The organism is Kitasatospora misakiensis, from assembly GCF_042656005.1.
GTDB lineage: Bacteria > Actinomycetota > Actinomycetes > Streptomycetales > Streptomycetaceae > Kitasatospora > Kitasatospora misakiensis.
Window position 1 is genome coordinate 1 of sequence record NZ_JBHSOF010000016.1, and the last position, 55,877, is coordinate 55,877.

48 protein-coding genes and 1 pseudogene are annotated in these 55,877 nt (G+C 73.2%); 23 read left to right on the forward strand and 26 right to left on the reverse strand.

All coding sequences use genetic code 11. The features are described 5' to 3' along the window. Positions 1–11: 11 nt before the first annotated feature. Positions 12–791 (reverse strand): hypothetical protein, encoded by a 780-nt coding sequence (locus tag ACFP3U_RS14670; RefSeq protein ID WP_380225926.1) that lies wholly within the window; start codon positions 789–791, stop codon positions 12–14. Between the two features lie 217 nt (positions 792–1,008). On the opposite strand from ACFP3U_RS14670, the gene ACFP3U_RS14675 reads away from it, so the two are divergent. After that, positions 1,009–1,803, forward strand: a complete 795-nt coding sequence (locus tag ACFP3U_RS14675) for a hypothetical protein (RefSeq protein ID WP_380225927.1) — start codon at positions 1,009–1,011, stop codon at positions 1,801–1,803. Positions 1,804–1,906: 103 nt separating this feature from the next. On the opposite strand, the gene ACFP3U_RS14680 is transcribed toward ACFP3U_RS14675, so the two are convergent. Next, positions 1,907–2,095, reverse strand: a complete 189-nt coding sequence (locus ACFP3U_RS14680) for a hypothetical protein (RefSeq protein WP_380226050.1) — start codon at positions 2,093–2,095, stop codon at positions 1,907–1,909. Between the two features lie 11 nt (positions 2,096–2,106). Between ACFP3U_RS14680 and ACFP3U_RS14685 the strand changes: the two are divergent. Then, positions 2,107–2,509, forward strand: a pseudogene (locus tag ACFP3U_RS14685) (class I SAM-dependent methyltransferase); the annotation flags it as partial. A 371-nt stretch (positions 2,510–2,880) separates the two neighbouring features. Continuing rightward, on the forward strand, positions 2,881–4,461 hold the full coding sequence (locus ACFP3U_RS14690; RefSeq protein ID WP_380225928.1) for an outer membrane protein assembly factor BamB family protein: 1,581 nt from the start codon (positions 2,881–2,883) through the stop codon (positions 4,459–4,461). Between the two features lie 146 nt (positions 4,462–4,607). Here the strand turns inward: ACFP3U_RS14690 and ACFP3U_RS14695 are convergent, their stop codons facing one another. Continuing rightward, the gene (locus tag ACFP3U_RS14695; protein ID WP_380225929.1) at positions 4,608–5,630 is read right to left on the reverse strand and encodes an aldo/keto reductase; all 1,023 of its coding nucleotides are present in this window, start codon (positions 5,628–5,630) and stop codon (positions 4,608–4,610) included. 179 nt (positions 5,631–5,809) lie between these two features. Here ACFP3U_RS14695 and ACFP3U_RS14700 point away from each other — a divergent pair, with 179 nt between their 5' ends. Continuing rightward, complete coding sequence (locus tag ACFP3U_RS14700; protein ID WP_380225930.1) at positions 5,810–6,652, forward strand: helix-turn-helix transcriptional regulator; 843 nt, start codon at positions 5,810–5,812, stop codon at positions 6,650–6,652. A gap of 100 nt (positions 6,653–6,752) precedes the next feature. Here ACFP3U_RS14700 and ACFP3U_RS14705 read toward each other — a convergent pair whose 3' ends face one another. Together ACFP3U_RS14705 and ACFP3U_RS14710 are read right to left on the reverse strand one after the other, a co-directional pair. Continuing rightward, the gene (locus tag ACFP3U_RS14705; protein ID WP_380225931.1) at positions 6,753–7,583 is read right to left on the reverse strand and encodes a PIG-L family deacetylase; all 831 of its coding nucleotides are present in this window, start codon (positions 7,581–7,583) and stop codon (positions 6,753–6,755) included. A gap of 361 nt (positions 7,584–7,944) precedes the next feature. Next, positions 7,945–8,664 carry a hypothetical protein gene (locus tag ACFP3U_RS14710; protein WP_380225932.1) on the reverse strand — a complete coding sequence of 240 codons (720 nt, stop codon included), beginning with the start codon at positions 8,662–8,664 and terminating at the stop codon, positions 7,945–7,947. Between the two features lie 270 nt (positions 8,665–8,934). Between ACFP3U_RS14710 and ACFP3U_RS14715 the strand changes: the two genes are divergently transcribed. Continuing rightward, positions 8,935–9,402: a MarR family transcriptional regulator gene (locus tag ACFP3U_RS14715; RefSeq protein WP_380225933.1), complete on the forward strand. Its 468-nt coding sequence runs from the start codon at positions 8,935–8,937 to the stop codon at positions 9,400–9,402. A gap of 127 nt (positions 9,403–9,529) precedes the next feature. Next, the gene (locus ACFP3U_RS14720) at positions 9,530–10,594 is read left to right on the forward strand and encodes a Gfo/Idh/MocA family protein (protein WP_380225934.1); all 1,065 of its coding nucleotides are present in this window, start codon (positions 9,530–9,532) and stop codon (positions 10,592–10,594) included. Between the two features lie 162 nt (positions 10,595–10,756). Here the strand turns inward: ACFP3U_RS14720 and ACFP3U_RS14725 are convergent, their stop codons facing one another. From ACFP3U_RS14725 to ACFP3U_RS14740, 4 genes are all read right to left on the reverse strand, one after another. Beyond that, positions 10,757–11,527, reverse strand: a complete 771-nt coding sequence (locus tag ACFP3U_RS14725) for a hypothetical protein (RefSeq protein WP_380225935.1) — start codon at positions 11,525–11,527, stop codon at positions 10,757–10,759. Further along, positions 11,511–12,746 carry a hypothetical protein gene (locus ACFP3U_RS14730; RefSeq protein WP_380225936.1) on the reverse strand — a complete coding sequence of 412 codons (1,236 nt, stop codon included), beginning with the start codon at positions 12,744–12,746 and terminating at the stop codon, positions 11,511–11,513. The genes ACFP3U_RS14725 and ACFP3U_RS14730 overlap by 17 nt, the downstream gene beginning before the upstream one ends. A 97-nt stretch (positions 12,747–12,843) precedes the next feature. Beyond that, complete coding sequence (locus tag ACFP3U_RS14735) at positions 12,844–13,275, reverse strand: VOC family protein (RefSeq protein WP_380225937.1); 432 nt, start codon at positions 13,273–13,275, stop codon at positions 12,844–12,846. 190 nt (positions 13,276–13,465) lie between these two features. Then, entirely contained in the window at positions 13,466–13,930 is a 465-nt protein-coding gene (locus tag ACFP3U_RS14740; protein ID WP_380225938.1) for a PLL family lectin, read from the reverse strand. Positions 13,931–14,329: 399 nt separating this feature from the next. Between ACFP3U_RS14740 and ACFP3U_RS14745 the strand changes: the two genes are divergently transcribed. From ACFP3U_RS14745 to ACFP3U_RS14755, 3 genes are all read left to right on the forward strand, one after another. Continuing rightward, positions 14,330–15,229, forward strand: coding sequence for a GNAT family N-acetyltransferase (locus tag ACFP3U_RS14745; protein ID WP_380225939.1), 900 nt, complete (start codon positions 14,330–14,332; stop codon positions 15,227–15,229). A gap of 226 nt (positions 15,230–15,455) precedes the next feature. After that, positions 15,456–16,736, forward strand: coding sequence for an esterase/lipase family protein (locus ACFP3U_RS14750; protein ID WP_380225940.1), 1,281 nt, complete (start codon positions 15,456–15,458; stop codon positions 16,734–16,736). An 11-nt stretch (positions 16,737–16,747) separates the two neighbouring features. Beyond that, on the forward strand, positions 16,748–17,776 hold the full coding sequence (locus ACFP3U_RS14755) for an alpha/beta fold hydrolase (protein ID WP_380225941.1): 1,029 nt from the start codon (positions 16,748–16,750) through the stop codon (positions 17,774–17,776). 83 nt (positions 17,777–17,859) lie between these two features. Here the strand turns inward: ACFP3U_RS14755 and dnaE are convergent, their stop codons facing one another. Beyond that, entirely contained in the window at positions 17,860–21,417 is a 3,558-nt protein-coding gene (dnaE, locus tag ACFP3U_RS14760) for a DNA polymerase III subunit alpha (RefSeq protein ID WP_380225942.1), read from the reverse strand. A 269-nt stretch (positions 21,418–21,686) separates the two neighbouring features. Between dnaE and ACFP3U_RS14765 the strand changes: the two genes are divergently transcribed. Then, the gene (locus ACFP3U_RS14765; RefSeq protein WP_380225943.1) at positions 21,687–23,414 is read left to right on the forward strand and encodes a serine/threonine-protein kinase; all 1,728 of its coding nucleotides are present in this window, start codon (positions 21,687–21,689) and stop codon (positions 23,412–23,414) included. A gap of 36 nt (positions 23,415–23,450) precedes the next feature. Here the strand turns inward: ACFP3U_RS14765 and ACFP3U_RS14770 are convergent, their stop codons facing one another. Both ACFP3U_RS14770 and ACFP3U_RS14775 read right to left on the reverse strand, forming a co-directional pair. Then, a complete protein-coding gene (locus ACFP3U_RS14770; RefSeq protein WP_380225944.1) occupies positions 23,451–26,516 on the reverse strand; it encodes a non-ribosomal peptide synthetase in 3,066 nt (1,021 codons plus the stop codon). A gap of 189 nt (positions 26,517–26,705) precedes the next feature. Further along, entirely contained in the window at positions 26,706–27,017 is a 312-nt protein-coding gene (locus tag ACFP3U_RS14775; protein WP_380225945.1) for a hypothetical protein, read from the reverse strand. Positions 27,018–27,398: 381 nt separating this feature from the next. On the opposite strand from ACFP3U_RS14775, the gene ACFP3U_RS14780 reads away from it, so the two are divergent. The 7 genes from ACFP3U_RS14780 to ACFP3U_RS14810 all read left to right on the forward strand — a co-directional run bounded on the left by ACFP3U_RS14780 (position 27,399) and on the right by ACFP3U_RS14810 (position 36,364). After that, a complete protein-coding gene (locus tag ACFP3U_RS14780) occupies positions 27,399–28,631 on the forward strand; it encodes a GNAT family N-acetyltransferase (protein ID WP_380225946.1) in 1,233 nt (410 codons plus the stop codon). A gap of 124 nt (positions 28,632–28,755) precedes the next feature. Continuing rightward, positions 28,756–29,991 (forward strand): DegT/DnrJ/EryC1/StrS family aminotransferase, encoded by a 1,236-nt coding sequence (locus tag ACFP3U_RS14785; RefSeq protein WP_380225947.1) that lies wholly within the window; start codon positions 28,756–28,758, stop codon positions 29,989–29,991. Continuing rightward, positions 29,988–31,445, forward strand: coding sequence for an NAD(P)/FAD-dependent oxidoreductase (locus tag ACFP3U_RS14790; protein ID WP_380225948.1), 1,458 nt, complete (start codon positions 29,988–29,990; stop codon positions 31,443–31,445). Before ACFP3U_RS14785 ends, ACFP3U_RS14790 begins: the two co-directional genes overlap by 4 nt. Further along, positions 31,442–32,872: an aspartate aminotransferase family protein gene (locus tag ACFP3U_RS14795; protein WP_380225949.1), complete on the forward strand. Its 1,431-nt coding sequence runs from the start codon at positions 31,442–31,444 to the stop codon at positions 32,870–32,872. The genes ACFP3U_RS14790 and ACFP3U_RS14795 overlap by 4 nt, the downstream gene beginning before the upstream one ends. Then, complete coding sequence (locus ACFP3U_RS14800; RefSeq protein ID WP_380225950.1) at positions 32,869–33,285, forward strand: hypothetical protein; 417 nt, start codon at positions 32,869–32,871, stop codon at positions 33,283–33,285. The genes ACFP3U_RS14795 and ACFP3U_RS14800 overlap by 4 nt, the downstream gene beginning before the upstream one ends. Next, the gene (locus ACFP3U_RS14805; RefSeq protein WP_380225951.1) at positions 33,282–34,838 is read left to right on the forward strand and encodes an FAD-dependent oxidoreductase; all 1,557 of its coding nucleotides are present in this window, start codon (positions 33,282–33,284) and stop codon (positions 34,836–34,838) included. The genes ACFP3U_RS14800 and ACFP3U_RS14805 overlap by 4 nt, the downstream gene beginning before the upstream one ends. Further along, a complete protein-coding gene (locus ACFP3U_RS14810; RefSeq protein WP_380225952.1) occupies positions 34,835–36,364 on the forward strand; it encodes a GMC oxidoreductase in 1,530 nt (509 codons plus the stop codon). The genes ACFP3U_RS14805 and ACFP3U_RS14810 overlap by 4 nt, the downstream gene beginning before the upstream one ends. Before the next feature lie 7 nt (positions 36,365–36,371). On the opposite strand, the gene ACFP3U_RS14815 is transcribed toward ACFP3U_RS14810, so the two are convergent. The 6 genes from ACFP3U_RS14815 to ACFP3U_RS14840 form a co-directional block, all read right to left on the reverse strand. After that, the gene (locus tag ACFP3U_RS14815; protein WP_380225953.1) at positions 36,372–37,364 is read right to left on the reverse strand and encodes an ROK family protein; all 993 of its coding nucleotides are present in this window, start codon (positions 37,362–37,364) and stop codon (positions 36,372–36,374) included. Next, positions 37,361–37,882, reverse strand: coding sequence for a pyridoxamine 5'-phosphate oxidase family protein (locus ACFP3U_RS14820; RefSeq protein ID WP_380225954.1), 522 nt, complete (start codon positions 37,880–37,882; stop codon positions 37,361–37,363). Before ACFP3U_RS14820 ends, ACFP3U_RS14815 begins: the two co-directional genes overlap by 4 nt. 178 nt (positions 37,883–38,060) lie before the next feature. Then, on the reverse strand, positions 38,061–39,236 hold the full coding sequence (locus ACFP3U_RS14825) for a type III PLP-dependent enzyme domain-containing protein (protein ID WP_380225955.1): 1,176 nt from the start codon (positions 39,234–39,236) through the stop codon (positions 38,061–38,063). A 330-nt stretch (positions 39,237–39,566) separates the two neighbouring features. Next, positions 39,567–40,064, reverse strand: coding sequence for a hypothetical protein (locus ACFP3U_RS14830; protein ID WP_380225956.1), 498 nt, complete (start codon positions 40,062–40,064; stop codon positions 39,567–39,569). Between the two features lie 161 nt (positions 40,065–40,225). Next, positions 40,226–41,122 carry a hypothetical protein gene (locus ACFP3U_RS14835; protein WP_380225957.1) on the reverse strand — a complete coding sequence of 299 codons (897 nt, stop codon included), beginning with the start codon at positions 41,120–41,122 and terminating at the stop codon, positions 40,226–40,228. Positions 41,123–41,265: 143 nt separating this feature from the next. Beyond that, entirely contained in the window at positions 41,266–43,200 is a 1,935-nt protein-coding gene (locus ACFP3U_RS14840; protein WP_380225958.1) for an ABC transporter ATP-binding protein, read from the reverse strand. Between the two features lie 729 nt (positions 43,201–43,929). On the opposite strand from ACFP3U_RS14840, the gene ACFP3U_RS14845 reads away from it, so the two are divergent. Next, entirely contained in the window at positions 43,930–44,490 is a 561-nt protein-coding gene (locus tag ACFP3U_RS14845) for a GtrA domain-containing protein (RefSeq protein WP_380225959.1), read from the forward strand. A gap of 34 nt (positions 44,491–44,524) precedes the next feature. Here ACFP3U_RS14845 and ACFP3U_RS14850 read toward each other — a convergent pair whose 3' ends face one another. Beyond that, entirely contained in the window at positions 44,525–45,409 is an 885-nt protein-coding gene (locus ACFP3U_RS14850) for a helix-turn-helix transcriptional regulator (RefSeq protein ID WP_380225960.1), read from the reverse strand. 137 nt (positions 45,410–45,546) lie between these two features. Here ACFP3U_RS14850 and ACFP3U_RS14855 point away from each other — a divergent pair, with 137 nt between their 5' ends. Continuing rightward, entirely contained in the window at positions 45,547–46,326 is a 780-nt protein-coding gene (locus tag ACFP3U_RS14855; RefSeq protein WP_380225961.1) for an NAD(P)H-dependent oxidoreductase, read from the forward strand. Positions 46,327–46,562: 236 nt separating this feature from the next. Further along, positions 46,563–47,333 carry a hypothetical protein gene (locus ACFP3U_RS14860; RefSeq protein WP_380225962.1) on the forward strand — a complete coding sequence of 257 codons (771 nt, stop codon included), beginning with the start codon at positions 46,563–46,565 and terminating at the stop codon, positions 47,331–47,333. A gap of 219 nt (positions 47,334–47,552) precedes the next feature. Here the strand turns inward: ACFP3U_RS14860 and ACFP3U_RS14865 are convergent, their stop codons facing one another. Continuing rightward, positions 47,553–48,188: an HD domain-containing protein gene (locus ACFP3U_RS14865; protein ID WP_380225963.1), complete on the reverse strand. Its 636-nt coding sequence runs from the start codon at positions 48,186–48,188 to the stop codon at positions 47,553–47,555. Positions 48,189–48,259: 71 nt separating this feature from the next. On the opposite strand from ACFP3U_RS14865, the gene ACFP3U_RS14870 reads away from it, so the two are divergent. Together ACFP3U_RS14870 and ACFP3U_RS14875 are read left to right on the forward strand one after the other, a co-directional pair. Then, complete coding sequence (locus tag ACFP3U_RS14870; protein WP_380225964.1) at positions 48,260–49,207, forward strand: GlxA family transcriptional regulator; 948 nt, start codon at positions 48,260–48,262, stop codon at positions 49,205–49,207. Positions 49,208–49,322: 115 nt separating this feature from the next. After that, positions 49,323–50,219 carry an alpha/beta fold hydrolase gene (locus ACFP3U_RS14875; RefSeq protein WP_380225965.1) on the forward strand — a complete coding sequence of 299 codons (897 nt, stop codon included), beginning with the start codon at positions 49,323–49,325 and terminating at the stop codon, positions 50,217–50,219. 32 nt (positions 50,220–50,251) lie between these two features. On the opposite strand, the gene ACFP3U_RS14880 is transcribed toward ACFP3U_RS14875, so the two are convergent. The 5 genes from ACFP3U_RS14880 to ACFP3U_RS14900 form a co-directional block, all read right to left on the reverse strand. Next, positions 50,252–50,953, reverse strand: a complete 702-nt coding sequence (locus ACFP3U_RS14880) for a phosphatase PAP2 family protein (protein ID WP_380225966.1) — start codon at positions 50,951–50,953, stop codon at positions 50,252–50,254. 102 nt (positions 50,954–51,055) lie between these two features. After that, positions 51,056–51,703 (reverse strand): DedA family protein, encoded by a 648-nt coding sequence (locus tag ACFP3U_RS14885; RefSeq protein WP_380225967.1) that lies wholly within the window; start codon positions 51,701–51,703, stop codon positions 51,056–51,058. Between the two features lie 280 nt (positions 51,704–51,983). After that, a complete protein-coding gene (locus ACFP3U_RS14890) occupies positions 51,984–52,487 on the reverse strand; it encodes a metallophosphoesterase family protein (RefSeq protein ID WP_380225968.1) in 504 nt (167 codons plus the stop codon). Between the two features lie 82 nt (positions 52,488–52,569). After that, complete coding sequence (locus ACFP3U_RS14895) at positions 52,570–53,889, reverse strand: nucleotidyl transferase AbiEii/AbiGii toxin family protein (RefSeq protein ID WP_380225969.1); 1,320 nt, start codon at positions 53,887–53,889, stop codon at positions 52,570–52,572. Continuing rightward, complete coding sequence (locus ACFP3U_RS14900) at positions 53,886–54,650, reverse strand: hypothetical protein (protein ID WP_380225970.1); 765 nt, start codon at positions 54,648–54,650, stop codon at positions 53,886–53,888. Before ACFP3U_RS14900 ends, ACFP3U_RS14895 begins: the two co-directional genes overlap by 4 nt. Before the next feature lie 146 nt (positions 54,651–54,796). Here ACFP3U_RS14900 and ACFP3U_RS14905 point away from each other — a divergent pair, with 146 nt between their 5' ends. Next, entirely contained in the window at positions 54,797–55,354 is a 558-nt protein-coding gene (locus tag ACFP3U_RS14905) for a GNAT family N-acetyltransferase (RefSeq protein ID WP_380225971.1), read from the forward strand. Positions 55,355–55,482: 128 nt separating this feature from the next. On the opposite strand, the gene ACFP3U_RS14910 is transcribed toward ACFP3U_RS14905, so the two are convergent. Next, complete coding sequence (locus tag ACFP3U_RS14910; protein WP_380225972.1) at positions 55,483–55,800, reverse strand: hypothetical protein; 318 nt, start codon at positions 55,798–55,800, stop codon at positions 55,483–55,485. Positions 55,801–55,877: the final 77 nt, after the last annotated feature.

Below are 55,877 nucleotides of genomic sequence, written 5' to 3' on the forward strand. Positions count from 1 at the left end.
CTCCTGGACCATCAAGATCCAGTGTCCGGTGTCCTCACATCAGGGGGAAGGCCCCTCTTCAGTGCGAGCTCAAGATTCGGCTTGCCGCCGTCAAGCATCAGGCTGATTGCGCGGGACAACTGAGCATCGGCCGACCGTTGATCCGTGATCCGTTCGACGTAGGCCCGTTCCTCTTGGCGGCTCAGGATGGCTTCAACTCGGCCTTGATGCGCCCTCTGTTCACGTTGAGCCACCATGTCTACAGCTAGGACGGTTCCGGCGACGGCCAGCACCGGCCAGCCTGCCACGACTGCTCCACCAGCAGCGACAGGCTTCAGAACAGCATGTGCTGTCTTGCCGCCGCTGCGAGAAAACCCTCTGAACCCGGAAGTTCCGGCGGCCTTGACGAGCTCTGCACCCTTTGGCAGCACCACCCGGAACAACGTTGGGCTCTTCGGCTTGATGGCCTCCACGATCCCGACCATTGCCTGCTGAGCCGTCGCGTTCACGGGCCCAGTCCGGAACTTCGCGACCTCCGCCTCGCTGACCGGGTAGTACTCGACAGCAACTGGCGCCGCTGCGGCTTCGAGCGCATCCCAGATCGCACCGGACGTCGAGCCGACGGATCGGAGAACGTCCTCGGGGACCAGAAGCCCTTCGGGCGGGAACTCGGTCCGAACTTCGACCTCTGCCGCGACGCTTGGTGCGGTGTGCCCGCCCGAGGCAGCGGTGGCGCCTCGCGAGAATCTCCAGAGCAGCCACGCGGTGACAAGCACTGCGACAGCGACGACGGCGACCAGCTCAACGGGCATTGATATCAAGCCAAGTCACGTCCTTCAAGAGGCTGCGGTGGTTGGTTCAAACGGCCCCGAGCATAGCGAGGATCGCCGCCATGCCGGGATCGCGCTCGCGTTGAACGGGGCACGGGAACCTCAACCTCCTACCCAGTACTACAGCGGCACCCTGGGTGACCAGGCCGAGCACCTGAAGGAGGCGGCTTGTCAGGGGTTCCTGGCAGGATGCTGTGTCATGGGTGGGAGATCCGACAGTGACGAGGCATACGTCCTCGACCTCTGCGACGAGTATCTCGGTGAGGTCGCGCAGCGGCAGCACCGCTTCGACTGGCTACGCGGCGACCCAGGCGCTGACGGGCGCCGCGTCAAGCTGCCCGTCGACGGCTACTGGCCCCAGCGCAAGCTCGTGGTGGAGTACCGAGAGCGCCAGCATGATGAAGCGGTCCCGTTCTTCGACAAACCGGACCGGTTGACCGTCAGCGGCGTTCATCGCGGCGAGCAGCGCGCCCTCTACGACGCCCGGCGCGACACCGAGATTCCCGCGCACAAGCTTCGCCTGGCGATCATCCGCCCAGATGACCTCGATGCCGATGCGCGGGGCCGCCTGCACCGCCGGGACCGGCAGGCGGACCTGGTGGCGATCGGCGCGCTCCTTACGCCCGTGTTTGAGGCGTGGCCCAGCGACGAGGACCGGGTCGTCGATGCGTTCCGCACCTGGCTCACCGATGCCGGCTGGACCGTCGTGCCGCCGACGGACCCGTACACCGACCTCGAAGCAGAACGGGACGGCGAACGCATCATCGCCGAAGCGAAAGGGCACACGAGCCAACCCGGAATCGACGCCGACATCGCCTACGGACAGCTATTGCGCCGGATGACCGCGCCCAGAGTGAGTGTGCGGTACGCGCTCGTCGTCCCAACGTCAGGCCTTTCGCACGCCCTCCGCGTGCCGGAGCACGTCCGCGCGAGGCTGGGCATCGCCGTGTACGAGGTGACGGCCGGCGGAACGGTCACCGCACACGGAGCGTGATCACAACAAGGACCGCGAAAGTCGGACCGACGGGTCGCCACCGTCCGGTCCGGCTCCCTACGTCGGCCGCCCGGTTCTTGGAGAAGCGGGCGAGCGGCACCGTTCAGCTATCGCCGGGCTGACGAGCGGCGAGGTAGTCGGACCACCTGTTCTGAGCGAACTGAGCCCAGCGGTAGGCGCTGCTGGCTGTGATGCCGAAGAGATCGCTGACGACGATGGGTGGCAATACGCTGGCCGCTTCGATCACGGCCGTGTTGCGGGCTGAGAGGCTGGGCATGTCGTGCTGGTTCATCAGGTTTTGGAGCACGGGAGAAGCCAGCTGCCGCCGATCTGTCGGGCCGTTTCCTGGTCGGTGACGCGGCCGTGCCGCCGACCGGCGAGGAGGGATTCGACGCCGTGCTGGCGCGCCACCTGGTGTGGACGTTGCCCGATCCGGAGGCCGCGTTGCGGGGGTGGGTCGAACGCCTTCGGCCGGGCGGCCGGCTGGTGCTGGTGGAGGGGCGGTGGCGGGAGTCCGGGCAGAGCGGTGCACCGTATGTCGCGGGGGCGGAGCTGTTGCCGTGGAGCGGCGGAGTCGGTGCGGAGGTTCTGAGGGCCGTTGCCGGACCGCGTCGCCGAACTGCGGATCGAGCCGCTCGACGGCGACGCGGACCTGTGGGGCGGTCCGGTGGACGACGAGCGGTATGCCCTGGTCGCCCGGGTCTGAGTCGGAGCCGGGTGGGCGCCCTGGGATCCAGGGGGCCGGTCGCGTGGTGACTCAAGGTTGCGATTCGATCGCGATTGACAACTGGCTTGCGGCCGGCGGTCGTTCCTGCTGTCAAGGTTGAGTGTCAATGACTGTGCCAGGGGGGCGCTTTGAGCGAGTCTGATCTTGCCTCGACTGTTGTCGGGCTCATGGCGGACGTGGCATCGGGGGTCGTGGGAACCGCCGGTCGGGCCGTGGCGGAGGCTGCGGGGGAGGCTGTTCGCCGGCGGCTCTCGTCGGAGCCGGACGGCCGGGCGGCCGTGGCGGCTTTCGATTCCGGGCCGCAGGAACCGGCCGCGCAGGCGGAGCTGTGCCGGGTCCTGGTGCAAGTGATGTCCGCCGAACCGCCGTTCGTGGTCCAGCTCACGGCACTTGTGCCGATCCCGGCGCCGGCGGCACCACCGGAGCCGACGGCTCCGCCCGCGCCGCCGATGCCGCCGGAGCCGCCGCGGATCGGCCGGGACGGCATCATCATCGACGGCAGGTCCCGCAACACGGGGAATCTGGCGTTGGGCGACCAATTCATCCAGAACGTACGCCGGGGCGATCCCCGGACGATCCTGCTCCTGATCGCCGCCCTGGTCCTCGTGGTGGCCACGGGCTACGGCGGTACCAAGATCCTCACGGACGACTCCCCGGACCGGCCGGCCGCCTCGCCGGCCGCCTCGCCGGGCGCGCCGGAGGGCGCGCCGCCGGGCGCGCCCAGCCAGGCCGGCAGCGCGGGCGGGAATCCGTCGGCCACCGCCGGTCCTTCGTCGTCCGGCCGACCGCGGCCCGAACCGGTCCAGGCCGACCCGCCGGTGAGGTTCACGCCGATCTCCTACGCGTCCCTCGCCGGGGATGACCGCCAGGTCGTCCTGGACGGCCTCAACGTGGTCCTCGTCGAGGGGAGTCAGACGCTGACGTCGCTCGATGTCCGCGACGGCAAGGTGTCGGCCCAGATGACCTCCACCGGACTGCTCCCCACCAAGTCACCGAACGGGCCGTCGACAAAGAGCCTCGGATACGGGCGCCCCGCGGTGGGCACGGCGGGCGGAAAGCGGTTCGCGGTGGCGGCCTTTCCGCTGACCGTCACCGGCCAGGGGACCACCTCCGACCACTACGGCGTCGAGGTCGACATCCTGGACCTGGGTACCGGCAAGGAGGCCGGCCGGGTCACCATCGACGACGGCACGGTCGCACCGGGCGTACCCGTCCTCGTGGGCGTCGCGCGCGGCCGGGCCGTTGTGGTCGTCCCCACCCTGTCCGGCCCTCCCACCAGCTACGCGATCGACCTGGCCACCCGCACGGTCGCCTGGAAGCTGCCGAACTTCGAGGCACAGCTGATCCAGGACGGCACTGTCCTCGGAGTCTCCTCCACGACCGGGAAGTGGGACAACAGCTTCCACGGCATGCCGCTGGAGGTACGGGCGGTGTCCGCAGCCGACAGTACGGTCTTGTGGAAGGCCCTGGCCGAAGAGACGGGTACCGAACTGTCCGAGTTCGCCGCCGACAAGATCCTCGCTCAAACGCGAGAGGGCCTCACGCTGCTGTCCACCGCCACCGGGACGGTCCTGCCGCTGCCGGCCCTGCCCGGGAAGCGCGCGGTGATCAGCAGGTGCTTGTTCGACGGCCGCGCCACGGCCGTGTGCCAGACCGGGAGCGAGGAGGGTGGATGGTTGATCGGCATCGACACGGCCGGAGTCACCGTTCTGTGGCAGATCGGGTACTCGGCCGACGTCGGGGCAAGGGTGGCGCCCTCGCTCACCGGCGCCTGGCACGGAGCGGTCTACGGCCGCACCCAGAAGGGCAAGGCCGTGGTGCTGGACGCCCGGACGGGGAACGACCGGGAGCTCGCCCCGGGCGCTGCCCCCGACCAGATCAACGAGTACGCCGCCTTGGTGGAGGACGACGTCTACCTCTCGGCGGGCTGAACCGGCCCGATCCGATCCGATCCGGCCTGATCCGAGTCGACCGTCCGGCCCGGCCCGGCCGGCCGCCCGCCCGCAGCGTGCCGCGGCCCGGGCGGTCGGCGGATCTGGCCTTCGACGTGGTCCCCGCTGTTGTTGGGTGGGACGGGTCAGGCGGCGGTGCGCTCGTCGGTGGGGCGGCGGCGGAGGCGGGGGTGCTGGAGGGCGGGCGGCAGGTAGGCCTGGTCGAGGGTGCCGATGTCGGTGCCGGGTGGGACGATCTCGTCGATCCGGTCGAGGATGTCGTCGGTGAGTGCGACGTCGGTGCCGGCGAGGAGGTCTTCGAGGTGACTCATGGTGCGCGGCCCGATGATCGCGCTGGTGACGCCGGGGTGGGCGATCGTGAACGCCATGGCGAGGTGGGTCAGCGGCAGGCCCGACTCCTCGGCGAGTGAGATGAACTGCTCGACGGCGTCGAGCCGGCGGTCGTCGTTGAGGTGCTGGAAGAAGCCGGCTCGGCGGAGTTCGTTCGGCCCGCCCTTGCGGACGCGGCCCGTGAGCAGTCCCTGCCCGAGCGGGCCCCAGACCAGCGTGCCCATCCCGTAGCGCTGCGCGGTCGGCAGCACCTCGCGTTCGATGCCGCGGTTGAGCAGCGAGTACGGCGGCTGCTCGGTGTGGAAGCGCTCCAGGCCGCGCCGCTCGGCGGCCCACTGGGCTTCGACGATGTCGGACGCCGGCATCGTGGACGTCCCGATCGCCCGGACCTTCCCGCCGCGGATCAGGTCGGAGAGCGCGGACAGTGTCTCCTCGATGTCCGTGGTGGGGTCCGGCCGGTGAATCTGGTAGAGGTCGATGTGGTCGGTCCGCAGGCGGCGCAGCGAGTTCTCGACCGCGGTCACGATCCAGCGCCGCGAGGCGCCCCGCTGATTGGGGTCGTCGCCCATCGGCATGCTCACCTTGGTCGCCAGGACGACACTGTCCCGGCGCCCCTTGAGCGCCCTGCCGACGATTTCCTCGGAGTCGCGGTAGGCGTCGGCGGTGTCGATGAGGTTGATGCCCGCGTCCAGCGCCCGGTGGATGATGCGGGCCGAGTCCTCGGGGTCGGGGTTGCCGACCGAGGTGGCGAACATCAGAGCGCCGAGCGCATAGGGGCTGACCTTGATGCCGGTGCGGCCGAGCGTGCGGTACTGCATGCGAACCTTGCCTTTCCACGCGAGAAATCCGGTGCTCGGCTCGTCGTACCTGCGGAGCGCCGCCGGTCCGTCGAGCCGGATTCCAGCGTGTGGCGGTGCGGGCGCCGGCGGGAGAGGCGCCCTTGTCCGGGGACGGGCGGTCCCTGGCTGCGCCCGGTTCTTTCGGGCATGGTTGACGGGTGGACAGAACCGAGCTGGCCGACTTCCTGCGCCGCTGCCGCGGCCGACTCACCCCTGCCGACGTGGGGCTGTCGCAGGGCGCGCGCCGGCGCACCCCTGGGCTGCGCCGCGAGGAGGTGGCGCAGCTGGCGGGCATGTCCGCCGACCACTACACGCGGCTGGAGCAGGCCAGGGGTTCGCGCCCGTCCCGCCAGATGCTCGCCGCCGTCGGCCGCGCGCTGCGGCTGTCCGGCGACGAACGCGACCACCTCTTCCATCTGGCCGGCGAGGAGCCCCCGCGCAACCGGCCGGCCACCGAGCATGTCCGCCCCGGCCTGCTCCTCGTCATCGACCGGCTGACCGACACTCCCGCCCAGGTGGTGAGCGACCGCGGCGACATCCTCGCGCAGAACGCGATGGCCAAGGCGCTCCACGGTGACGCGTCCGCCCTCCCCGAGGCGGAGCGCAACGTCGCCTGGCGCTACTTCGCGGACCCGTCCGCGCGGGAGCTCTTCCCGGCCGAGGACCGTGACCGCGCCGCCCGCGCGGCGGTGGCGGATCTTCGCGCCACCTTCGCCCGCCGTCCGGACGACGCACGGCTGGCGGGTCTGGTACGTCGGCTCCGCGCCCGGAGCGAGGAGTTCGCGGCGCTGTGGGAAACCCACGACGTCGCCGTGCGCCGTACCGACGTCAAGCGGTTCCTGCATCCGGTCGTCGGCCCGCTGGAGCTGGACTGCGAGGTGCTGCTCAGCCCGGAGCACGACCAGCGGCTGATCGTCTACACCGCCCGCCCGGGCAGCGAGTCCCACGAGCGGCTGGAACTGCTGCGCGTGGTCGGCCTCCAGGACCTGACCTTCGGCTGAACCACCACGCTTGCTCCGCGGGACCTCCGCTCGCGTGAGCCTGAGCCGGCGGATCCGATCCCGGCGGCGGCGTGGGACGCCGCCGCCGGGGGTCGGGTGCTCAGCGCAGGCCGGCGAAGAGGTCGTCCTCGGGGAGCTCGGCGCCGGTGGTGTCGTGGACCCGGACGAAGGTCTCCACACCCATCAGCTGGGTGAACTTCTCCTTGCCCATCTTCAGGAAGAAGATGTTCTCGCCCTGGCTGGCGTGCGCGGCCAGCGCGTCGAACTTCTGGCCGCCGAATCCGGTGGTGTCCACCCAGGTGGTGATCTCCTCGTCGGGGAGGCCGATCTCGGGCATCTCCGACTCCTCGGGGTCCGGCTCGTCCCACTCCGCGCCGAGTTCGCGCAGGACCTCGCCGAACCGCGCCATCATCGAGCGCGGGGCCGTCGTCCAGTACACCTTCGGTGCCGTGCCGGCCAGCTCCAGCGCCCTCGACGTGATGCGGTTGGCCTGGATGTGGTCGGGGTGGCCGTAGAAGCCGTTCTCGTCGTAGGTCACGACCACGTCGGGCCGGTACTGCCGCATCAGGTCGGCGAGGCGGGCGGCCGCCTCGTCCACCGGGGTCGTCCAGAACGAGCCGGGCGCGTCGTTGGCGGCCCAGCCCATCATCCCGGAGTCCCCGTAGTCGAGCATTTCGAGGTGGTCGACCTTGAGGACCTCGCAGCTGGCCTCCAGCTCCTGACGGCGCATCGCGGCGACGGCCGCCGGGTCGTGTCCGGCCTCGCCGGGCTTGACACCTCCCGGACCGTCTCCGCAGGCGCCGTCGGTACAGGTGACGAGCACCGTCCGGATGCCCTCGGCCGCGTAGCGGGCGAGCACACCCCCCGTACCGGTGGCCTCGTCGTCGGGGTGGGCGTGCACGGCCATCAGGGTCAAGGGCCGGTCGGTCATGGGGATCATCCTTCGGTCTGCCGAGTGTTCGGCCTCAGTGTGCGGCACGGGGCCGACAGGGCACGGTTCGCCGTGCCTCTGATCGACTGTTGGGAACATCGACTGGTGTCAACGACGGCGCCGCCGCCCGCTATTCCGGTTGTTCCGGAGTGCTGGGCCGCCCCGCCGAGGAACGGGTGCGGGAGCGTGGTTCCGAGCGCCGCAACGGCGGCAGGGCCTCGCGCCGAAACGGCGGCAGGGCCTCGCGCCGCAACGGCGGCAGGGCCTCCCGGGACCGGAGGAGTCACGCTCCCGGGTCGCCAAGAGGCCCTGCCGTCATGGTTCCCGGTGCCGTACGGGCCCGGGCCGCTGAGGGGTGGGGTCAGGCCTTGCGGATGGAGTAGGCGACGCCGCTGCCGTAGCAGTTGCTGCTCGAGTAGTAGCTGCTGACCACCCAGCCCGCCGGGAGGGGGGAGAAGGAGCACACGACGGCGGTGACCTGCGTGGTGATCTTGAAGAGGGTGTACGAGATACCGGTGCCCGCGCAGTTGTTGCTGCTGTACGAGCTGGTGACGACCCACCCGGTCGGGATCGGCGTCATGGAGCAGGCGGTGGCGCTGGTGTCGTTGGCCACGTTGTGGAGCGTGTAGCCGACGCCGGTACCCGCGCAGTTGTTGCTGCTGTACGAGCTGGTGATCACCCACCCCGTCGGGATCGGCGTCATGGAGCACGTGCCGACGTTGGTGTCGTTGGCCACGTTGTGGAAGCCGTAGGCCACGCCGCTGCCCGCGCAGTTGCTGGTGCTGTACGAGCTGGTGACCACCCACCCGGCCGGCTTGGGGGAGAAGGAGCAGATGGCGAGGTTGGTCTGCCCGGTCGTGTCGGTGATCGAGTACGAGACGCCGGTGCCGGGACAGCCCCAGCTGCTGTACGAGCTCGTGATGACCCACCCGGCCGGGATGGGGGAGTTGGAACATATGGTCGTGCTGCCGGCGAGCCGCTGCGGGGCCGCCTGCGCCTGCGCGCTCGTGGCGGTCATCACGCCGAGGAGCAGCAGCACGACGGTCAGCAGGTGCGAGGTGTGGGTCCGTAAGGTCTTCATGGCAGGCCTCAGATCTTCTCGGCGACGTACTGCGACTGGTTTTGTGCAGACGAGGTGAACGATTGATACACGGTTCGTTCACACCGGCTGAGATGCTGTCAGAGATCGTCCGGCGGCGCCAGGGTGCGGCCCGCCGCGCGCGACCCTGCCGGGCAGGTCGGATGCCCCGGGCCAATATTTCGATGTGGAAGTGTTTGACGTAGCGGATAACGGCTATCTATAGTTTCGACATCGAAATGTTCGACGCGCAGCAGAGGGAAGGAAGGCTCCATGACCACCCAGCAGAGGTCCGACGCGGAACTCGCCGGACAGCCCGCCGCGTACTGGACCGGCGTCGCCTACGAGGCGCTGATCGCGTTCACCCGGGCCCGACAGCTTGAGAAGGGCTACACCCAGCCCCAGTTCTGGCTGTTGCGCAACCTGTCGGTGAACGACATCTCGCCCGACGGCGAGGGGATGACCGTGGCCGAGCTGCGGGAGGCGATGAAGTCGTACATCCGGCCCGAGGACGACCTGGCGGCGGAATCCGCGGCGCTGGAGGAGCGCGGCTGGCTGAGGCGGGACGCCGAGGACCGGCTGTGGCTCACGGAGGAGGGGGAGCAGGCCCGGGTGGACCTCTCGCGCAATGCGCCCGCGATCCGTGCCGCCCTCCACGAGGGCATCGATGACGCGGACTGCGTCGTCGCGCTGAAGGTGCTCGGTCAGCTGATCCGCAACGCGGGCGGGACGGCCCCCTGACGGGCCGATGGGGCGACGGGGCGACGGAGGTTCCCGTAGGGTGATCAACGGCTCGGCCGGCGGGCGCTGTTCGGCGTCCGCGGCCGGCCGTGTGCTCAGTCTTCGAGGGCTCCTGGGAGGAAGTCTCATGACGCAGGACCGGCCGGTCGTCTCGGACGAGGCGGCGCGCATCACGCTCCCCGCACCGCGGACGCCCTCCCCTCGCGAGGCGCCGTCGTTGAACTGGGGGGTGATAGCCCCCGGGTGGATCGCGGGCGCCTTCGTGGAGGCGCTGCAGAAGTACACCGAGCAGCGGGTCGTGGCCGTCGGCTCGCGGGACACCGGGCGCGCCCGCGCGTTCGCCGACCGCTTCGGCATACCGAGGGCCTACGGGAGTTACGCGGAGCTCGTCGAGGACGCCGAGGTCGACATCGTCTATGTCGCGTCGCCGCACTCGGGCCACTTCGAGCACGCGATGTTGGCGGTCGAGGCGGGCCGGCACGTACTCGTGGAGAAGGCGTTCACCCGCAACGCCCGCGAGGCCGAGGAGCTGATCGAAGCGGCCCGCAAGCGCGGGGTGTTCCTCATGGAGGCGATGTGGACGCGCTTCCTGCCCCACGTCGACGTGGTCCGCCAGGTGGTCGAATCCGGCCTGCTCGGCGAACTCCAGACCGTCGTCGCCGACCACGGACAGCGGATGGAGCCCGACCCGGCGAGCCGCCTCTACGCCCCCGAGCTGGCCGGCGGGGCGCTCCTGGACCTCGGCATCTACCCGGTCTCCTTCGCGTCCATGGTGCTCGGAGAGTTCACCTCGGTCACCGCGGTGGGCACGAAGACCTTCACCGGGGTCGACGGCCAGGCGTCGATCGTCGTCACTGGCGAATCCGGAGCGCACGGCGTGCTGAACACGTCGCTCTTCGCCGTGACGCCGACCACGGCGTCCATCTCGGGAACGCAGGGCCGGCTGGAGATCGACGGCATGTTCTTCACCCCCAACCGGGTGCGTCTCATCGGCCGGGACAACGAAACCATCGACACCTTCACCCCGACCCCGCGCGACGGGGGCCTGTGCTACCAGGCGGCCGAAGCGGCCCGGTGCATCAGCGAGGGACGGCTGGAGTCCGACCTGATGCCGCTCTCCGAGACGCTGTACCTCATGCGCGTCCTGGACGGAGTCCGCCGGGACCTGGGAGTCGTCTTCCCCGGGGAGTGACCCGCCTGCGCCCGCCCGCCCGCCCGCGCCCGCCCGACGGCCCGCCCGCCCGGGGCGCGGTCGCTTGGGCTCCCGTCCGCCGGGGCGCGGGTGACCTCGCCCGCGCCCCGGCGGAACGGACAGCGGCCGAGATCGGCGTTCGGTGTTCAGCGGCCCACGGGGTCAGACCGGCGGCAGCAGATCGCTCTCGCTGACGGTGTACGTCAGCGGGGGGTAGCTGAAGTCCGTTTCATGGTTCTCGCGGCGTCGCAGTCGGTAGAACTCGCGCCGCTGCTCCTCGTCGGCCGAGGTGAGGCGCGCGCCCTGCGGGAGGTGTGCGTGCCCGTCGTGAAACCGGAGGAGGGTCTTGGACGTTCGGAAGGTCACGCCCAGCCACTGGTTCTCCGCCGTCCGGGCGGGTGTGTCCAGGACGATCTTGTGCCTGAGCCGCTGGTTCGACGCGACGGAGAACGCGACAACGCCGTTGTGGAGGAGGGGGATCTCGAACTTCTCGCCGTCGGGCCCCTTCGGCTCGAAGATCAGCTTCCTCGGCGGGCCCGCCTCGGGATCCTGGTAGCAGGAGAAGACGGCGATGAACGACTCGTCGGCCAGATCGAGGGCCTGGTCGGAATGGCCGCCCATGGTGGTGTAGGCGTTCGTGTAGATCTCGATGAGGGCGTTGTTGAAGCCGACCGGAAGCCCCGCATGTTCCTGGATCCGTCGCGCCAGCCGTTCGTGCACCGCCCGGAAACGCTGCATCGGGGTGCCGTACTGAGTGGTGGTGCGGACGAGGGGCACGCCGCCCGCCCCGTCGATCCTGGTGAGCGTGGCACCTCGTCGGCCCTTCCCCACGTCCTCCAGGCGGGCCGAGGCGGACAGCTCCGCGAAGAGGTTCTCCTCGGTGGGCAAGGTGCACGAGAGGATCTCGTCCGAGAAGCTAGGCGCGGGGGGCAAGGTAGTCTCCCGTGTTCATGCTGAAGAGGAATTCGTCGCCGTAATCGATGAAGGACGAGGACCTGTTCTCCTCGGCGTACAGCCCGCGCAGCTCGTCCATGCCGGCCGCTGTGGGTGGCCCCAGCTCCACCAGCTCGCCGGCCGCCTTGAGGAACGTCCGGCCGTTGCGGTGAACGGCTTCGGTGCTCGAACAGCGCACCACGTAACCCAGACGGGTCGGGAGCAACTCGGCGTCCAGCGCCGAGGGCCGGATCTCATGCGTGTACAGGCGGTTGGTGGAGAGCGGCATGAAGAACACGGAGCCGGGGTGGAGGGTCACGGTGAACTGCGGCGGGAGCGCGGCCCCGTCGCGTTCTCCGGCCGACTCCTTGAGGCGGAAGTGGAGCCTGGTCAGCCCGCTGGCACCCTTCAGGCCGTAGTCGAAGGCGTCGTCGGCCAGGGGCTGCAGCTTGTCGAGCCCGTCGTAGAAGGTGCAGAAGGCCATGATCCCGTTGACGGGCATGTCCTTGGTCTTGTCGGCATGGGCCGAGATCCTGGCCTTGGACTGCTTGCGCCCGGTCGTGGCAGGGGTGTTGTGGTAGATCTGGGCGAGGACGTGGTTCAGCGGTGCCTGGTCCCGGAAGACGGTGGCGGCCTCGCGGTTGAGGGCCTCGACGATCCGGGTGTCGGTCGGGCGGAAGCCCTCGGTCGGCCCCGAGAGGTTCGTGGAGCACCGGAGCAGGCGGAAGTGCAGGTCGTCGCCGTCCCGCGTGACGGGCGTCAGGTAGATTCCGCTGCGGTGGGCCGTGCCGGGCTTGGTGGACTCCGTCAGGGACTGGAACGCGTGCTCCGAGCGGATCCGTCCGAAGTGGTCGGCGTCGAGGCCGAAGAAGCGGCGGTAGTACACGCCGACGCCGTGCACGCGGACGGGGACTCGGCCGCAGTCGACGAGGGTCCACGATCCGTCCACGTTCTCGTGGTGCCCGTGCGACAGCTCCCGGACGACGAACACCCGCTCGGCCGCTCGCAGTTGGCGTCCGCTGATCCCGGAAACGTCACCGCATAGGTAGACGGTCCTCCCGGTGAGGTCGGGCGCGGCGGAAGAAGCAAGGTCCTCCGGCGTGATGACGGACCCGAAGAACTCCCCGACCACGTCGTCGTCGTGCAGCGTCGCCGGCGCGACCAGGATGTTGCTCGCATCCTCGACGCGGGCTTCTCCCGGCTCCGTGCTGTACCTCAAGCTGTGCCTGCCGTTCGCGGATCTGGGTGGATTGCTCAAAACCGTGATGCTCTCACGGGGGCTCGACGGCGGACAACGCGCTCGCCCCCGCGTCGGTTCAGTGGGAGACGGCGGCGACGAGTTCGACCTCGTAGCCGTCGGCGTTCTCCAGGTACGCGGCGTAGGAGTCCGGCCCGCCCGCGTGGGGGTGGCGGTCGGGGAACATCAGGGTCCAGCCGTGCTGCGGGGCCTCCGCGACCAGGGCGTCCAGCGTGGCGCGGTCCTGGACGTGGAAGGCGAGGTGGTTGAGCCCGGGGCGGCAGCGCTCGTGGCGGTCGGCGGTGAGAGCGGGGGACTGTTCGATCACCACATAGGTGGGGCCGAGGCGCCAACTGCGACCGTCCGGCCAGCTCTGGTGGAGGGTGTGGCCGAGCGCTTCGAGCAGCCAGCCGAGGGAGGCGACGGCGCGCCCGAGGTCGGGCACCCAGAGCTCGACATGGTGCAGGGTGCCGGTGGCGGGCGGAGTACGGAGGTCGGCGATGTCGCTCATCCGACCATCCAACCCAAAGGACGACCCTCTGGCCACCGGGATTCGATCCCGGTGGCCGGTGGCCGGTGGCCGGTGGCCGCATGCCGGTTGTCGGAACAGTGGTGCGCGGCGGGCCGGATGTGACAGGGCCCCGCCACCCGGGGGAGTGGTGGCGGGGTCCTGCCGGCTCGGGGTGGGGTGCGGTCGGGGGTCAGCCCCGGGGGACGGCCTTGGTCCACCAGCCGCCCCAGTTGCCGCCGGTGTCGCGGTCGCGGAAGAGGTCCGCGCCGATGGTGAAGGACCGCGCGCCGATGCTGAACGCGTTCCCCTTCCGGTTCACGATCTTGACCTTGTTGGCGAAGTCGTGGTCGCCGCCCAGCGACATCCACGCGGCCTGCGCGCCCTTCGGCGGGAACCAGGTCGTCCACACGTTGGAGTCGGTGCCGATCACGAACAGCTGCTTGGTGCCGTCGGAGAGGGTGACGTAGGTCTTGCCGTCCCCGTAGTCGCCGCCGCAGAAGAACGTGCCGCCGTTCGCACTGCAGGACTTGGGCCGGGGCGCCGGCTGGGCCTGGCCCCGGTCGTCGCCCTGGCTCTGCGCGAGGGCCGGGGACGAGCCCAATCCGATGGCGCTCATGGCGGCGAGCGCCACGGCGGCGGTCTTGATCCTGTTCATCACTGCTCCTGGGAGGTGCCGGCGGAACGCGGGAAGCGTGGGCCGAGCAGCGGCCCGCCGTCAGCTTCGGCCGACGGCTGACCGAGCGTCAACGCATCCGGTGGCGGATGCCCTCGGCGCGGACCGTCGGTGCCTCTACGGGCATGAATGACCGCGACATTGAACCGTTCCGGCCCGCCGCCCCCGGGCCTGACCCCTCCTCACAAAGGGCCGCGAAAAATCCGTGGACGGACCGACGGAGGACCACGTACTGTGTGGATCCACGCCTTGAGACGAACGGAAGGAGGCGAGTGCCGTGCGGTTCATACCTATACCCAGCGCTCCCTCTTCCGCTGTCCCGGCGTGATGCGCGAATTCTGACCGGGAGCGCTCCAAGCAGCCTGTATCCCGGAGGAATCCATGACCGATCTGGTCATCCGCGCGCTCTCCGCGAGCGACGCCCAACTCTTCGACGCACTCCCCGACCCCCTCGGCGCCCGTGAGGGCCACCGGCGCACCCGGTTCCGCCCCGACTGGAAGCGCGTCGCCCTGCGCGACGGCGAGGTCGTCGCACGCGGCGCGTGGTGGGGCGGCCCCGACGACGCGGAGCCCGTCAACATCAACTGGTTCGACGTCGCCGAGGGCGAGGAGGAGGCCGGCGCCGAACTCCTGCGCTCCGCTCCCCGGCAGGTCGAACTCGAAATCAACCTGCCCGGCGGCTGGCGGGAGGACACCGATCTGCGCGCCGCCGCCGAGGCGCGCTTCGCCGCCGCACGGGCCGCGGGGTACGAACTCCTGGTGGAGCGCTTCCTCTACCGCTGGACCCCCGAGCGGGGTCTGCCCCAGCGGCCCGGACGCCTGCGCTTCAGGGCCGAACCCCACGACACCGTGTTCTTCGACGCGCTGCGCCGCATCCACTCCGCCACCCTGGACGCCCACGCGCTCAGGGCCGTCGGGGAGGGCGGCCTCGACCAGGCCGCCCAGGAGGAGCTCGACTTCTTCCACTGGTGCCCCTCCCCACGGGAGTGGTGGCAGACCGCCCACACGCCGGAGGGCGAGCTGGCCGGCATCCACATCCCGGCCCACAACCCCTCCGGCCCGACCATCGGCTTCATCGGAGTCGTCCCCGAACAGCGCGGTCGCGGCTACGCCTACGACCTCCTCGCGGAGTGCACCCACGTCCTCGTCGAGCAGGGCGCGGAGTTCATCACCGGAGCGACCGACCGGGGCAACTTCCCCATGGCCGCGAACTTCGCCAGGGCCGGCTTCCCCGTCGTCCGTGAACGCGTCAACTTCCATCCGGCCGGCCAGTCGGCCTAGCGAGCGGTAGCACGCGGTGAGCGGCCCCGGTCCGAAGGCAGGACCCCAGGACCGGGCCGCTCACCGGCGCCCGGCGGCGGCTGCGGGCCGCCGTCGTCGCCTGGCCAGGTGGCCGGCGACCATACGGGGGCGCCCGGGATGTGGCCCGCCTCCATGGGACGGAGGTTCCGGCCGACCTAACCTGTCGCCCACCGGACCCCGGGGTATGAAGGAGCGTGGACGCGGTATGCGCAGGAACGGACTCGGCAGGCGGAGGGGTTGGGGCGGGCTGCTCGCGGGCGTACTGGTGCTGATCGGTGCGGTCGTCCCGTCGGGGCGGGCCGCGGCGGCGGTGCCGGCCCATCTGACCCTGGAAGCCAGCTACAGCAGTGTCGCCAACGGCTGGGACCGCGTCGAGCGGTACCTGGACACCACCCCCGGCTTCCGCCAGGAGCAGTACCCGCCCGACGGCCGCGGCGACCAGGACGGCCAGCGGCTCACCTTCTTCGGCGGGGTGAAGCAGCCCTACTCCGGCCGGTTCCTGCTCTACTCGGCCCCGGGCTGGAACACCAGCGCGCACGAGGTCCCGGTGCTGCTGGTGCACGGCGCCAACGACAACCCGGACCGGGCCTGGGCCAATCCCGGCGAGTCCGGCGGCTACGGGTGCGGTTCCGCCTCCTGCCCGAAGACCGGGCTGATGCAGTACCTGACCGCCCGCGGCTACCGGGTCTTCGCGGTCGGCTTCGCGCACAAGCAGGGCGACAACCTGCTGCAGGCACAGGAGGTCGGCGACGCCGTCGCGCTGATCCGCGGCAAGCTCGGCGTCCCCCAGGTGGACGTCGTCGGCTGGAGCAAGGGCGAGATGTCCGCGCGCTCCTACGTGTCCTCGGTCAAGCCGTCCTGGGGCCGCCCGTACGCGGGGGACGTGCGCAAGCTGATCACCCTCGGCGGGCCGAACGGCGGCTACGACTACCCCTTCGCCCACGGCTGGGCGCACGACTTCTCGATCTGGCCCCAGTGCGGCGGCGCGGTCAACGCCCCCTCGCCGCACCTCCGCGTGACCTGCTACGGCACCTACACCGCGCACCCCGAGTTCTCCTTCGCCCCCACGGGTGGCCAGGACGTCTACCCCGGGCAGCGGCAGATGCTGGCCCGCTGGGACTCCGCCGTCGGCATCGACCAGACCCAGCAGGACTGGTACACCACCTACTACGGCGGACAGGGCTTCTACACCGACGGCGGCGGCATCCAGGCCGCGATCGACGCCGGATCGCTCATCGCCCCGCTGCACCGGGCCGGGGTGCCCGCCTCGGTGACGACCTACCTCCTGGCGGGCGGCGCGCCCAGCGTCGTCGGCATCCTCAACGAGAACCGCGGGCCCAGCGACGGTGTGGTCCTGGTGGCCAGCGCCCTGGACACCACCGGCGTCGCCACCGTCGGCGGCACCGCGCTGATCGCCCTCGCCAACCACCTGCAACTCGGCTGGGACGGCGCGGCGAGCGCGCAGGTCGCCGGCTGGCTGAACTGAGGAGCTGCCGGATGATCGTCGACCGACCGGTCGTCACCGACCGACTGACCGTGAACCACGCCGAGATCGAGGGCCGCACCGGGGAACCCGTGGTCCTGGTGCACGGAAACATCTCCTCCGGCGTCTTCTGGCACCCGACCATGGCCGAACTCCCGGCCCGCTACCGCCCGCTGGCGCCCGACCTGCGCGGCTTCGGCGGTACCGAGCCACTGCCGGTGGACGCCACCCGGGGCCTGCGCGACCACAGCGAGGACCTGCTCTCCTGGTTCCGGGCGCTGGCCCTCGGCCCGGTGCACCTGGTGGGCTGGAGCATGGGCGGCGGCGTGGCGCTGCAACTGCTGCGCGACCACCCGGAGCTGGTCCGCTCGCTCACCCTGGTCAACCCGGTCCCCCCGTACGGCTTCGGCGGCACCCACGGGGTGGACGGGCGGCTCAACTCGCCCGACGGCGCGGGCTCTGGGGCCGGCACCGCGGCCGCCGACTTCGTCCGGCTGCTGGGCGAGGGCGAACCGGGCGCCGAGTCGCCGTTCGCACCGCGCTCGGTCCTGGACACCGCCTACGTCAGCGAGCCGCTGGCCGAGCCGGACCGCTACGTGGCCGCGATGCTGACCACCCGGACCGGGGAGGACCACTTCCCGGGCGACAGCCGTCCGAGTGCGGCCTGGCCGGGCTTCGGTCCGGGCGAACGCGGGGTGCTCAACTCGATCGCACCGACCCACTTCCGGATCGACGACCTCGACGCGGTCACGCCGAAGCCGCCGATCCTGTGGATCCGGGGGTCGGCCGACGTGATCATCTCCGACACCTCGCTGTTCGACGTGGCCCACCTGGGAGCGCTCGGGGTCGTCCCGGGCTGGCCCGGCGCGGACGCCTGTCCGGCCCAGCCGATGGTCGCCCAGACGCGCGGCGCCCTGGCGCGCTACGCCGCCGCGGGCGGCCGGGTGCGGGAGGTGGTGGTGGACGGAGCCGGGCACAGCGTGCACCTGGAGCGGCCGAAGGAGTTCCTGGCGGCGCTGGTGGCGGTACTGGACGAGGCCTGATGACGGTGCTGGACGGGACCGCGACCAGCACCGCCAGGTGCGGTCCCGCCCTCAGCCCTCAGCCCTCAGCCGCGCGCCCGCCGCTACCGGACCGCCGTGCCGGCCCAGGCGCGGTTGCCGAGCAGCGTCTTGACGTCCGAGGCGAACCCGTTGTCGGGGTTCACCTGGAACCCGAGCTCGTAGAGGGTGTCCCTGTCCCACCCGGTGGTCAGCAGGCGCACGGGGACGTCGCCGGGGTGGGCCTGGAGGGCTAGCTTGAGCTCGGCGACGATCTCGGGGGTGATCCGGGCGGCCGGGACGGTGATCTGCACCGGCGGCTTGGTGCCGAGCTCGGCGGAGGAGACGTCGAGGGTGGTGAGCTCCTGCCCGAAGATGCTCAGCGAGCCGTCGCGCTCGTTGAGCCGGCCGCGGACCGAGACGACGTTGTCCTCGATCATCTGCTCGGCCATCAGGTTGTACGTGGCGGGGAAGAACAGCACCTCGACCGAGCCGTCCCGGTCGGCGACGGTGATGATCGCCCACGCGTTGCCGGCCTTGTTGATCCGGCGGTCCACGGCGGTGATGAGGCCGGAGAGGCGCACCTCGCCCTCGGTCCGCCCGGAGCCGAGCAGGTCGGCGATCGAGGTGTCGCGGTTCTGGGCGAGGATGTGCTCGGCACCGTCGAGCGGGTGGCTGGAGACGTAGAGGCCGAGCATCTCGCGTTCCAGGGAGAGGAGTTGGCGGCGCGGCCATTCGCGGTCGGTGAGCTGGAAGTCCAGCCCGATGCCGCCGCCCTCCTCGGCGTCGAGCGCGCCGAAGAGGTCGTCCTGGCCGATCGCCTGCTGCTTCTTCACCCCGGTGACGGCGTCGATCGCGCTCTCGTGCACGGTGCTCAGCGAGAGCCGGGTGTGCCCGAGCGAGTCGAACGCGCCCGCCTTGACCAGGGAGTCGACGGTGCGCTTGTTGCACACCACCAGCTCGACCTTGTCCAGGAAGTCGGGGAAGGAGGTGTACTTGCCCTTCTCGGCCCGGGTGGCGACCAGCGATTCGATGACCGGGACGCCGACGTTGCGCACCGCCTTGAGGCCGAAGCGGACGTCGCTGCCGACGGCGGTGAAGTCGACCACCGACTCGTTGACGTCGGGGGAGAGGATCCGGATGCCCATCTGCCGGCACTCGGCCAGGTACACCGCCATCTTGTCCTTGTCGTCGGCGACCGAGGTGAGCAGGGCGGCCATGTACTCGGCGGGGTAGTTGGCCTTGAGGTAGGCGGTCTGGTACGAGACCAGCCCGTAGGCGGCGGAGTGCGATTTGTTGAAGGCGTAGCCGGCGAACGGGACCAGGACGTCCCAGACGGCCTGGATGGCCTCGTCGGAGTAGCCGCGCTCCTTGCACCCGGCGTGGAAGGGCACGAACTCCTTCTCCAGAACCTCCTTCTTCTTCTTGCCCATCGCCCGGCGCAGCAGGTCGGCCTGGCCGAGCGAGTACCCGGCGAGCACCTGGGCCGCTCGCTGGACCTGCTCCTGGTAGACGATCAGTCCGTAGGTCGGGCCGAGGACGTCCGCCAGCGGGGCCTCCAGCTCGGGGTGGATCGGGATGATCTCCTGCTGGGCGTTCTTGCGGAGCGCGTAGTTGGTGTGGGAGTTCATGCCCATCGGGCCGGGCCGGTAGAGCGCGGAGACGGCGGAGATGTCGGCGAACTCGGTGGGCTTCATCAGCTTGAGCAGGGCGCGCATGGGGCCGCCGTCGAGCTGGAACACGCCGAGGGTGTCGCCGCGGGCGAGCAGCTGGTAGGTGGTGGGGTCGTCGATCGGGATCTTCTCGATGTCGACGTCGACACCCCGGTTGGCCTTCACGATCTTGATGCAGTGATCGATGATGCCCAGGTTCCGCAGACCCAGGAAGTCCATCTTGATCAGGCCCATGGCTTCGCACGACGGGTAGTCGAAGCCGGTGATGATCACGCCGTCCTTGTCCCGCTTGTGCAGCGGGATCAGTTCGAGCAGAGGGGTGGAGGAGAGGATGACGGCGGCGGCGTGCACGCCGGTGCCGCGGATCAGGCCCTCGATGCCCCGGCCGGTGTCGATGATCTTCTTGACGTCGGGCTCGTTGTCGTACAGCGCCCGGATCTCGGTGCCCTCGTTGTACCGGGGGTGCTTCTCGTTGAAGAGGTCGGCCAGCGGGACGCCCTTGCCCATGACGTCCGGCGGCATCGCCTTGGTGATCCGGTCGCCCATCGCGAAGGGGTAGCCGAGGATGCGGTTGGCGTCCTTGACGGCGGCCTTGGCCTTGATCGTGCCGAAGGTGTTGACCTGGGCGGTGTAGGCGGAGCCGTACTTGTCGGTGACGTAGCGCACCATCTGGTCGCGCTGGCGGTCGTCGAAGTCGATGTCGACGTCCGGGGGGTTGATGCGCTCGGGGTTGAGGAACCGCTCGAACAGCAGGTCGTGCTCCAGCGGGTCGAGCTGGGTGATGCCGGTCAGGTAGGCGACCATCGAGCCGGCCGCCGAGCCACGGCCGGGCCCGACCGGGATGCCGTTGTCCCGGCCGTACTGGCAGATGTCGGCGACCACGAGGAAGTAGGCGTCGAACCCCATCGGGGTGATCACGCTCATCTCCAGCTCGACCCGGTCGAGCACCTCCTGGGAGGGGCTGTCGCCGTAGCGGTGCTGGAGGCCCGCGGCGATCTTCTTGCGCAGGTACGAGGCCTGGCTCTCACCCTCGGGCACGTCGAACTGCGGCATCCGGTCGACGTAGGTGAACACCTCCTCGTACGACTCGACCCGCTCGGCGATCGCGAGGGTGTTGTCGCAGGCCTCCGGCAGCTCGCGGAAGAGCTCGCGCATCTCGGCGGCGGTCTTCACGTAGTAGCCGGTGCCCTGGAACTTGAACCGGTTCGGGTCGTCCTTGTTCTTGCCCACGCCGACGCAGAGCAGGCTGTCGTGGGCGTCGGCCTGGTCGGCGGTGACGTAGTGCGAGTCGTTGGTGGCCAGCAGCGGGATGTCCAGCTGCTTGGCGAGGCGCAGCAGGTCGGCGCGGACCTGGCGCTCGATGTCCAGGCCGTGGTCCATCAGCTCCAGGAAGTAGTTCTCCTTGCCGAAGATGTCCTGGTAGGCGCCGGCGGCCTTGACCGCCTCCTCGTACTGGCCGAGCCGCAGCCGGGTCTGCACCTCGCCCGAGGGGCAGCCGGTGGTGGCGATGATGCCCGCGGCGTTGGCGGCGATCAGCTCGCGGTCCATCCGGGGCTTCATGTAGTAGCCCTCCATCGACGCGAGCGAGGAGAGCTTGAAGAGGTTCCGCAGCCCGGTCGGGTTCTGCGCCCACATCGTCATGTGGGTGTAGCGGCCGCCGCCGGAGACGTCCTTGCCGCCCTCGCCGTCGGCGCCGCTCGGGCGCTGCCCGCCGGGGGACCAGAACACCTGCTTCTTCAGGAACCGGGAGGAGGGCGCGACGTACGCCTCGATGCCGATGATCGGCTTCACCCCGGTCTTCGCGGCGGCGTGGAAGAACTCGTACGCGCCGAACATGTTGCCGTGGTCGCTCATCGCGATGGCCGGCATGCCCTGGCGCTCCGCCTCGGCGAACAGCTTCCCGTTCTTCGCCGCCCCGTCCAGCATCGAGTACTCGGTGTGGACGTGCAGGTGCGTGAAGCTGTCGGACACGGCGCTGGGCTCCTCGGCAGGACGGCAGGACGGCAGGACGGCGGTATGGGCGGTACGGCCATACGGCGGTACGGGCAAGCGACCCAGGCTAGTCGGTCGGCGGGCACGACACGCCGCGCCGGGGCTCCCGGTCGCGCTGCTCCGGTGATCGTCCGGCGACGATTCCGTGACCTTGATCCCACCCGCGGGCGGGCCCGGGACCGATACGGTCGGCTCCGGGGCGCGTGAGGCGTGGACGTCGCGCCGGGCGTCGAGGGGAGCGTGGGGGCATGCAGCCGCTGGCAGCGGACGATCCGCGGCAGGTGGGCGCGTACCGGCTGCTGAGGCGGCTCGGCGCGGGCGGGATGGGCCGGGTCTACCTGGGCCGGACGGCGGGCGGGCGGATCGTGGCGGTCAAGGTGGTCCGCCCTGACCTGGCCGGGGACGCCGACTTCCGGGCCCGGTTCCGTCAGGAGGTCGCGGCGGCCAGGCGGGTCGGCGGGGCCTGGACGGCGCCGGTGCTGGACGCGGACACCGAGGGCGGGCACCCCTGGGTGGCCACCGGCTACGTCGCCGGGCCCGCGCTGCTCTCCGCCGTGCGGGAGTTCGGACCGCTGCCCGAGCCGGCCGTGCGGTCCCTGGGCGTCGGCCTGGCCGAGGCGCTCGCCCAGGTGCACGGGCTCGGCCTGGTGCACCGGGACGTCAAACCTTCGAACGTGCTGCTGACCCTGGACGGCCCGCGGCTGATCGACTTCGGCATCGCCCGCGCGCTGGACGCCACCACCGTGCTCACCCAGTCCGGCCAGGTGGTCGGCTCGCCGGGGTTCATGTCGCCGGAGCAGGCGAACGGACTGCCCGCCGGGCCGGCCGGCGACGTCTTCTCGCTCGGCGCGGTGCTCGCGTACGCGGCGACGGGCACGATGCCGTTCGGCTCCGGGGTGAGCGCGCCCGTCCTGCTCTACCGGGTGGTGCACGAGGAGCCGGACCTCGCCGGGTTGGCGCCGGGGCCGCTGCGCTCGATCGTGCTCGACTGCCTGGCCAAGGATCCGGCCGCGCGTCCGACGCCGGGGCGGCTGAGGGAGTGGCTGGACGGTGACGGCTCGGCCGCCGCCCGGCTGGGGCACGGGGACTGGCTGCCGCAGGGGCTGGCGGCGGCGGTCGGACGCAGTGCGGTGCAGCTGCTGGAGCTGGAGGAGGTGCGGGAGGAGGCCGCCACGGGGAGCAGGGCTGCGCCCGGGTTCGGACCGGCGGTACCGCCGGTGCCGCCCGGCTTCGGCCCGGTCCCGCACCTGGCCCCACCGCCGTCGATACCGGCCACGAGGCCGGTCTATGTGAGGGCCCCGCAGTCGCCGCGCGGCCGAGCGGGGCTCGGCGCGTTGGCGTCCGCGGTGACCGTCGTACTGCTGGCGGGCGGCGGGTACCTGTGGGTCCAGAAGCTGCGGGACGACGACCGGCGGACCGGCGGTCCGGGCGCAGCCTCGAAGCCGACGCCCTCCGCCCCGGCCACCGGTGCGTCGGGTTCGCCGTCCGCCCAGCCCACGGGCGAATCGCCGTCCGCCCCGGCCGCGCGCGAGACGACGTCCGACGGCCCGGCCTCGGAGAGCCCCGACCCCACCGACGAGGGCTCCGAGCCCTCCCCGTCCGCCACCGACCCGGGGCCGGGCGTCATCCCGGCGAAGTTCCTCGGCACCTGGACCGGCGAGCGCAAAGCCGCCAACGGGGACGTCCTCACCCTCACCCTCACGCTCGCCCAGTCGGCGCCGAGCGAGAGGAAGAGCAGGATCCGGTCCGAGTCGGCGAAGACCGGCACCTGGTGCGAGAGCGCCTGGACGCTCGGCTCCGCCGACGAGTCCCGGGTCGTCTACGCCTCCCGGCTGACCGGCTCCTCGCCCGGCGAACGCTGCGCCTCCGAGAGCTCGACGTACCGGGTGGTGATGATGACGCCGGACGACACGCTCCGGTACAGCGTGGAGCTGGCCAAGCCGGAGGAGTACGTGGTGCTGCGGAAGAAGGGCTGACGCCCGCGCGGGAAGGCCCTGCCGCGGGAAGGCCCCTCACCCCCGCCGTTCCCGGTGGTAGGCGACGTACCGGTGCAGCCCCTGCCGATTGGACGGGAGGGTACGGGCGTCGGCGAGGGCGGCGAGTTCGGCGGCGCGGGTGGTGCTGAAGCGGGCGGCGGCGTCCTCGAAGGACATCGGTGAGCGGTCGGGCCGGGCCGTCGGCACCGGCAGCAGGGCCAGCGCCCCCGCGAGCCGCCGGTTGTCGGCGTCGGCGGCCGCGGCCCGATGCACGGCCTGCCAGAAGTCCCGGTACTCGACCCGGCGCAGGCCGAAGGTGGTGCCGAAGGCGCCGAGCACGTCGTCCAGGCGCAGCGGGCCGGGGCGCAGCAGGTGGAAGTAGCCGGGCCGGCGGTGGCTGACGGCGGCGACCAGCAGCCGTCCGACGTGGTCGACCGGGGTGTAGTCGGTGGCCAGGTCGCTGGTGAACCAGGCACCCACCCGCAGGCAGGCCTGGACGAGCAGTTCGACCCGGGAGTCGGGATTGGGGATTCCGGTGCGGGTGGCCGGCATGACCTCGCCGAGCCGGTGCACCGCGACCGCCATGCCGCGGTCGGCGGCGGTCTGGAGCAGGCGTTCGGCGACCCATTTGGACTGGCCGTAGCCGGTGTCGGGCGTGTGGCTCGCCGGGACCGGCCGTTCGAGGACCGAGCCGGCGCCGCTCGGGTCCGGCGGGCAGGCGGCGAGGGTGGAGACGAAGTGCACGGTCTTGGGCCGGCCGGTGGCGGCGAGCCGCAGGAGTTCCACCGTCCCGGTCACATTGGTGCGGCGGTGGGCGCGGTAGCCGCGCACCAGGTTGACCATGGCGCCGGCGTGCACCAGGGTGTCGAGCTGATCGGCCAGCCGGTGGTGGTCGGCCCGGTTCAGGCCGAGCCGGGGGCTGCTCAGATCGCCGGGTACGGCGACGATCCGGTGGCCGGTGCCCTCGCGCCACAGCCGGTACCGGTGCAGGGCGTCCGCCACTCGACGGCGCGCCTCGTCGGGGCCGTCCGCGCGGACCAGGCAGTGGACGGTGGCGTCGGTCCGGTCCAGCAGGTCGTGCAGCAGCTGGGCGCCGACGAAGCCGGTCGCGCCGGTGAGCAGCAGGTGCCGGGGCGGTCCGGCGGGGGTGCCGGTGGGCCGGATGTCGGCGGGCAGGGTCAGGTCGCCGACGGGCGCGGCGGTGACGAACGCCGCGGTGGCGGCCGGGGTGGCGGGCAGGGCGCGGCCGCCGTCGAGCGCGGCGGCCTGGAGCGCGATGGTCGGCGCGTGGACGATGTCGCGGATCGAGAGCGGGGTGTCGAAGCGGGCGGAGACCGCGAGGGCGAGCCGCTGGGCGCGGAGCGAGTCGCCCCCGCTGTCGAAGAAGTCGGCGTCGGCGCTGGTGACGGGTTCCGGCAGCAGGGCGTTCCACAGCTCGGCGAGGGCGCGTTCGGTGCTGCTCCCGGTGGCGGCCCAGCCGTTCGGTTCGATCGGCGCGGGGGTGTCGAGGAGTCGGGCGAGGGCTTTGCGGTCGGTCTTCCCGTTGCCGTTCACCGGTACCGCGTCGAGCTTGACGAACCGCTTCGGGACGAGCTCCGCCGGCAGCAGCGCGCGGACGTACGACCTGAGATGACGCTTCGTCAGATCACGGCGCAGGGTGACGAACGCGGCCAGGTACTGCCCTCCGCCGTCGTCGCCGACCAGCACCTTGGCCTCGCGCACCGAGGGGTGCGAGCTGATCGCGTGCTCGATCTCGGAGAGCTCCACCCGGACGCCGCCGATCTTCACCTGCTGGTCGCGCCGGCCGTCGAAGTGGAGGAGCCCGTCCGGGCCGTAGTGGCCGAGGTCGCCGGTGCGGTACATCCGCTTCCCGGACAGCTCGGGGAAGGGGTTCTCGACGAAGGCGAGGGCGGTGCGGTCGGGGTCGCCGAGGTAGCCGGTGCCCAGGCAGGCGCCGCCGATGCAGATCTCGCCGATCTCCCCGGTGGCGGCCGGCCCCCCGCGCTCGTCGAGCACGATCGCCCAGGTGTTGTCGATCGGCCGGCCGATCGGCAGAGGGGCGGTGTCCCGCGCGGTCACCTCGTGGAAGACGGAGCCGATCGAGGCCTCGGTGGGGCCGTAGGTGTTGGTGACCCGCAGGTGCGGGAGGAGCCGCCGCAGGGTGCGTACGCTCTCCGGGGCGATCTCCTCGCCGCCGACCAGCAGCATCCGCAGACTCGCCAGTCCCTTCACCAACTCCGGCTCGGAGTCGAGGAGTTCGACGAGGGCGGTGAGGATGGTGGGCACGAAGTCGGTCATCGTGACGCGGTGGCGCTCGATGACGCCGACGGTGGCGGTCAGGTCGAGGAGGTCGTGCGGTCGGGGGATGACCACCCGGCTGCCGCAGGTGAGCGGCCAGAGCAGCTGCCACAGTGAGGAGTCGAAGGTGTGGCGGCTGTTCTGCAGCACCACGTCGCGGGGGGAGGAACCGAACCGGCGGCCCATCGCGAGCAGCCGGTTCGCCAGGCCGCTGTGCAGGTTGAGGGCGCACTTGGGGGTCCCGGTGGAGCCCGAGGTGTAGAAGCCGTAGGCGAGTTCGTCCGGGCGCGGCGGCGCTGGCAGCGCGGGCGGCGCACCGGGCGCGGGCCCGCCGACCGACTCGACGGCGAGGGTCGGGCCGGCCCCGGAGACCGGCTCGACGACGAGGGCCGGGGCAGCCCAGCCGTCCGGCGCGGCGCCGGGGGAGAGCAGGATCGCACCGGGGTCGCAGGCCTCGACCATGGCGCGCAGCCGCGGGCCGGGCCACTGCTCGTCCAGCGGGACGAACACGGCGGCGCAGCGCATCACCGCGAGCATGGCGACCAGGAGTTCGGGCCCGCCGGCCATCACCAGCGGAACGAGGTCGCCCCGGCGCACCCCGGCGCGGGCCAGCCGGCCGGCCAGGGCGTCGACCCGGCGCATCAGCCCGCGGTACGTCAGGGTGCCGCCGGGATGCGCGACCGCGACGGCGTCGGGACTGCGGGCGGCCGAGGCCTCGACGAGGCTCCAGGCGGTGGTGTCCGGGTGGTGGAGGACGGTGTCGCCGCAGAACTGGCCCAGCTGCCGCTCGGTCGGGGCTCGCATGGATCTCCCTTGGTTGCTGAACGAGGACGGGGACGGGGGCAGAAGCGGGGCCGCGGCCGGGGCCTGGTCCGGCGACGGGGATACGGGTGCGCGGGACCCGGCGTGACCGGGCCGGCCGACGGCCGCAGCAGGTGCGGCCGCCGGCCGGCCCGGGAACGGCTCAGGGCCTCAGCGGCACCGGGACGGTTCTCAGACCTCGGTCGCCACCCAGCTGATGTACCAGCCGTGGCTCACGGCGTACTCGACCGTCAGCGGACGGCCGTCCTGCCAGCGGACGTAGATCCGGAAGCCCTTCGAGGTCGGGGTGTAGATGGTGTTCCCGCCGCTGGTCGTCCACATCGAGTCGCGGCCGCAGAGGTTGGCGGTGTAGACCGGCGTCTCGCTGAAGTTGCCGCCGGAGGTGTCGACGTCGATGTAGATGCCGGTGCCGTTGTCCTCCTCGACGTGCTGCTGCCAGGCGTCGATGGGGGTGTTGCCGGCGATGAACCTGGGGTTGGACATACCTGTCTCCTTGCAGTGGGTCGGAGAAACGGGCAGGGGCGGATCAGAATGGATCGCTGGCGTACCAGGGATCATCCACCGCAGCCGAGTCTGAGTGAATGTTCCATTGATCACAAGAGCACCGAATGCGAACCATCGAATTCCGGATGAGAATATGGATCACCGGTTCGTTCTGATCAACGGCAGTGCGGCCCGCGCTTCTTGACGCCATGCGGTTCGATCGTGCTATACCTGTGGCTTCTGACGTGGTCCGATCAATGGGTGTCCGTGTGCGCTGGTCCACCTGCCCGCCGAAGCGCGCCGTCTCAGCTGTCGGACCGTCATGATCTGTCATGATCTGAATTCCAGGAATCTTCAGTGTGTGAGGAGCGCGTGACAATCATGACCGAATTCCCTGCCGCCCCGGAGATTTCCGCCGCCGATTCCTGGGAGGATCTCGTTCCGGTCGTGGAACTCGCCTACGGGGGCTACGGGCACTCCGCGGAGTACCACGCCTCGGCGGCGTCGATCTTCGAACCCAAACGTTCGCTGGTCGCCCGGACCGGCGGCCGAACCCGCGGGACCTGTGCCGTCTACTCGCTGGAGATGACCCTGCCGGGCGGCCCCCGGGCGGTGGCCGGCCTCGGCTATCTGACCGTCGCGCCCGAGTACCGGCGGCGCGGCGTCATGCGCGCCATGGTGCTGCGCGTCCTGCACACCCTGCACGACAGCGGCGCCGAACCGGTGGCGGCCCTCAACACCACCGAGGCCGGAATCTACGGCCGCTTCGGGTTCGGGCTCGCCAGCCAGGCCGCCAAGGTGCGGATCCCCCGGCACGCCCGGGAACTGCGCGCGACGGCCGGCGGCGAGCGGACCGTCCGGATCGGCGGACCGGAGGAGCACACCGCCGCCATCGCCGCCGTCCACGCGCGGTGCGTCGGGGAACGCCCCGGGATGCTGCGCCGGGACGCCGCCTGGGCCGCCCGGGCCGTCCTGGACCTGCCCGACCACCGGGGCGCGAGCGGACGGCTGCTCTGCATGGTGGCCGAGGCGGACGGGGAGCCGTCCGGCTACGCCCTCTACCGGCTGACCTCGGCCTGGGAGGACTCGGTGCCGCGGTACGAGGTCTCGGTGCGGGAGCTGTTCGCCCGCGACCCGGCCTCCGGCGCGGCGCTGTGGCGCGCCCTGCTCGACGTCGACCTGGCCGGCAGCGTGGTCGCCGACCGGCCGGTGGACGACCCGGTGCTCGCCCTGCTCACCGACCCGCGCAGCGCGGCGCCCGTGCTGCGCGACCAACTGCACGTGCGCCTGGTGGACGTGGACCGGGCGCTGGAGCAGCGCGGCTACGCCGCCGAGATCGACGTCGTCCTGGACGTCACCGACCCGCTCTGCCCGTGGAACGAGCGGCGGTTCCGGCTGCGCACCGGCCCCGAGGGCGGCGAGTGCCGGCCCACCACGGCCGCGGCGGACCTGGAGCTGACGGCCCGGGAGCTGGGCGCCCTGCACCTCGGCGGCACCTCGCTGGTGCAACTCGCCCGGGCGGGCCTGGTGCGCGAACTCCGCCCGGGCGCCGTCCGGGCCGCCGCCACGGCGTTCCGCCACGATCCCGCCCCGTTCTGCCCCGTCGTCTTCTGACCCGGAGCGGCGGCGCACTCACGACGCTCAGGCCACCGTTCGCCCCCGCCGACGGTCCCCGACACGTCCCGACGTTCCCCCGACATCCGACCGAGCACCGACCGACGCCCTACCAAGGAGCCTCATGCCTGGTCCCGGATACGCGCACTTCGGCGCCGAGGAGCGCCGCAACCTCCTCGCCGTCGTCGACTCCTGGCTCGCCACCTCCGACGCGCACTCCCGCCCACCCGGCGTGGACGCCCAGGTCCGGGGCCTGGAGCGGGAGTTGTCGGAGTACTTCGCCAGCCCGCACTGCCTGGCCGTCAACAGCGGCACCTCCGCCCTGCTGGCCGCGCTCGCCGCGCTCGGCATCGGACCGGGCGACGAGGTCATCGTGCCCGGCTACCTCTACACCGCCTCCGTCTCGGCCGTCGTCTTCGCGGGCGCCACCCCGGTGTTCGCCGAGATCGACGAATCGCTGACCCTCGACCCGGCCGACGTCCTGGACCGGATCACCCCGCGCACCAAGGCCGTCATGCCCATCCACATGCTCGGCGCGCCCTGCGACCTGGCGGCCCTCGGGCAGATCGCCGACGACCACGGGCTGTTCCTGCTGGAGGACGCCGCCCAGGCCTGCGGGGCGACCTACCGGGGCCGCCCGGTCGGCACCTTCGGCCAGGCCGGCGCGTTCTCCACCAACATCTTCAAGGTGATCACCGGCGGCGACGGCGGCTTCCTGCTCACCCCGGACGAGCGCCTCTTCCAGCGCGCCTACTCCTTCCACCACCACGGCTGGTACCCCTACGGGGAGGAGACCGGGGACGGCGACCAGCTCTTCGGCCTCAACCTGCGGATGAACGAGTTCACCGCGGCCGTCGCCCGCGCCCAACTCGGCCGGCTGGACGCGATCCTGGAGCACAACCGGACGCTGGCCCGGGCGCTGTCCGCCGCCATCCCGGCCCGCGACGGCCTGCGCCCGCGCCTGCTGCACGACGCCGACGGCGACTGCGCGACCCTGCTGGTGTACCTCTTCGACGACGCGGCGAGCGCCGACGCCGTGGCCAAGGAGCTCGGCACCCGCACGCTGCTCCACTCGCCCAAGCACTACTACGGCGGCCTGCCCGAACTCGCCTCCCTGATGGCCGGCGACGCCCGCCCGAGTCCCTTCCGCCGACCGCCCGAGCGGCCGCGGCACGACTACCGGGCCGGCGCGCTGCCGCGGACCGACGACGTCCTCGCCCGCTCCCTCGCGCTGACCGTCGGCCTCACCGACACCTACCTGGGTGCCGACTTCGGACTGACCGCGCGCAGCACCCCGGCCGACGTGGACGCCGTCGCGGAGCGGTGCCGCACCGCCGTGGCCGAAGTGCTGGGCCCGTGACGGCCGCCCACGCGCTGCCCGGTCCCGACGACGCGCTTCCCGGCGCCGGTACCGATCTCGCCGAAGAGGCGTCCGCTCCCGACGACGCCGATGTGATCGTGGTCGGCGCCGGCTTCACCGGCCTGGCCGCCGCGCACGAACTCGCCCTGGCCGGACTCCGCTGCCGGGTCGTCGAATCGGCCGACCGGATCGGCGGCCTCGCCGCGACCTTCCCGGTCGGCGACCGGCAGTTGGAGCAGTTCTACCACCACTGGTTCGACTCCGACCGCGAGATCTTCCGGCTCTGCGCCGAACTCGGCTGCGCCGACCTGGTCGAACGCCACCCCACCAGCACCGGCGTCTACCACGCCAACGCGGTGTACCGCCTCTCCAGCCCGCTCGACGTGCTGCGCTTCGCCCCGCTGCCGCCGGCCGACCGGCTGCGGCTCGGACTGTCGGCTGTACGGGCCGGCCGGGTGCGGCACTGGCGGGAGCTGGAGTCACTCACCGCCGAGCAGTGGCTGGTCCAGCTGGGCGGGCGCCGGGCCTTCGAGGTGGTCTGGCGCCCGCTGCTGGAGGGCAAGTTCGGCAGCTACGCCTCCCAGGTCGGCGCCACCTGGATGTGGACCAAGCTGCACCTGCGGGGCGGCAGCCGGTCCCGCTCGGGCCGGGAGGTGCTGCACTACCTGCGGGGCGGCTCCGGGGTCCTGCTGGAGGCCTGGCGGGACCGGCTCCAGCAGCTGGGGGTGGAGCTGCACACCGGCAGCCCGGTCCGCTCGGTCCTGGTCGGGGAGCGGGGCGTGACCGGCGTGCGGACCGGTGACCGCACCCTGCGGGCCCGCCGGGTCCTGGTGACCACCGCCCCCGGACTGCTGGCCGGCATGCTCGACGGGGCCGTCGGCGCCCACCCCGCCCTCCCGGGGCTGGTACGTAGGCTGCGGGCCGTCCCCTACCTGGCCAACCTGTGCCTGGTCCTGGAGAACCGCCGGGCGCTCTCCGACACCTACTGGCTCAACGTCACCGACCCGGAGTTCCCCTACGTCGGCGTCATCGAGCACACCAACCTCGACACCCCGGACCACTACGGCGGCCGCCACCTCGTCTACCTGTCGAAGTACCTGCCGGTCGACGCCGAGCTGTACCGGATGAGCGACCCGGAGGTCTACGCCCACAGCCTGCCCCACCTGCGCCGGATGTTCCCGCGGTTCCGCGAGGACTGGGTGCACCGCTACCACGTCTGGCGGGCCGAGCACGCCCAGCCGGTGATCACCACCGGCTACTCCCGGCGCGTCCCCGGGGTCGAGTGCGCCGTGCCCGGCCTCTACATGTCGAGCATGGCGCAGGTCTTCCCGGAGGACCGCGGCACCAACTACGCCGTGCGGCACGGCCGGACCGCCGGACGGCTCATCGCGGACCGGATCCGCACCCGCGAGCGCGCGGGGCTCCGCACGGCACCGACCGAGGAGGCGGTATGAACGACCTGCTGGACATCGCGGACGCCGAGCGCCTGACGGAGGATCAGGTGCACGCGCTCTACCGGAGGTTCGTCAGCCGGAGCCAGGTCTCCCTGGTCGGGGCGTTCGGCTTCGGGCACGACCGGGTCGAGAGCGCCGAGGGCTGCTGGATCACCCTGCGCGACGGCCGGCGCATCCTGGACTTCACCGGCGGGATCGGCGTCCTCAACCACGGCCACAACCACCCGCGGATCCTCGCCGCCCGCCGCAACTTCGCCGAGCAGCGCCGGATGGAGGTCCACAAGAACTACCTCTCGCCCTACGTCGCGGCCCTCAGCCACAACCTCGCCCGGCTGCTCCCCGGCGACCTCGACGTCAGCTACTTCCCCAACTCCGGTGCGGAGGCGGTCGAAGGCGCCGTCAAACTCGCCTACAAGTACCACGCCGGACGCCGCGGCACCGTGCTGCACACCGACATCTCCTTCCACGGCAAGCTCCTCGGCGCGGGCAGCCTGACCGCCTCGCCCGAACTCCACTTCGACTACCCGAGGATCCCCGGCACCGACTACTTCGGCTACGGGGACCTCGACTCCTTCGCCCTCGCGCTGGACCGGCACCGCGCGATCGACGGCGGCAGCGACGTCTACGCCGTCGTGCTGGAGCCGCTCAGCGCCTCCAGCCTGCGGGAATGCTCGGGGGAGTTCCTCCGCGAGGTCCGCCGGCTCTGCACCGAGCAGGACATCGTGCTGGTCTTCGACGAGGTCTACACCGGCTGGGGCCGCACCGGCGCGCTGTTCCACTTCATGCACCACCCGGGGCTGGTCCCCGACGTCGTGACGATGTCCAAGTCCTTCGGCGGCGGCAAGGCGTCCATCGCCGGATACGTGGCCCGCGAACCCGTCTTCCGCCGCGCCTACGACAACCTCCAGGACGCCACCCTGCACAGCACGACCTACTACGGCTTCGGCGAGGAGACCGCCACCGCGCTGGAGGCCGTCGCCGTCGCCGTCGAGGACGACTACCCGGGGCGCGCCCGCAAACTCGGCGCCGTCCTGGAGGCGGGCCTGCGGGACATCGCGGTCCGGCACCCCGCCCTGGTCGCCTCGACCGCCGGGAGCGGCGCCCTGCACGGGGTCTTCCTCAAGGCCGGCCCGGCCTCGCTCGACCGCCTGGTGCCGCTGCTCCCCGCGGCCCTCGGGCGTGACCCCCGGCTCCGGACCAAGCTGATCACCGGAGCGGTGATCGCCGCCCTCTACCGCGACCACGGCGTGCTGACCTTCTTCGGCTCCAACCACGGCCTGCCGTTGATCGTCGCACCGCCGCTGGTCGCCGAGGAACCCGAAGCGGAAACGTTTCTGCGGGCGCTCGACGAGGTGCTCGGCCAGGGCGCGGTGCGCCTGCTCGGCCGGCTGGCCGGGGAACTCGCCGCCGGGAGGCTCCGCCCGTGACGGTCGACCTCCTCCTGCGGATCTGGCCACTGCGCCACCCCGCCCTGGGCGGCCCGGACGCCCGCGCGGCGGCCCGCGCCCACGTCCTCGGCAGCCTCGCCCGGCTCGCCCCGCACTACCGGGCCGGTCTGGCCCTGGCGCTGTGGCTGGTCCCGCCCGCGCTCCTGCTGCTGACCGGCCGCCGCCCGGCGACCGCCCCGCCGGCCGTCCTGCTGGACGGGCTCCGGCGGGTCGAACGGCTGCCGCTGCTCGGCCGGGCGGTGCGGACGGCGGAGACGCTCGCGCTGTACAGCGGACTGGACGCCGCCGCGGCCGCCGCCACCGCCGGGGTCACCGTCGAGGCGACCATCGAGGCCACCGCCGAGCCGCGCGTCCCCCTGCCGCGGACCGCCGACCGGGCGGGCACCCGATGAGCCGAGCACCGCGGCCGATCGACTGCGACGCGCTGGTGATCGGCTCCGGCGCCGGCGGCAGCGTCGCCGCCCTCGGCCTGGCCCGGGCCGGGCGCGACACCGTCGTCCTCGAAGAGGGCCCCCGGGTCACCACGGCCGAGATCGCCGCCGCCACACCCGCCCAGAACCTCCGCCGCCTCTACCGCCACGCCGGCCTCGCCCCGATCCACGGCCGGCCCGTCATCGCCTTCGGCGAGGGCTGCTGCGTCGGCGGCACCACCGTCGTCAACGGCGGACTGCTCTGGGAGCCCCCCGCCGACCTGCTCGACCGCTGGGCCGACCACGCCGGCACCGACGGCTACCGCCGCCCCGACCTGGACCGCCACCTGCGCGAGATCACCCGCCGCCTCGGCGTCGCCGTCCAGCGACCCGGCGACGGCAACCGCGACTCCCGCCTGCTCGCCGACGGCGCCGACCGGCTGGGCTGGCACTGGGCCGCCGCCCGCCGGGCCGCCCCCGGCTGCTCGCACGCCAACCGCTGCCCCACCGGCTGCCCGTCCGGCGCCAAACAGAGCATGCTGCTCAGCTACCTGCCCGCCGCCGAACGCCACGGCGCCCGCATCCACCCTCGGACCCGCGTCCTCGGACTGAGTCACCGCCGCCGGAGCGTCACCGCCGTCCACGCCCTCGGCCCCGAGGGCGAACCGCTCACCTACCGGCCGCGCACCGTGGTCCTCGCCGCCGGACCGATCGGCAGCCCGGCCCTGCTCCAGCGCAGCGGCATCCACCGCCGCCACGCCGGCCGCCGCACCGCCGTCCACGTCAACCTGAAGGTCGTCGCCCGCTTCCCGGAACCCGTCCGGGCCACCCGCGGCACCATCTTCACCGCCCAGCTCCAGCACTTCCAGGACCAGGGCCTGCTGGTGATGCCCGCCAACCTCACCCCCGGCGCCCTCGGGGCCGCCCTGGCCGGCCACGACCCGCGGACCGTCGACGCCCTGCTCGCGGACCTCGACCGGACCGCCCTGTTCACCGCCCAGGTCCGGGTGGACGGACCGGTCGCCGTCACCTCCCTGCCCGGCGGCCGGACGCTGCTGCGCCACCGGCTCACCGCCGCCGACGGCCACCGGCTGCGCTCCGCGCTCCACCTCACCGCCCGCCTGCTCCTCGCCGCCGGAGCCACCGCCGTCCACCCGCCCTTCCCCGGCCCCCCACTGCGCTCGGAGGCCGAGGCCCGGCAGTGCGCCGAGCACAGCTCCCTCGCCGACTGGCCCCTGGTCTCCGTCCACGCGATGGCCTCCTGCCCGATGGGCACCCCGGCCGGCGGCGGACTCTGCGACCCCGTCGGACGGCCGTACGGCTTCGACAACCTCCACCTCTGCGACGCCTCGGTGCTCCCTGGCGCGACCGGCATCAGCCCCCAGGGCACCGTGATGGCCTTCGCCCACGAGATCACCGAACGGCTACTGGAGAGCACCCGACCGCAGCTCACCCGAGCGCAGACCAGCCGACCGCAGACCACGCGACCGCAGAGCACCCCACTGCGGCCCACCCGACGGGAGACCACCGGATGACGCACGACCAGGCACCGCACGGCCTCCCGGGCGTGATCGAGCCGGACGGGGCGGAGGTCACCTGCGACCTCGCGATCCTCGGCTCCGGCATGGGCGGAGCCACCCTCGCCCACGCGCTGCGCTCCTCCGGCGCGCGGATCCTCGTCGTCGAACGCGGCGACTTCCTGCCGCGCGAGCACCAGAACTGGTCCCCGGAAGCCGTCTTCGTCCAAGGCCGCTACCGCAACGGCGACCAGTGGCAGGACGCCCAGGGCCGGCCCTTCCAGCCCGGCGTCCACTACTACGTCGGCGGCAACACCAAGGTCTACGGCGCCACCCTCCCGCGCTTCCGCGAGACCGACTTCGGCCCGGTCGCGCACGCCGAGGGCGACGCCCCCGGCTGGCCGATCGGCTACGCCGACCTGGAACCCCACTACGGCCGGGCCGAGGACCTCTACCGGGTGCACGGCACCCGCGGCGAGGACCCCACCGACCCCTGGCGCTCCACCGACTACCCTCACCCGGCCGTCGAACACGAGGGCGGGGTCGCCGAACTCGCCGACCGGCTGCGCGGCCAGGGCCTGCGCCCGTTCCACATGCCGGTCGGCATCGACCTGCGCGAGGGCGGCGACTGCGTGCGCTGCGGTACCTGCGACGGCTTCCCCTGCCTGCTCGGCGCCAAGAGCGACGCCGACGTCCGCGCGCTGCGCCCGGCCCTGGCCGCCGGCGAGGTCCAACTGCTGACCCGTACCCTGGTCGGCCGGCTGCACACCGACGCCACCGGACGGCGGGTGACGCACGCCGTGGCGACCCGGGACGGCAAGGAGCTGACGATCCGGGCCGGGCGCTTCGTGCTCGCCTGCGGCGCCGTCAACACCGCGGCGCTGCTGCTGCGTTCCAGCCTCGCCAACGGATCGGGCCGGGTCGGGCGCAACTACATGGTGCACAACAGCACCTTCCTGGTCGCCGCCGACCCCGCCCGCCGCAACCGGGCGGTCTTCCAGAAGACCCTGGGCCTGAACGACTGGTACCTCGCCGACGGCGGTCGCGCCGCGCTCGGCAACGTGCAGATGCTGGGCAAGCTCCAGGAGCCCATGGTGCGCGCGGCCCGCCCGAACGTGCCCGCCGCCGTCCGGCGGTTCGTCACCCGCCGCAGCCTCGACCTCTACCTGACCAGCGAGGACCTGCCGACCCGGGACAACCGCGTCGCCCTGGACGCCGGCGGGCGGATCACCGTGCACTGGCGGCCCAACAACCTCGGCGCCCACCACGAGCTGGTCCGGCGCACCACCGCCTCGCTGCGCGCGGCCGGCTACCCGCTGGTGTTCACCCGGCGGATGGGCATCGAGACCAACTCCCACCAGTGCGGTACGGCCGTGATGGGCACCGACCCGGCCACCAGCGTGGTCGACCCGGGCGGACGCACCCACGAGCACGACAACCTCTGGGTGGCGGACGCCTCGGTCTTCTGCTCGTCGGCGGCGGTCAACCCGGCCCTGACCATCGCCGCCAACGCCTTCCGGATCGCCGGGGGAGTGCTGGCCTGAGGACGGCTCAAGGGTCCTGAGCTGTTCGGCCCGCGGCCGGGTCCAGCAGGTCGCGGGCCAGCAGTCCGGCGCCCAGGCAGCCGGCCTCGTACGCCAGCTCGGCCGGCCGGACCTCCGGCATCACCTGGAAGGCCAGCCGGGCGGCCAACCGCTCCCGCAACGGGTCGAACAGCAGCTCGACCGCGCCCGCCAGCCCGCCGCCCAGCACGATCGCCGACGGGTCGAAGAGGGTGACGGCGACCGCCAGCGACTCGGCCAGCACGTCGACCACCTCGGACCACACCCGCACCGCGTCCGGATCGCCCTCGCGCGCCAGCGCGGCCACCCCGGCGGCGTCCGCCGGCCCGGCGGTGCCGGCGGTGCCGTTGCGGATGGCGGCCAGCTCGCGGTAGTGCCGGAGCACCGCCGGTCCGCCCACCACGGTGGAGACGCAGCCGAGTTGACCGCACCCGCAGGCCTCGCCGCCCGGCCGCACCACCAGGTGCCCGAGCTCGCCCGCCTGCCGGTGCGCGCCGCCGAACGGCCGCCCGCCGATCATCACGGCGGCACCGACGCCGGTGCCGATCGGCACGAACAGGAACACCTCGTGCCCGCGCCCGGCACCGAGCCGCGCCTCGGCGACCCCGCCGGCCCGCACATCGTGCCCGAGCGCGACCGGCACCCCCGCGCGCTCGGCCACCAGCCGGCGCAGCGGCACGTCCCGCCAGCCGAAGGCGGCCGAGAAGACGCCGACGCCCGCCCGCTCGTCGACGATCCCGCAACTGGCCACACCGACCGCCCGGACCGGCGTGCCGCGCCGCTCGGCCGCGGCCTGCGACTCGGAGACGACGTCCAGCAGGGTCTCCACCACGGCCTCGGGCCCCCGGTGGGCGCCGGTGGGCCGCCGGGTGGTGGCCACGGCCGTGCCGTCCGGGCCGAACAGGGCGGCCTTGACGACGGTGCCGCCCACGTCCACGCCGAGGACGACACCGCCGTCTGCCGGAGTCGTGCGAGGACTCACGCGGCGAGCTGCTTGGTGCTGAACGGGATCACGACACGGTGGTTGACCTCGTCGCCGTGGACGGGGTGGCCGTCGGGGGAGAGCATCGAGTAGGCGGTGACCTGCGCGCGGTAGATCCGGATCGGGGAGTCCCCGGCGAAGTCCTGCGGCGGGCGGTAGCGCCGCACCCGCGTCGACTCGTCCGGGTAGCGCCGCCGGTAGTACAGCTCGCAGCCCTCGGCCAGCGCCTCGCCCTCCAGCACCTCGGCGAGCGCGAGCGCGTACAGCGCGTCGCCGCCCCCGCCGGCCGGGTTGGAGTCGTAGAGGATCAGCGAGACCACCGGGTTGGCCGCGATGTTCCGCGAGTGCAGGGTGTCCAGCCCCGACTGCCAGTAGAAGCGGTCCTCGTCGTCCCAGGCGTGGGCCACCGCGGTGACCCACGGGACGGCCTGCGGCGAGGCGGTGCCGAGGGTCAGGTAGCGCGTGGAGCGGAGAAGCTCGCGGGCGGAGGTGCAGAGTTCGTCGTCCGAGTTGGTCACGGTGCCTCCGGATTCGGTGAGCTGACACGTGGTCGCACATCGGTGCGGATCGGATCGCTTGCTCCACCGGGCATCCCGCGGCCGGGCGCCGGGACGCCGGTTCTTCGCGTCCTTACTGTACCGGCGCCGGGCTGCGGCCAGTAGAGGGCCGCGCCGCCGAACGGCCGCCACGGGCCGGCTACCGGACGGTGTCGCCCGGCTCCCGTACGACCGTCCAGCCGCCGCCGCCGTTGCCGCCGCCGTCCAGGGCGTGGACGGGCGGCCGGGGTCGCACCCAGATGTGGGCGAACGGCAGGTCGTAGCCGCCGGATCCGCCGATCACCACCAGGTCCCCCGGCGCCGCGTCGGCCGGCCCGGCGACCTCGTCCGCGAACAGGTCGCCCTCGTAGCAGTTGGCGCCGAGCAGCCGGTACCGCCCGCCGAGGTCGTCCGGCGCGGCGGGGAACCCGATCGGATGCGCCCGGCTCTTCACCGTACGGGCCAGATTCGTCCCGCCGTCCAGCACCAGGAGCTCCCGCCCGTCCCGCGACTTGCGGACCGCCACCCGACAGACCAGCGCGCCGTGTTCCTCCACGAGCGACCGCCCCGGCTCGATCAGCAGGTCCACCTCCTCCGGGCCGAGACCCGCCTCACGGCACCCGGCCGCGACGGCGGCCGCGTACACCTCCCACCCGCGACCGGGGACCCCGCGGGGCGGGAACCCGCCGCCGACGTCCACCGTCAACCGGCCCTCGGCCGCCTTCGCCAGCCGCCGCAGCACCTCCGCCCACGACACCAGCGCCTCGCGGTACGCCTCCGGCCCGGACAGCGTCGCCACCCCGACGTGCACGCTGCGCACCGGCAGCCCCGCCCGGCCCAGCAGCTCGCGGGCCCGTTCCACCTCGGCCGGCAGCAGCCCGAACCGCGACCACTCGCCGCCACCGCCCCGGGTCGCCAGCCGCAGCCCCACCGGCGGCCGCCCGCCGGGCAGTTCGAGCAACTGCCGCAGCTCGGTCAGCGAGTCGACGTGGACCAGCACGCCGAGCCGCGCCGCCCGGGCCAGCTCCGCCGGGCTCTTCACCGGCCCGTCGAAGACGATCCGCTCCGGTGCGAACCCGTCCGCCAACGCCAGCTCCAACTCCGCGCCCGACACCACCTCGGCCGTCCCGCCCAGCTCCGCCAGCCGCCGGGTCACCGCCGCCAGCGGATTGGTCTTGTACGAGTACGCCACCGTCAGATGGGGGAACTCCCGCCGCCAGACGCGTCCCATCTCCCGGTAGGCCGCGCCGAGTTCCTCCAGGTCGAACAGGTAGAACGGCGTCGCACACCGCCCCGCCACCTCCAGCGCCCCAGTCCGCAAACGATCGTTCAGCACGGTGCACCACCTCCGGCTCGGTTCGTTCGTACGGCCACGACGCACGATAGGCCGGTCCCGCCCCGTTGTCAGCGCCCCGACGCAGCCACGCACCGGTCACCACCCCACCGCGATCTCTCCGAGGAGGTCGGGGTTGTCCTCGGCGACCACCGCGACATCGGCCAGGGCATGGGCGGTCTCGACCGACCTGCTCCGCGCCTGACCTCCCGACACCGCACCACCCCTGCGTCCCAGCTGCCCCGGCATCGACGAGCCGGCCGCCTTCCGGAAAGCGACTGTGGGCCCACGTCGCTCTCGGTGGGGGCCGGGCCCGTCGGCGAACCGCGGTGCTCAGTCGAGGGTGACGGTGAGGACGTCGTCCTCCTGAGAGAGGTGATCGATCGTGATCGAGCCGGTGGCGCCGTCGTAGTCGCCGGTTCCCCCGGTGACCGCGAAGAGGTGGGACCACTGGCGGGGATTGATGACGACCTCGGTCAGCGAGGGCAGTGGACGACGGAAGGCGGTCGAGGCGGTGATCATGCCGTTGCCGAGGAGCAGGACCAGGGACGCGACGATGAGTGCTCCGTCCAGCCCCACGGTCACCGGTGTGCACTGCGCGCTCTCGGTGCCGGCCAGGTTGCCGTCCGCGTCCCGCAGTTCGTAGTGGACGAAGTAGGGCGTGCCCGGCACGAGCACCTCCGGGAGGTCGGCGGCGGTCCTCTTCCCCTTCAGGGTGAGCTGCCGCGCCAGGCCGTCGGCCCGGGCGGCCCCGCCCAACCCGGTGGTGATCCCCACGCCGGCCGCGGCCAGTGAGGTGAGCCGAAGTGCGTTCCTGCGGTCGATGGTCATGCGGGGACTCCCGTGCGCTCGTCGTGCGGCGGACGCGGAGGAGCGCCGCCACTCGCACGGATCTCCGGGCGGCGGGGTCGGCCACCGCTTCCTGCCCCGCATTCGCCCGAACGGGCGACTCCGGCGTGCCATCCGTGGCGGGTCCCGCCTGTCCGGTCCCGTCAGTCGATGTGCAGGGTGAGCGCGGCGGTGTGCAGCTGCCCCGCGGTCTGGAACTGGAGGAAGACCCGCCAGTTGCCCGGTTCGGGGAAGAGGGCCTGGAAGGTCAGCGTTGGCCCGCCGTGGTCGCCGTTCACCGCGTTCGCCGGGTGGAGGTGGGCCAGGGCCAGGTCGCCCTCGTGGAAGGCGGTGAGGTGGGCGTAGGCATCCAGGTAGGGCTGGAGGTCGGTGACCGGGAGGCCGTCCCGGCTGATGGTCGCGGTCAACTGGTGGGCGCCCGCCATCGGCCGGGCGGTCAGGGTGACGCTGTGGCCGTCGGCGGTGGTGGTGTCGGTGGGGGCGGGCAGGGGCACCGGGGCGGCCTCGCCGGGCACCGTCACGGTCCGGCTGAGGACGAGCTCGCGGGGGTGGGCGCCGACGTTCGGGACGAAGTCGGCGTACAGCCGCCAGGTGCCGGGGGCGAGGGCGGCGAGATCGGCGGTCCAGATGCCGTCCTCGGCCATGGCCGGGTGCAGGTGCTGGAAGCCGGTGAGGTCGGTGCGGATCGCGTAGAAGTGCAGCTTCTTGGTCTGGTGGACGGCGAAGTCGGTGACCGGGGAGCCGTCCGGGCCGGTGACGGCGAACCGGAAGGCCGTCGGCCGCCCGCTCGGCAGACCGGCGGTCGCGACGTCCAGCCGGTAGCCGTCCTGCTCGGCGGCGAGGCCGCCGGCGGAACCCGCCTGCTCGGCCGGCATCCCGGGCATCCCCGGCATGCTCGCCGTGGTGGACCGTGCGGATTCGGCCGGAGCCGGCGGGACGGTCAGCGCCATCCCGAGCACGAGCAGCACCGGCACGCAGGAGGCGAGCAGCCAGCGTCGGGCGAGCGGATGGGAGAGCGGACGGGCGGAGGGCGTGTTCATCGGCAGGTCTTTCCCGTAGCGGGCACGGTGCGACGGGCGCCGTCCGGAGCCGCGGGGCTGCGGACGGCGCCCGATCAGGAGACCGCCGGCGGGCCGCGCGATAACGGAAAGTCCCGACGGGGCGGCCGGTGCCGGACGGTCGGTCACCGGTCGGTCCGCTGCTCCTCATGGACCGGGACCGACCGGGTCCGCTGGGCCGGGATGCCGGTGCGCTCGTTCTGCAGGTCCCACAGCTCCCGGAACCGGCCGCCCTCGTCGGCCACCAACTCGGCGAAGGTGCCCTCCTGGAGGACCTTCCCGTCCTCCAGGACCACGATCCGGTCGGCGACGGCCACGTTGGTGAGCCGGTGGGTGACCAGCACGACCGCCCGCTCCCGCGCGACCGCCCGCAGGTTCTTGAAGATCCGGTGCTCGGCACGCGGGTCGAGCGCGGCCGTGGGCTCGTCCAGCACCAACAACCCCGCCTCCCGGTGGAACGCCCGGGCGATGGCCAGGCGCTGCCACTGGCCGCCGGACAACTCCTCGCCGCCCATCCACTCCACCGCCAGCAGGGTGGCCAGGCCCCGGCGGAGCTTGGCGACGACGTCGGCGGCCCCGGAGGCGTCGGCGGCGCGCAGCACCGCCGCGTCGCCCTCGGCGGTGGGCTGGCCCAGGGTGATGTTCTCGCGGCAGGTCATGGGCCAGCGCGCGTAGTCCTGCGGGACCACGGCGACCTGGCGCCACAGGGCGTGCGGGTCGAGGTCGCGGGTGTCGCGCCCGTCCCACCGCACCGCTCCGGAATCGGGCAGGTAGAGCCCGGCCAGGAGCTTGGCGATGGTGGTCTTGCCGGACCCGTTCTCGCCCACCAGGGCCAGGATCTCGCCCCGTTCGACGTGCAGGCTCACCCCGTCCAGCGCCTTGCGGTCGGAGGCGGGGTAGGTGTAGCCGAGGTCCTCCACCGTGATCCGGCGCGGTGCCTCGGGCGTCCCGGTGCCGCGTGCGGGCCGGTGGCCGCCGGCGGTGTCGAGGAAGCTCGACCAGGCGTCCAGGTACATGCCGGTGCGGAACAGGTCCGCGCCGTAGCCGACGATGCCGCGCAGGCTGGTGCCGACCGCCGCCAGCGCGAACACCGCCGCGCCGCCGCGCGGCAGGCTCATCCGGCCGGTGCTGACCAGCCACAGCATCGCCGCCCACACCAGGGCCGTCCCGAGTCCGGAGACGGCGGCGCCGACCACCGACACCCGGGCCCCCTGCACCGCCGCGCGCCGCGAACGGGCGTCCAGCCGCAGCCCGACCTGGTCGTACTTGGCGAGCAGGAACTCGCCCATGGTGTCGGAGCGGACCTGGTCGGCGTTGCGTTTGAGGTGGATGTACCAGCGGAGCTTCGCCATGATCCGGCGGTCGCCGCTGGCCGCCTGGTTCGCCAGGAAGTGCACCCGGGCGGCGTGCACCGACGCGATTCCCCGGGGCAGGGCCGCGAGGACCAGCAACGGGAGGAGGGCGGGGTGGAGCACGGTCAGCACGCCCGCCGCGCCGAGCAGCGAGGCGAGGGAGGCGAGCAGGTTCTGCGCCTCCCCGACGATGTCCACGCAGACCTCGGCGCCGCGGTCGGCGGCCTCCAACTCGTCGTTGTAGCCGGCGTGGTCGTAGGCGGTCAGCTCGGCCGCCACGGTGGCGCGCAGCACCGCGGCCTCCGCCGCCCGGGAGATCCGCGGTGACAGGTGGACGGTGACGGCCTGGATCGTGATGCCCAGCAGGGAGCGGACGCCGGCCGCCGCCGCGATCACCAGGATCGACGGCGCCGCGTCGGCGAGCCGGTCGCCGACCGGGCCCGGGCCGAACAGGGCCGAGATCGTGCCGGTGGTCGCGAACAGGCCGGCCGCGCCGAGCACCGCGGACACGGCCTGGCAGGTGAGGAGCAGTGCGACGGAGGCGCGGTCGATGCGCCAGCCGAGCCGGAAGGCGCGGACGACCAGCGCCGGCAGGCGGCGGGCCATCGCGCCGACGCTGATCGCCTCGATCGCCGCGATGCGCCGCCCGTCGGCGAGCCACTGCAGTTCCTCGTCGGCGGCCTCGGCCGACGCCGTCGTGGTGCTCAAGCGTTCGCCTCCTCGCGCGGCGCGCGGGCCACCGGGGCCGCATGGACGGGCGCGGCGGGTCGGACAGGCTGGACGGGTCGAACGGGTGGGACATGGATCGCCGGGGTGGGGTGACAGGCCACGGATCCTCCAGGTACGGAGCGGTCGGCGGACGTGCGGAAGCACCGGCCCGGCCGAGGAGGGAAGGCTCAAGTGAGCTTTCCTCGGGCCGAGTTGGCGGATCCGCCACGGGCGGGGAGGGTCCGATGATGGTGCTGTTCGAATGCGGCGTTCAAGTGGATTTCCTCCGGGCGAGCCGGGGTCGAACGGGGTCTTTTCGAGCACTCCGGAGGCGGTCCGGGGCACCCTCCGGTCCGTCGCGCAGAGGAGCGGGAGTGCCCCGGATCCCAGTGCGCAGGCGGCGAGAGCCTGTTCGAGCGGGGCCCTCCGGCCGGCGTCGGGGTGCTCGCGGGCGCCGTCGCGGACGAGGGGATCGCGGGCCGCGCAGCCGTCGCCGGATTCACTCGTTCGGCTGGTCCTGGACGCGGACGGGAAGGGTGGCCGGACGACCGCGCCGGCGGCTATGAGCGGCTCGGCATGGACCCGGGGATGGCGTCGTGGCGTCGATGTGGCGCCACTCGGACTGGACATGGCGCCATGGCTGCGCCATCATGGCATCGAAAGATGGGTCCGTGGCTGGGGAGCGCACGGCCCGCGGGCGGGGCATCGCACACAAGGGGGCGGCGGGTCATGGAGTCAGCACAGGGCCGGAAGCGGCGGACGGCATCCGGCGCTCTCGCCGACTTCGCCCGCTTCGTCCTCTGCGGCGGCGGAGTGGGCCTCGCCTCCGGCTTCGCCGTGGCCGCCCTCGCCGCCTGGCTGCCCTGGGCCCTGGCCAACGCCCTGATCACGGCGGCCTCCACGCTGCTCGCCACCGAGCTGCACGCCCGTTTCACCTTCGGCGCGGGCGGGCGCGCGACCTGGCGGCAGCACCTGCAGTCGGCCGGGTCGGCGGTGGGGGCGTACGCGGTGACCTGCGCGGCGATGCTCGTCCTGCACCTGGTGGCGGCGGAGCCCGGGGCCGTGGTGGAGCAGGCCGTCTACCTGTCGGCCTCCGCCCTGGCCGGCCTCGCGCGGTTCGCGGTGCTGCGCCTGGTCGTCTTCGCGCGCAACCGTTCGCGGGCCGCCGCCGTCCGAACGCTCCGCCCGGTGGAGGTGGCCGGGACCCGTGCGCCTGCCGGGACACGCGCGCCTGCCAGGACCCGCGCGCCGTCCGCCGTCGGCCCCGAACGGCTCTGCCGCGCCGCCTGACCCTACTCGCCGGGCGGCGCGGGGACGGCCGTCGTCACTCAGCGACCCGGGCGTCCACCGTGGGCAGCGCGGTCCCGCTCTCCACGTCCAGGTCCGCACCCAGGTCCGCGTCCAGGCCCGCGCCCAGGCCCGCGAGCAGGCGCAGCCCGTCCTCGGCCGCGCTGCCGGGAGCCGCGGACAGCACCAGCAACTCCATCCCCGGGGCGTCCGGCAGGGCGAAGTTCTCCTGGTGCAGTTCCAGCAGTCCGACCAGCGGATGCCGGTACGCCTTGCGTCCATGGGTGCGGGCGCGCACGTCCGCCCGGGCCCAGAGGCGGCGGAAGCGCTCGCTGCCCATCGACAACTCGCCGACGAGCGAGGCCAGGCGCGGGTCGTCGGGGTACTTCCCGGCGGCCAGCCGCAGGTGCCCGACCACGTCGAGGGTGCAGCCCTCCCAGTCCGCGTAGAGGCCGCGCTCGGCCTCGTCGAGGAAGAGGTGGCGGGCGGTGTTCAGCCCCGGCAGCGCCCGGCCGAGGAGGAGTTCGGCGAGGCGGTTCCCGGCGAGGACGTCCAGGCGGTGGTTCATGATCAGCGCCGGGGCGCCGGAGACCAGGTCCAGGACGCGCAGCAGCTCCGGCCGGACCCGCCCGCCCGGCGTGCTCGTACGACGGCGGCGCTGCCGCGCGAGCCGGTGGAGGTGCCGGCGTTCGGTCTCGTCGAGGCCGAGGACGCGGGCGAGCGTGTCGAGGACCTGCTCGGAGGGCTGGGTCGCGCGGCCCTGCTCCAGGCGCACGTAGTAGTCGACGCTGACCCCGGACAGGTGCGCGACCTCCTCGCGGCGCAGTCCTTCGACCCGGCGCCGGCTGTCGGTGGGGATACCGGCGGTCGCGGGGTCGACCCGGGCGCGCCGGGTCCGCAGGAAGCCTGCAAGATCGTCCATGCCGCCAGTATGGCCGCGGCGGAGCGGGCGAGGGAGGCCCTGCCAGTACCAGGAAGTCCGGTCCGACGGTACTGCCGCCCCTGAACACCGGGCGCTACGGGGGCCAGGATCGAAGCATCCGATCCCAAGGAGTCCCCGTGAAGACGCTGATCGTCCACGCCCACCCGGAGCCCAAGTCGCTCAACAGCTCGCTGAAGGACCTCGCGGTCTCCACCCTGGAGGAGGCCGGGCACGAGGTGCGGGTGAGCGATCTCTACGCCATGAACTGGAAGGCGACCGTGGACGCCGCGGACTACGGCCCCAGCGCCTCCAGCCCGCTGCGGGTCCCGCTGGACTCCGGCCAGGCCTTCCAGTCCGGGACGCTCACCCCGGACGTCGTCGCCGAGCAGGAGAAGCTGCTGTGGGCCGACACGATCATCTTCCAGTTCCCGCTGTGGTGGTACTCGATGCCCGCGATCCTCAAGGGCTGGGTGGACCGGGTGTTCACCTACCGCTTCGCGTACGGCGTCGGCGAGCACAGCGACACCAAGTACGGCGAGCGCTTCGGCGAGGGGACCCTGGCGGGCCGCCGGGCGCTACTGTCGGTGACCGTCGGCGGACCGGAGTCCCACTACACGGCCCGCGGGATCAACGGCCCGATCGACGACCTGCTGTTCCCGTTCCAGCACGGCATCCTCTACTACCCGGGCGTCGAGGTGCTGCCGCCGTTCGTGGTGTACGGCAGCGACCGGGTGGCCGACGAGGACTACGCGACCGTCGCCGAGAGCTGGAAGCAGCGGCTGCTCACCCTGGAGTCGACGGAGCCGATCCCCTTCCGGCGGCAGAACTTCGGTGACTACGAGATCCCTTCGCTGCACCTGAAGGAGGGGCTGGAGCCGGCGGGCCGCACGGGCTTCGGGCTGCACGTGCGGGCCTGACCGCGCCCGTACGCACCTCGGTCCTCCGACCGGCCCAGGTGCTGCCGACTGGGGCGGGCCCGATCGGGTGAAGCACGTTTCCGCAGGTAGGGCAGGGTGTCACGGCGTGGCGTGACGGCGTGTCACCACCCCTGTCGGAGCGCCCGGGTTGCGACGGCCGACGGGCCGGGGCTCCGTGGAGGAGTCGGACCGACGGTCCGTGACCGAACCTCCCGCTTTCGATCGGAGCCCTTTCCATGCGTAGTGTCCAGACCCGTGCCGCCCGCCTCGCCGCCCTCGCCGTTCCCGCCGCCCTCGGGCTGACCCTCCTGACGGGGGCGCCCGGTGTGGCCCGACCCGCCGCCGCGCCCGGTCTCGACGCCGCGGCCCAGCAGGCCGGGGTGCTCGGCGCGCTCGCCGGGGTGACCCAGCCGGCCGCGGAACTGGTCGCGTTGGCCGCGAAGTCCCCGGACGGCAAGGTGCCCGAGGCCGACGCCACCCGCCTGAAGAGCGCGGTCGGCACGGCGATCGACAAGCTCAAGGCCGTGCTGCCCGCCGCCGCGGAGACCCCGGCCGTGGCGCCCGGACTGCCCGTCACCCCGCCCGTCGGCACTCCGGGGAAGCCACTGGTCGGCGCCCCGGCGGCCCGCGCCCAAGCCGGCCCCGCCGACCTGGTCGCGACCGCCGTCGCCAACCTGAAGAAGTCGGTCGACGAACTGGCCTCGCCGGCCGGCGCCGCGGCCCCGGCCGCGGGCGCTCCGGCTCCGGGCGTCGGTGCTCCGGCCGTCGGAGCCCCCGCCCCGGGCGTCGGCGTTCCGGCCGTGGGCGCTCCGGCCCCGGGTGTCGGCATTCCGGCCGTGGGCGGGACGGTCCCCGCCCCGGCCGCGGACGCCGCCGCCCCGGCCCAGAAGGTCGTCAAGGACACCGTCAACCTCGTCGCCGCGACCGTGCTCGGCAGCGGCCTGCCGGCTCCGGACCTGGAGGGTCTGCCCAAGCTCCCGGCCCTCGGTGCCACCGCCACGAACTGACCCGCCGCCCGTCCTCGGTGCGGTCGCGCCCGGTGCGCGGCCGCACCGAGGGCTCTGGGGGGGATGTGCCACCCCCGCGCCCACCCCGTCGTGGTCAGCGCACCGTTCGCAGCCAGGCCCTCTCTCTCGGATCCCCGCCACCAGCACCCGGTCCACGTCCGTCACCTCAGGCCCCGGCGGCGCCGCGACTCCCGGTCGGGAGCCGTCGAGCCACCGCGCCTACTCGCCCCAGAGCGAGCCGGCGGCGGCGCGTTCCAGGGTGGTCACGCCGTCGGCGCGGCGTTCGCGGAGGAGCTCGCCGCCGAGGGAGTAGCGGGGAGCGGCGGCCTCCGACCGGGCCGCGCGCTCCACGATCGCGTCGACGAGGGAGCGGACCATGGCCAGCCGGGGGTACGCGGCGTGGATCCGCGGCTCCCACCGGGCGACGACGTCCGCCCGGCGTCCGAAGTCGGCGCCCACGCCCTCGCGGGTGAGGTAGCAGAGCAGGCCGCGCCGCTCGGCGATGCCGGGGGAGGTGTGCAGGGCGATCGCCTCCCACACCCGGTCGACGTCCGCCTCGGGGACGTGGTGGCGCCGCAGCAGGTCGGCCGCCAGGTCCGCGCCCTCCACCTCGAAGCGGGCCTCGCCCTTGGCGAGTTCGCCCGCGCCCAGATCGTGCAGCACGGTGGCGGCGAACAGCAGTTCGCGGTCGTACGCGGCGTCGTCCAGGCAGCCCTCGTGCGCGGCGAGGAGCTCGGCGAAGAGGAAGCTGCGGACGCTGTGGTTGACCAGCGGCGGGGTCTCGGAGGTCCGGACGGTGGCGAGGACGGCCTCGGCCAGGGGGCCGGTGGGCAGGTCGAGCGGGAAGAGGTCCATGGCGGCAGGCTACGAATCCGCCGCCGGACCGCGACAGTGGCACGCGGGCCGGGTGTCGCTAGGATCGTGCCATGTCGCAATCGTCCGCCGAGAACCACCGGATCGCGGTGCTGGCACTTCCCGGGGTCCTCCTGCTCGACCTCGGCATTCCGGTGCAGACCTTCGGACCGGACCCGCACTACCGGGTCACCGTCTGCACCGACCCCTCCGCCGGGCCGGTCCTCAGCGGCGGGTTCACCGTCGCCACCCCGGCCGGGCTCGAAGTGCTGGAGGGCGCCGACACCGTCGTCGTCCCGGGCTACGAGGACCCGGACGCCCCGGTTCCCGCGACGGCGCTGGCGGCGCTCCGCGCGGCGCACGCGCGCGGGGCGCGACTGGTGTCGATCTGCACCGGGGCGTTCGCGCTGGCGGCCACCGGACTGCTGGACGGACGCCCCGCGACCACCCACTGGCGGGACGCCGACGCGCTGCGAAGCCGCTACCCCCGGATCGACGTCCGGCCGAACCAGCTCTACGTCGACGACGGCGACATCCTCACCTCCGCCGGAGTGACCGCCGGCGTCGACCTCTGCCTGCACATCGTCCGGCGGGACTTCGGCGCCGCGGCGGCCAACGCCCGCGCCCGGTCGCTCGTCGCCCCGCCCCAACGCCCGGGCGGTCAGGCGCAGTTCATCGAACGCTTCCGGCCGGCCGCACGCGGGGACGACCTCGCGGCGGTCCGCGCCTGGATGCTCGACAACCTCGCGCACCGGCACAGCGTCGCCGAACTCGCCGATCGCGCCCACATGTCGCGCCGGACCTTCATCCGCCGCTTCCAGCAGGAGACGGACACCTCCCCGATGGCCTGGCTCACCGCCGCCCGCCTCGACTGGGCCCGCGAACTCCTGGAGACCACCACGACCCCCGTCGAACAGGTCGCCCGCCTCAGCGGCCTCGGCAGCCCCGCCGCCTTCCGCGCGACCTTCCACCGCCACATCGGCACCACCCCCACCGAGTACCGCGCCGCCTTCCGGGTCTAGGCACCGTTCCGAGACACCGAGACACCGAGACGCCGTGGCGCGGCCGGGCGGTGGCGGTGGCGGCCCGTACGGTCTTCGTGACACGGAACGAATCACCGGACGAAGGCGGAAGCCGATGCTGGACTACGGGCGCACGGTCGAGGTCGACGGTGCGGAGCTGTACGCGGACCTGCACGGCGATCCCGCCGATCCGGCCGTGCTGCTGATCCACGGGGCGGGGCACTGCCGGCTCAACTGGCCCGACGGCTTCGTCGACCGGCTGGCCGCCGGCGGCCGGTACGTCGTCCGCTACGACGCGCGCGACGCCGGTGCCTCGACCACCTTCCCGGTGGGTGCGCCGCCGTACGGCCTGCCGGACCTGGTCGAGGACGCCGCGGCTCTGATCGACGCCCTCGGGCTGGGGGCGGCCCACGTCCTCGGGATGTCCCAGGGCGCCGCGGTCGGCCAGTTGCTGGCGCTCGGCCACCCGGAGCGGGTGGCCACGCTCACCCTCGCCTCCGGCACCCCCGGCGGCCCCGGGCACGAGCAGCCGGACCTGCCGCCGATGGCGGACCGGCTCGCCGCCTTCTTCGCGCAGGCCGGGGGCGGGGGCGGGGTCGACTGGTCCGACCGGGCGGCCGTCATCGAGTCGATGGTCGAGGGCGAGCGCCCGTTCGCCGCCGTGTCGCGGCCTTTCGACGAGGACGGGGTGCGGCGGCTGGCCGCCCGGGTGGTCGACCACGCCCGCGACATCGCGGCCCAGTCCACCAACCCCTACCTGATCGACGCCGGCCGCCCCTGGCGCGACCGGCTGGGTGCGATCACCGCGCCGACCCTGGTGCTGCACGGGGAGGAGGACCCGCTGTTCCCGCCGGAGCACGGGCGCGCGCTGGCCGCGGAGATCCCCGGCGCCCGCTTCCTGGCCCTGCCGGGCACCGGCCACGAGGTCTTCCCCGAGCACACCTGGGACACCGTCGTCCCGGCCCTCCTCGCCCACACCGCGAACCGGGGCGGTCCCGCCGGGCGTGCGTGAGGTGATCCCCGACGGGGCGGGGTTCACGTCACTCACGCCCGGCGCGACCACGGGCGCAGTACGGCCGTCCCGGCGGCGAGCCAGCCGGCCGCGAGGAGCCAGCCGCCGAGGACGTCGAGCGGCCAATGGACACCGAGGTAGACGCGGCTGAGGCCGATCGCGCCGGTGAACAACAGCGCCCCGGCGGTGGCCGCCCGCGCGGCGCGCGGGTACGCGCGGGCGACGGCGAGGGCGAGCAGGCCGGCGCAGACGGCGGACGTGAAGGCGTGCCCGGAGGGGAAGGCGAAGTCGGAGGCGGCGACCGCCCGGTCCACCCCGGGAGGGCGGGGCCGGGCGAAGGCGTGCATCAGCCCCCGGCGCACCAGCTCGCCGGCCACCAGCCAGAGCAGCGGGGCGAGCAGCACCGGGACGAGCAGCAACCGGGCTCCGGTCCGCCGGGACCGCGGGGCGGTCGTGGACCGCAGGGCGACGAGGCCGGCGGCAAACGCGAGGAGGTAGGGCACCGGGCCGGCGCCGAGCGAGGTGACGGCGAGGGCGGCGCTCCGGGCGACCGGCGGCCGGTGGGCGGCGCACCAGTCGACGGCGGCCCGCTCGAACGCGAACGGCGCCCAACCGTTCGCGGCGAGCACCCCGGCGAGTACCGCGAACGCCGTCCAGGCGACGGCCACCACCACCGGCCACCGCGCGGGCCTCGGGCGGTGACTCGTCGGCGCGGACCTCACCCCGTCAGCCATCGGCGCGGGCCTCCCGACCGGGCCCGCTCCAGCCGTGGTCCGGCCCGTCCGGCCCGCCTGGCCTGTCGCGCCCGTCGACGGCCGCGCCGGCCCCGGTGGCGATCACCGGGCACCGGTCCGGCGGCGGGAGCGCAGCAGCTCCAGGACGAGCGGCAGCAGCGAGAGGGCGACGACCGCGGCGACGATCGGCAGCAGGTACCGGTCGATGTCGGGCACCGACGAACCCAGGGCGTATCCGGCGAGCACCAGACCGAACGTCCAGACCAGCCCGCCGACCACCTGCCAGAGGGTGAAGGTGCGGGCGTTGACGCCGAGCGCGCCGGCGAGCGGATTGAGGACGGTGCGCACGACGGGCACGAACCGGGCCAGGACCACGGCCTTGCGGTGGCCGTAGCGGGCGAGGAGCGCCCCGGCCCGTGCGACGCCTTGGTGGAGGTGTTTGTTGCGGGAGCGGACCAGCAGGGCGCGCCCGCCGCGGCGGCCGATGAGGTAGCCGGTCTGGGCGCCGGCGAGGGCCCCGACGGCGGAGGCGGCCAGGACCTGGGCGAGGTCGAGGTGGGGGCCGCTGTGGGCGCCGGTGGTGCACAGCAGGCCGGCGGTGAACAGCAGGGAGTCACCCGGCAGGAAGAACCCGACCAGCAGTCCGGTCTCGGCGAACAGCACGACGGCGATGCCGAGCGCCCCGAACGCGCCGAGCAGTGAACCCGCGTCGAGCGGGTTGACGGCCAGCAGAGCCGATGGGGACAACATCGCGGGAGCGCCTTTCCTGGGCCCGGTACGACCGTCATGACCGCGGGGCGCTGAAGGTCCGCTGAAGACCTGAAGACGTCCTCAGAACCCCGACCGCCCGACCGGCCGCCCCGGGGGTATGCGGGTACCGGTGGTGGCGGACCAGCGCAGGCCGGCACTCGCGCTGCGGCGCCACCGACCACGGCTACGGCGACGGCTACGGCTACGGCTACCGGGTGTTTTCCAGCCTACGGGCAGCCGGCCGCGATGCGGGCATCCTGGTGCTCACCGCTTCAGGGCCTCAGCGGCGCGGCGGCAGCCGGTGGAGTCGCACGTCGGCGAGGTGCCCGTCGTCCAGGCGCGCGGTGAGGTAGGTGGCGAAGAGCTGGCGCCGCCGGTCGGTCGGCGAGCCCGGATTGAGCAGCCGGAGGCCGCCCGGCGCGTGGCTGTCCCAGGGGATGTGGCTGTGCCCGAACACCAGGACGTCGACGTCCGGGAACCGGGCCTCGCACCGCCGCTCGCGGTCCCGGGCCGGACCGGTCTCGTGCACGACGGCGAAGCGCACGCCCTGGAGGCTCACCCGGGCGATCTCGGGCAGCTGCGCCCGCAGCGCCGCCCCGTCGTTGTTCCCGTGGACGGCGACCAGCCGTTCGGACCGGGCCCGGAACAGGTCGAGCGTGGCGGTGTCGACCCAGTCGCCGGCGTGGAACACCACGTCGGCGTCGTCGAGCGCGTCGAGGAGCGGCGCGGGCAGGGACCGTGCCCGGGTGGGGACGTGGGTGTCCGAGGTCAACAGGAGTCGCATCACGGTGAGAACGACCGGGCCGGGCCGGGGCTTCGGGCCTCCCCCGAGGATCACACGGTCGGCGCTGCCCGACGGCCGGCCGTCAGCCGTGGTGGCCGGGGCGGAGGGCGGCCAGCTCCGCGGCGTAGCGGTCGGCGGCCTCGGCCAGTCCGCGGCCGCGCCAGGGGAGGTCCTCGCCGTAGTGGTCGGTCACGATGCTGCGGGCGGCGTCGAGGTCCCCGGCGAGGAGTTCGCAGGTGATCACCAGCGCGTCGACGGCCGGTATGTGGCGGCTCGACAAGCTCCGCTGGACCGCGTCCATGCCCGAGCCCGTGCCGGTGCCCTCGTCCGTGCCCCCGTCGGCCAGGACCCGCCGCAGCTCCTCCGTCAGCGGCGCCAGCCAGCGGGCCCGCAGGGCGTACTCCCCGGCGTCGCCGAAGGTGGCGGCGAGACCGGCGAGCAACTGCGCCGGATACTCCTCGACCGGTTCGGCGAACCGCGGGTAGTCCTTGGCGAACTCGTCCCAGTCGACGTCGAGATCGCTGATGGCCTCCGGGAGCACCGGCCAGCGGGCGTAGCTCTCGTCGGACCGGACGAACACCTCGCGCAGCAGCTCGTACGGCACCTGCGCGGTGCGCGACAGCAGGAGCGCGTCGTAGAGGTCCTTGCCCTGCGGGTGGCTGTCCGAGACCAGCCAGAGGATCTTCCACGCCAGCGAGAGCTGCGGCGTCGCGGTGAGCAACGGGCCTCTGACGCCGGGGAGTTCGCAGGACTGCGGGGCGGCGGGCAGGTGTTCGGTGAAGACGAAGTCGAGCTGGACGGTGCCGCCGGGCACGCCCGGGGCGGACCACGGCAGGACCAGCCGGCGGCCGGGGATCCGGCTGTACGTCCAGATCTCGTCGCCGACCGCCTGGTCGGCGTGCAGCCGCACCTCGCCGGAGAGGTCCTCGGCGGTGCGGGCGAGTCCGTCGAGCATCCGGGTGGTGCGTTCGTCCTCCAGCGCCCAGTCCACCGGGCGGACGACGAAGTCGAGGTCGCCCGGCTCCCTGGCCTGCTCGCCGTACCAGGCGCGCAGCAGGATGCTGCCGCGGAGCACCAGGTGCTCGGCCCACGGCGAGGAGGCGACGGCGGACAGGGCGGTGTTCAGGGCCTCCCGTCGGGCGGCGAGCCAGCGCCGGGCGGTCCGCGGGTCGGTGAAGACGGGTTCGCTGGGGCGCAGGGCGCGGCTGTAGCCGGCGAGAGCGGGGTCGAAGACGGGCTGCTGGCGCACCGCCTCGTCGTCGATCGGCCGGATGCTCCGGGGCAGGTCCAGCTCCTGTCGGACGTCCTCCGCCGGGGGCCTCCCGGGCAGTGTCAGACCCTCCCACGGGCCGAACTCCAGCCTCTGCCAATCGCGGTGGGTCTCGGGCCGGTTGCTGGTCAACGGAGGTCTCCTTCGCGGTGCGGCCCGGGGGCTCCGGGCGTGTGGTCGGGTTCGGCCAGCCATCCCGCGTCCAGGGCCTCGTGGCTGTCCACGGCGACGAACTCGCGCTCCGTGGAGAGCACGGCGTGGCCGGCGGCGGCGAGGTCCGCCAGCAGGGCGTCCAGACGGCGGCCGGCGGTCACCAGCCCGACCCGGCGGCACCGCTGGGTGACGAACCACTCGCGGCGGCCGTCCTCGCGGATCCGGCGGGGGTTGCGCGAGAGGTGGGCGCCGTGCCGGTCGGCGAGGTCGGCGAGGTCCGCGAGGTTGGCGAGGGGGTCGACGAGGACGACCGGATCGGGTGATCCCGGCAGCAGCAGCTTGACGTGGTGCTCGAAGTACCGCCCCGGCCCGTGCCGCAGGGCGTCCTGGTCCGACTCCGGCACGCCCAGCGCCCACGGCGCGGCCTCCAGCTTGCTGCGCAGGACGGTGAACCCGGCCCGGCCGAGCCGGTCCGCGGTCCGGACGGCCGCCGCGGCGACCTCGTCCAGCGCGCCGGTGGTGCGCAGGGTGAGCATCGGCTGGGACGGGGCCGCGCCGCGGGCCAGCACGATGTGGGTGAACGTCAGCCCCTCGGCGGCGGCCCAGGCGGCCAAGGCCTCCGCCTCGCCCGGCGCCACGGTGAGGTGCACCTCGAAGTCCCCGCGGAGCTCGGGGAGCACGGGGGAGTACGGGCGGGCCGACGGGTCGTCACGACGCTGGTCAGGGTGGGTGGCGAGCATGCAGGCATCGTGGCAGGCCGCACTGACAATGCCCGGAGCGGTGGGGCGACCGCGCCCTCGGTCGATGCCCCCGGAGGCGGCCTCGGCGGCGCCCTCGTGGCCGAACCCTCTTGCCGTGGGCGGCGCCGGAGGACGATCCTTCGCCCATGGACCTTCCACCGGAGACGATCGAACTGGACGACCTGATCCTTCGCCGTTTCGACCGCGAGGCGGACCTGCCGGAGCTCTTCCGGGTCATCGAGGAGTCGCGGGAGCACCTCCGGCCGTGGATGCCGTGGGTCGACGAGCACAGCCTGGACTACACCGCCGCCTTCCTGGCACGCCGCGAGGAGGCCTGGGCGGCCGGTCGGGACTTCACCTGCGCGGTCGTCCTGAACGGGGTCATGGTGGGTGCCTGCCAGCTGTTCCGCCGTGAGGACGGCCCGGCCGACGTCCTGGAGATCGGCTACTGGCTGCACCCGGCGGCCACCGGCCGAGGCGTGGCCACCAGGGCCGCGCGCGCCCTGGTCGGCCAGGCCTTCCGGTTCCCCGGTGTCGACCACGTCGAGATCTCCCACGACCCGGCCAACCGCGCCAGTGGGGCCGTCGCGGCCCGACTCGGCTTCACCGAGCACGGGCGCCGCCGGACCGAGACCGGTGGTGAGGACCTGGTCTGGCGGCTGACCCGCCGGCAGGCCGACCGGGTGGCCGAGGAGACGGGGTGACGCTGGGCGGGGGCAGTAAGTCTTGCGGTATTCACCCGCCGAAGTGACGGTACCTCACCGGCGGGCGCTGAAAGATTTCCGGTCCTGGGCGCCGCCGCCCCGTCGGCCGGTGGTCGCGGCCGACGGTCTCAGGGTGCGGCCGGTACCGCCGTTCCTGCGGGGTGCGCGCCCTCCTCGGGGCTCCCGTACGCGGTGCCGGCCCCGCCCGTCCGGCACACGCTGCAGGAGTGCCAGCCCGACCGCTCGGGAGCGTACCGGTGCGGAGCGAGGGTCATGTCGGAGGTGTCCAGGCCGCAGAGGGTGAGCGGCCCGCAGACGCCCGAAGCCTCCGCGGGCGCGGTGTGCGCGCGCCGCACCGGGCTCTCGGGGTCCGCCGGGGCGTGGTCGGATCCGAGGATCCGCACATTGGTCGGTGTGTCAGGTTCCAGTACGACAACGGTGTCCATCTCCCCACCGTCACCGCAGGACGGGTGCGCCGCACCCGCACGACGGCATCCGGACCAACCGGACGCACGACCGTCAG

Excerpts from the sequence above, each read along its gene's own strand:
- ACFP3U_RS14680 (WP_380226050.1), bottom strand. The coding sequence starts at position 2,095 with ATGAACCAGCACGACATGCCCAGCCTCTCAGCCCGCAACACGGCCGTG.
- ACFP3U_RS14715 (WP_380225933.1), top strand. The coding sequence starts at position 8,935 with ATGACCACCCAGCAGAGGTCCGACGCGGAACTCGCCGGACAGCCCGCC.
- ACFP3U_RS14670 (WP_380225926.1), bottom strand. The coding sequence starts at position 791 with ATGCCCGTTGAGCTGGTCGCCGTCGTCGCTGTCGCAGTGCTTGTCACC.
- ACFP3U_RS14900 (WP_380225970.1), bottom strand. The coding sequence starts at position 54,650 with ATGCTCGCCACCCACCCTGACCAGCGTCGTGACGACCCGTCGGCCCGC.
- ACFP3U_RS14720 (WP_380225934.1), top strand. The coding sequence starts at position 9,530 with ATGACGCAGGACCGGCCGGTCGTCTCGGACGAGGCGGCGCGCATCACG.
- ACFP3U_RS14705 (WP_380225931.1), bottom strand. The coding sequence starts at position 7,583 with ATGACCGACCGGCCCTTGACCCTGATGGCCGTGCACGCCCACCCCGAC.
- ACFP3U_RS14745 (WP_380225939.1), top strand. The coding sequence starts at position 14,330 with ATGACCGATCTGGTCATCCGCGCGCTCTCCGCGAGCGACGCCCAACTC.
- ACFP3U_RS14865 (WP_380225963.1), bottom strand. The coding sequence starts at position 48,188 with ATGGACCTCTTCCCGCTCGACCTGCCCACCGGCCCCCTGGCCGAGGCC.
- ACFP3U_RS14755 (WP_380225941.1), top strand. The coding sequence starts at position 16,748 with ATGATCGTCGACCGACCGGTCGTCACCGACCGACTGACCGTGAACCAC.
- ACFP3U_RS14905 (WP_380225971.1), top strand. The coding sequence starts at position 54,797 with ATGGACCTTCCACCGGAGACGATCGAACTGGACGACCTGATCCTTCGC.
- ACFP3U_RS14805 (WP_380225951.1), top strand. The coding sequence starts at position 33,282 with ATGAGCCGAGCACCGCGGCCGATCGACTGCGACGCGCTGGTGATCGGC.
- ACFP3U_RS14695 (WP_380225929.1), bottom strand. The coding sequence starts at position 5,630 with ATGCAGTACCGCACGCTCGGCCGCACCGGCATCAAGGTCAGCCCCTAT.
- ACFP3U_RS14880 (WP_380225966.1), bottom strand. The coding sequence starts at position 50,953 with ATGGCTGACGGGGTGAGGTCCGCGCCGACGAGTCACCGCCCGAGGCCC.
- ACFP3U_RS14830 (WP_380225956.1), bottom strand. The coding sequence starts at position 40,064 with ATGACCATCGACCGCAGGAACGCACTTCGGCTCACCTCACTGGCCGCG.
- ACFP3U_RS14740 (WP_380225938.1), bottom strand. The coding sequence starts at position 13,930 with ATGAACAGGATCAAGACCGCCGCCGTGGCGCTCGCCGCCATGAGCGCC.
- ACFP3U_RS14690 (WP_380225928.1), top strand. The coding sequence starts at position 2,881 with ATGTCCGCCGAACCGCCGTTCGTGGTCCAGCTCACGGCACTTGTGCCG.
- ACFP3U_RS14845 (WP_380225959.1), top strand. The coding sequence starts at position 43,930 with ATGGAGTCAGCACAGGGCCGGAAGCGGCGGACGGCATCCGGCGCTCTC.
- ACFP3U_RS14875 (WP_380225965.1), top strand. The coding sequence starts at position 49,323 with ATGCTGGACTACGGGCGCACGGTCGAGGTCGACGGTGCGGAGCTGTAC.
- ACFP3U_RS14735 (WP_380225937.1), bottom strand. The coding sequence starts at position 13,275 with ATGAGCGACATCGCCGACCTCCGTACTCCGCCCGCCACCGGCACCCTG.
- ACFP3U_RS14885 (WP_380225967.1), bottom strand. The coding sequence starts at position 51,703 with ATGTTGTCCCCATCGGCTCTGCTGGCCGTCAACCCGCTCGACGCGGGT.
- ACFP3U_RS14785 (WP_380225947.1), top strand. The coding sequence starts at position 28,756 with ATGCCTGGTCCCGGATACGCGCACTTCGGCGCCGAGGAGCGCCGCAAC.
- ACFP3U_RS14770 (WP_380225944.1), bottom strand. The coding sequence starts at position 26,516 with ATGCGAGCCCCGACCGAGCGGCAGCTGGGCCAGTTCTGCGGCGACACC.
- ACFP3U_RS14860 (WP_380225962.1), top strand. The coding sequence starts at position 46,563 with ATGCGTAGTGTCCAGACCCGTGCCGCCCGCCTCGCCGCCCTCGCCGTT.
- ACFP3U_RS14710 (WP_380225932.1), bottom strand. The coding sequence starts at position 8,664 with ATGAAGACCTTACGGACCCACACCTCGCACCTGCTGACCGTCGTGCTG.
- ACFP3U_RS14795 (WP_380225949.1), top strand. The coding sequence starts at position 31,442 with ATGAACGACCTGCTGGACATCGCGGACGCCGAGCGCCTGACGGAGGAT.
- ACFP3U_RS14835 (WP_380225957.1), bottom strand. The coding sequence starts at position 41,122 with ATGAACACGCCCTCCGCCCGTCCGCTCTCCCATCCGCTCGCCCGACGC.
- ACFP3U_RS14750 (WP_380225940.1), top strand. The coding sequence starts at position 15,456 with ATGCGCAGGAACGGACTCGGCAGGCGGAGGGGTTGGGGCGGGCTGCTC.
- ACFP3U_RS14810 (WP_380225952.1), top strand. The coding sequence starts at position 34,835 with ATGACGCACGACCAGGCACCGCACGGCCTCCCGGGCGTGATCGAGCCG.
- ACFP3U_RS14775 (WP_380225945.1), bottom strand. The coding sequence starts at position 27,017 with ATGTCCAACCCCAGGTTCATCGCCGGCAACACCCCCATCGACGCCTGG.
- ACFP3U_RS14675 (WP_380225927.1), top strand. The coding sequence starts at position 1,009 with ATGGGTGGGAGATCCGACAGTGACGAGGCATACGTCCTCGACCTCTGC.
- ACFP3U_RS14765 (WP_380225943.1), top strand. The coding sequence starts at position 21,687 with ATGCAGCCGCTGGCAGCGGACGATCCGCGGCAGGTGGGCGCGTACCGG.
- ACFP3U_RS14850 (WP_380225960.1), bottom strand. The coding sequence starts at position 45,409 with ATGGACGATCTTGCAGGCTTCCTGCGGACCCGGCGCGCCCGGGTCGAC.
- ACFP3U_RS14890 (WP_380225968.1), bottom strand. The coding sequence starts at position 52,487 with ATGCGACTCCTGTTGACCTCGGACACCCACGTCCCCACCCGGGCACGG.
- ACFP3U_RS14780 (WP_380225946.1), top strand. The coding sequence starts at position 27,399 with ATGACCGAATTCCCTGCCGCCCCGGAGATTTCCGCCGCCGATTCCTGG.
- ACFP3U_RS14870 (WP_380225964.1), top strand. The coding sequence starts at position 48,260 with ATGTCGCAATCGTCCGCCGAGAACCACCGGATCGCGGTGCTGGCACTT.
- ACFP3U_RS14910 (WP_380225972.1), bottom strand. The coding sequence starts at position 55,800 with ATGGACACCGTTGTCGTACTGGAACCTGACACACCGACCAATGTGCGG.